Below are 44,145 nucleotides of genomic sequence, written 5' to 3'. Positions count from 1 at the left end.
TCACAGCTACAACGACTATCGGTCGCCAATTGCGGAGGAAAGGTTGGCGGCGTGAACCTTAATCGGTGTCCAAGATTACTTGACCAGATCAAGCCCCCTCCCACAGTGGATCTGCGCGGCACCAACAACTACGCAATCTCAATCATCTGAACAATCGCCCCCGGCGCCTCTGCTTATATGTTCATCAATTTCGCCGCGATAGCATTCCACCCCGCCGGCTCTTGGATCATGGCTAAATAATCATGACCGGCGAAGAACTGCCCCTGGAGCGTATGTTTCGCCATGATCTCTTTGATGATCAAGGTGGCAGGACCCAAGCCGGTATTGCCGGTCCGGGCGTTGAGTGCCTGGCTTCGCAGCTGGGTGGTGATCGCCGCGCCGAGCTGCATCTTTCTTTGTTCAAGCTGCTTGATCTGATCGGTTCGGGACAAGCCGGCGAGGCTGGCTTGGGGCATATCTGCGGCACTGGGGTTCTGTTCAAGAAAGGCCGCCCAGTGCAACTCCATGGCCGCCACCTTGCACAGGGCAGCGTATCGGTCGCTGACCATGAGCCGGGCCAGTTCGAGTTGGAAGCTGACCATAATGAGCGGGATTTTCCCGACCAGGCCGATGCCCGTAAATGATAGCAAGGTCGAGGTGGTCGACACGGCCATCTCTGTGCCTCGAAAGGCGAGCTTCTTGAGCTTGACCTCAATGGCCAGTTGCAGCCATTTGATCGCGTCGCTGACTTGCTCGTCGCCGGCAGCGAAGGGTTGATAAGCCGCCAGCAATTTGGACAGCTGGCGCAGATGTATCGCGGTCGAGGCCGTGGCCGATGCATGCCTGACCGCATAGAACGGCATGGGAACAGGCGATATGGACGGACTCAGCGCCGGCACTGTCACCCCGGTTGCGCCAACCCCCAGGCCCTTCAATTTACGGTGTGCAAGCATCCTTTGGGTTTTCGGCGAGGGGCCGCAGTTTCCGTTTTTGACAAAGTAAGGGTTGAGTTTCAACCCGCTTTGTTCGCAGACCTTCATGTAACTCCTGGCCAGGCTGATCACTGACATGGCCGAGTGCAAGCCGGCCAGCCCGGAGAGCAGGGCAAAGAATACGTCCTCCTTGGATTGTTCTGTTCGAGCGGTGTCATGTACTTGCGCGGCTATCGAGTCAGGCACTTTTTCGTCTCCGTTGCGGGGAGAGGGATCGGGAGTAATACCCTAGGTACGTGCTTTACTACTGGCTGTAGGATTGTTCGGGTAGGCAACCCCCAGACGCCTATCAATCTTTCACAACACCCTCACCACGCATCAAGCCTTGTGCAGCTGCCAGGCGCTGAACATGAACGTGTTGATGGGCGCGTCGAACGGGGTGCGTGGTGGCCCGCACTCCGGTAATGTGGCCGCCGTCCGCATACTGGCTGATCGCGGTGAGATCGCCATGGGGCTGCGCGCGGTACAGGCCCGCAGCTGCGACGGGCTTCCTGTGATGCAACACGTCTGGCGACAGGCGAAGAAGGTGTTTTGATGGTGGGCAGGTTGATCTATCTCATCGGGCCATCGGGTTCGGGCAAGGACAGCCTGTTGGACGCCGCACGCCCGCGTTTGGCCGAGCGCGGTTGCCGCATTGTGCGCCGCGTCATCACGCGCTCGGCGGAAGCGGTGGGCGAAGCGGCCCAGGGCGTGAGCCCGGAGCAATTCGCGGTGATGCAGGCCGACGGTGCGTTTGCCCTCAGTTGGCAGGCCAACGGCTTGTCGTATGGCATTCCCAAGGTCATCGACGAATGGTTGGCGGCAGGGGAGGACGTACTGGTCAACGGCTCCCGCGCGCACCTGGCGCAGACCCGCGCGCGCTACCCGGACGTGTTGGTGCTGTTGCTGACGGTGGATCAAGCCGTCTTGCGCCAGCGGTTAATCGCGCGAGGCCGTGAGTCTTTGGCGGATATTGAGGAGCGGCTGGCGCGCAATGCACGGTTCACCGCCGAACTGATCGCCGGCAATGGATCGGGGCTTTTCGTGCTGGATAACTCCGGCCCACTGGAACACACGGTCGAACGCCTGCTGTGTTGCTTGGGCCAGGGGCGCTCGGCGTTCGCCTGACCTTGCTCGGCACCGGTGATGCGCGGCCTGTGCCCCGTCACCGTGTGGGATAACCGCGTGATTTAACGGTTCAACAGCTGCTCCACAAACGCCCGCGCCTTGGCACTGGCCAGGCGCCTGGTGGGGAATGTCGCGCGGCAATTCCCAATCGGTGAGTACCGTCTTGACCCCGCCGCTGGCCAGCTCCTACGCAAACATCCGGGTGGCCCCAAGGGTAATGCCCGGGGAGGGTCATCCATCGGCGGTTTTCAACGTGGCGCAAAACAACCGCCAGTCAGGCTGACTCATTCTGTGCTTGAGTAAAGATAACTCTAGGGTTACTTTTATTCAGGCCAAGCCAAGGAGGCAGGGGGGCAAGGCAGGCTATTGATCAAGGAGCTGCAAGAGGCGGGTTGGGTGCTGGATCGGGTCACCGGCAGTCATCATATTTTTACCCACCGCTATAACCCTTACACGATACCGGTGCCGCATCCGAATAAGGATCTGCCCTTGGGCACCATCAGAAGCATCAGGAAACGCGCTGGGCTGTTTCAGTTTTAAGGAGAGCATTCATGCAATACCCAATCTGTATCGAATGGGGCGATGACTTTACCGCCACCGGTATCCAGATCCCCGATATTCCAGGCGCCGTCACTGCCGGGGACAGTTTCGAAGAGGCTTACAACGCCGCCGTGGAAGTCGCGCACATCCTGCTGCAGGAGATCGCCGCAGAGGGTGGGGTGATTCCGATGCCAACGTCGGTGGCCAATCATCACGCCCACGAAGACTATGCGGGGATGGGTTGGGGCATGCTGGAGCTGGACATCTCCCCCTATCTGGGCAAGACCGAGAAGGTCAATGTGACCTTGCCCGGCTATGTCATCCAGCGCATCGACCGGTATGTGCGCGAGCACAAGGTCAAAAGCCGCTCGTCATTTCTGGCGGATGCGGCTTTGGAGAAGTTGGTGCGTTCTTAAGCGGTGGCGACAGCCGTTTGCCGCGACGCACTGAGGAACCGCAACAACGCCACCAGCGGGAACGCACTGCCCACCAGCATCACGCCCAGCCAGCCGCCGTGTTCGTACACGCTGCTGGCAATCGCCGAGCCGAACGCGCCGCCGATGAAGATGCTGGTCATGTACAGCGCGTTCAACCGGCTGCGGCTGTTGGCGTCGAGGGCGTAGATGGCGCGTTGGCCGAGGACCATGTTCATCTGCACGCAGAAGTCCAGGACCACGCCAGTCACCGCCAGGCCGATGACGCTGTACAGCGGGTGCACGAAGGCTGGCAGGAAGCTCAATACCGCAAAGACCATGGCCAGCAGCGACGCGCGGTGGGTGTGGCCGGCATCGGCCAGGCGGCCGGCGATGGGGGCGGCAATGGCGCCGATGGCACCGACCAGGGCGAAGATTGCGATCTGGGTCTGGCTCAGGCCGTGGTTGCGCACCAGTTCCAGCGGCGCGGCGGTCCAGAACAGGCTGAACGTGGCGAACATGCAACCTTGGTAAAACGCGCGTTGGCGCAGCAGCGGTTGTTCACGCAGCAGGGTGCCCAGGGAGCGCAACAGCTGGCCGTAGCTGGCGCTGTGGTCGGGTTGGCGCTTAGGGATGGTCAGCATCAGCACCACGCTGATCAGCGCCATCAATGCGGCGGCGGCCATGAACATCGCGCGCCAGCCAAAATGGTCCGCCACCAGGCTGGACACTGGCCGCGCCAGCAGGATACCCAGCAACAGGCCACCCATGATGCTGCCGACGACCCGGCCCCGGGACTCGGCAGGCGCCAGGTGCGCGGCCAGCGGGATCAGGATCTGTACCGACACCGAACTGAAGCCGATCAGCAACGACACCAGCAGGAACAGGTTCGGTTGTTCGGTAAAGGCCGCGCCCAGCAGGCTGGCAATCGCCACCACGGTCGTGATGATCATCAGCTTGCGGTTTTCCAGCAGGTCACCCAAAGGCACCAGGAAGAACAGGCCGAGGGCATAGCCGATCTGCGTCAGCGACACGATCAGGCTAGCCATGGCCGGTGTGAGGCCGATGTCCGGTGCGATCAGTTCGATGATCGGCTGGGCGTAGTAGATGTTGGCGACGATGGCGCCGCAGCAAAACGCAAACAGCATCACCATCCCGCGGGTCATGGTGCTTGTAGCGTGTGGGGTAGCATTCATGGTGTTCTCATAAAAGCGAAGGAAGATGGCGAGCGAGAGTAAACACTAGACTCAACGGCGAGTAGGCCGCTTGCGGTGATATCACTTATGCCGGCTGATGATACATTCAGACACAACTGCCGAAACGGGAAATCCGATCACATGAAAATCACGTTGAACAAGATGCTCCTGGCTTCAAGTCTCGCTGCCGCGATGGCCATAGGGTTGGCGAATGCCGCCGATGGCCCGCGTGTGGGGGTACGCGGCGCAATCACCGCGATGGACGGTGATGCGATGCAGGTCAAGGTCAACAGCGGTGAAGACGTCACCGTGCACCTGACCAAGGACACCCAGGTGCGCGCCGTTACCCTGGCCAAGATCGATGAAATCAAACCTGGCAGCTACATCGGCTCGGCCGCCATGCCCAACGCCGACGGCACCTTGACGGCGTTGGAAGTGCATGTGTTCCCACCGGCCATGGCCGGCACGGGCGACGGGCATCGGGCGTTTGACCTGAAGGAAGGCAGCAGCATGACCAACGGCACCGTCGGCGACCTGGTGGTCAGCAAAGGGCGGACGTTGACCGTGAAATACAAAGGCGGCGAACAGAAGATCGTGGTGCCGGAGGATGTGCCGATCGTCAACCTGGAACCGGGAGACCGCAGCTTGCTCAAGCCGGGGGTGAAGGTGGTGTTGTTTGCGGCGCAGGGGGCGGATGGGAAAATCACTGCCCAAGCCATCTCAGCCGGCAAGGACGGCGTGACACCGCCGATGTAACTGCAACATACAGATCTAAATGTGGGAAGGGGCTTGCCCCCTCCCACATGTTGACCGAGTTCATTCAGTCAGGTCGGGTTACTGGCCGCTGTAGATCTGGTCGAAAACGCCACCATCATTGAAGTGGGTTTTCTGCACGGTGCGCCAGTCACCAAAGGTCTTCTCCACCGACAGGAAGTCGACTTTCGGGAAGCGGTCGGTGTACTTGGCCAGCACCTTCGGATCACGTGGGCGCAGGTAGTTGTTGGCGGCGATTTCCTGGCCTTCAGGCGACCACAGGTACTTCAGGTAGTCCTCAGCCGCGACGCGGGTGCCTTTCTTCTCGACCACTTTGTCCACCACCGACACCGGCGGCTCGGCTTCGGCGGAGACGCTTGGGTAGATCACTTCAAACTGATCACGGCCGAATTCACGCGCGATCATTTCCGCTTCGTTCTCGAAGGTCACCAGCACGTCGCCGATCTGGTTGGTCATGAACGTGGTGGTGGCGGCACGACCACCGGTGTCCAGCACTGGCGCCTGTTTGAACAGCTTGCCGACAAACGCCTTGGCCTTGTCTTCATCGCCGCCGTTCTTGAGCACATAACCCCAGGCCGACAGGTAGGTGTAGCGGCCGTTACCCGAGGTTTTCGGGTTGGGCACGATCACTTGCACGCCATCCTTGAGCAGATCCGGCCAGTCTTTCAGGGCTTTAGGGTTGCCCTTGCGCACGATGAATACGGTGGCCGAGGTGAACGGCGCGCTGTTGTTCGGCAGGCGGGTGACCCAGTTGTCCGGCACCAGTTTGCCGTTGTCGACCAGGGCGTTGATGTCGGTGGCCATGTTCATGGTGATCACGTCAGCCGGCAGGCCGTCGATCACCGAGCGCGCTTGTTTGCTGGAACCGCCGAAGGACATCTGCAGGGTCAGTTTGTCGTTCGGGTGCTCGGCCTCCCAGTGCTTCTGGAAGGCGGCGTTGTAGTCCTTGTAGAAGTCGCGCATCACGTCGTAGGAGACGTTGAGCAGAGTGACCGGGGCGGCCTGGACGGCGCCCGCCAGGGCAAGGCCGGCGGCCAGGAGAGAGGCGCTTACGAGTTTTTTCACTGCTCATTCCTTGTTGTTCGGGAGAAGAGGGGAGGCACATTGCCAGCGACTATAGTCGGGGGCACTTAGTCGCTTAAAGATTAAAAAGAACTTTGCTTATTCCACTTTCTTAAAAAGAGCGCTGCCACAGCGCGAACAGAACGCCGCGTTGGGCTCGTGGCTGTTTTTCCTGCACACCGGGCAGTCGTGTTGCAGTTGTTCACCGCGCATGGCGCTGGCCAGTTCGGCAGTAAAAATCCCCGTGGGCACGGCAATGATCGAGTAACCGGTGATCATCACCAGCGACGAAATCACCTGGCCCAACGGCGTCTTGGGCACGATATCGCCAAAGCCCACGGTGGTCAGCGTCACGATCGCCCAATAGATGCCCTTGGGGATACTGGTGAAGCCGTGCTCCGGCCCTTCGATCACATACATCAAGGTGCCGAACACCGTCACCAGGGTGCACACGCTCACCAGGAACACCACGATCTTCTGCTTGCTGCCGCGCAGCGCCGCCATCAGGTAGTTGGCCTGCTTGAGGTACGGGCTGAGCTTGAGCACGCGGAAAATCCGCAGCATGCGGATGATGCGGATGATCAGCAGGTACTGCGCGTCGCTGTAATACAGCGCAAGGATGCCGGGCACGATGGCGAGCAAATCCACCAACCCGTAAAAGCTGAAGGCGTAGCGCAGCGGTTTGGGCGAGCAGTACAGGCGCAACCCGTACTCGATCAGGAAGATCAGCGTGAAGCCCCATTCAATGTAGGCCAGCACATCGGCGTAGTTCTGGTGGATCTGGTCGATGCTGTCGAGCATCACGATCACCAGGCTGGCGAGGATGATCAACAGCAGGATGCCGTCAAAGCGTCGCCCGGCGACGGTGTCGCTCTGAAAAACCATGACGTAGAGCCGCTGACGCCAATCGTTGTTGCTGTCCATAAAGCCCGCCTGAATCGAATATCGAGCAAGCCTAGGGGGATTCGAAGGGGCTGTCCATGCGCGGTTTCCTGAGTATTCGGGCGCCGGCGCGTACCAGCCAGCAGGCGAGGATAAACGGCGCGGTCAGTGCAGGCAGATGCAGGGCGGCAAAGCCTGGAGTGAGGAAGATCGCCAGGAGGATGCCCAGCAGCGGCAGCCACGGTTGGCGCCGTGCCTGGCTCAGCGCCAGGGCCGCGAGAGCCGGGTTGTAGCTGTGCAGGCCGAGGAGGGCGGCGGTGGTTTCGTCGAGCAGCAAGGCAATCAGTACGCCACTGCCGGCGCCGATCACGGCCCAGACTGCGGCGCGGCGGTTCGCCAACCACAGGCCGAGGGCAATCAGCGCGCCCGCCAGCGGCTGGTTCAGCAGCATGATTTGCGCCAGGCCGCTGAATGGCGCGCCGAGCACCGCCAGGGTGTCAGGCTCGCCCAGGGCCGAGGCACTGTGCGGGACAGTGCTCAGCAGCAGCCAGCCCAGGCCGACAAAGGGCGCGGTGTAGGCAGGCAAGTCATCAGGTTGGCTGGCGTGTTTCAACCACTGCCGCGTAAGCATTGCACTCAAGCCACCGCACGCCAGGATCAGCGGCGGCAACAACGCCGACCAGGCGAAATGCTGGCTGATCAACAGGCCCAGCAATACGCCGTTGTAGCTATAGAGACCCGCCTGGCGCTCGGCCTTGGGATAGCCGCGCCGCTGGGCCGTGAGCAACCCGGCGACACCCCCCAGCAGCGCCCCGCCAAGCAAGGCAGGGGCGCTGACCAGGATCGCCAACAGGCACAGCAGACCGCACAGCGGATGGCGTTGCAGGAAGATCTGGCTGAAGCCGTTGAGCAGGGCTTCGGCCCAGTCGGGGCAGGTTGGGTTGTGCATGTTTAGTGAGTCAGTGGGGCCGAGTTGTCTCCATCGGGGTGTAGCCCCCTCCCACACTTGATTGGGTTCACATAGTTGGATGTGTGAATGCAGTCCAATGTGGGAGGGGGCTTGCCCCCGATGGGGCCTCTACAGGCGCTAGATCAGCGTCTCTATACGCAAGGAGTTGGTCGACCCCAACTGCCCGAACGGCACCCCGGCGGTAATCACCAACGTATCCCCGCGCTGCGCCATGCCTTGGGCCTGGGCAATCTCCAGCGCGGTGGAACACACCTCATCCACCTGCCTCAGTCGATCATTGACGACCGAATGCACGCCCCACGCCACGCTTAAGCGGCGTGCCGTGGACAGGTTTGGCGTGAGGTTGAGGATCGGCGCCACCGGCCGCTCCCGCGCCGCGCGCAGGCTGGAGCTGCCCGACTCGCTGTAGTTCACCAGCACCGCCACCGGCAGGATGCTGCTGATGCGCCGGATCGCGCAGCTGATGGCGTCCGACACCGTGGCATCGGCCTTGGGCCGGCTGACGTCGAGTTGGGTCTGGTAGTCCGGGCCGTTTTCCACCTGGCGGATGATCTTGCTCATCATCTGCACGGCTTCCAGTGGATACTCGCCCGACGCGGTCTCCGCCGACAGCATCACCGCATCCGCGCCTTCGGCCACGGCATTGGCGACATCCGTCACTTCCGCGCGGGTCGGCGCCGGCGAGAAGCGCATGGACTCCAGCATCTGCGTCGCCACCACCACCGGTTTGCCCAACTGGCGGCAGGTGCTGATGATGTCTTTCTGGATTTGCGGCACGCTCTCGGCCGGCACTTCCACGCCCAGGTCGCCTCTGGCAACCATGATCGCGTCGCTCAGCTCGGCGATTTCCCGCAGGCGTTGTACCGCCGAAGGCTTCTCGATCTTGGCCATCAGGAACGCCTTGTCGCCGATCAGCTCGCGGGCCTCGCGGATGTCTTCCGGGCGCTGCACAAACGACAGCGCCACCCAGTCCACGCCCAGCTCCAGGCCGAAGCTCAGGTCGCGGCGGTCCTTGGCGGTGAGCGGGCTGAGTTCCAGCAGGGCTTGTGGGACGTTGACGCCTTTGCGGTCGGACAACTCGCCGCCATTCAGTACGGTGGTGTCGATGGCATCGGCATGCCGGGTGATCACGCGCAGGCGCAGTTTGCCGTCGTCGAGCAGCAGGTCCATGCCCGGTTCAAGGGCGGCGATGATTTCCGGGTGAGGCAGGTTGACCCGGCGCTGGTCGCCCGGCGTCGGGTCCAGGTCCAGGCGCAGGGCCTGACCACGCACCAGTTGCACCTTGCCCTCGGCAAACGTTCCGACGCGCAGCTTCGGCCCTTGCAGGTCCATGAGAATGCCCAGCGGGTAATTGAGCTGGCGCTCCACTTGGCGAATCCAGTGGTAGCGCTGGGCGTGATCGGCATGCGCGCCGTGGCTGAAGTTGAGGCGGAAGATATTCACCCCGGCTTGCACCAGCTCGCGGATGTCATCGATACCGTCGGTGGCCGGGCCCAGGGTGGCGAGGATCTTGACCTTCTTGTCAGGCGTCATGGTTGGCAGTCTCAAGGATCAGGATGGCGCGCAAGTCATTGACGTTGGTGCGGGTCGGCCCGGTAACGATCAAGCCGTCGAGCGCGGCGAAGTAGCCGTAGCCGTTGTTGTTATCCAACTCGTCGCTGGCCGACAGGCCCAGGGCTTCGGCACGCGTATAGCTGCTCGGCGTCATGATCGCGCCGGCGTTGTCTTCCGAACCGTCGATGCCGTCGGTGTCGCCGGCCAGGGCGTACACGCCGGGCAGGCCTTTGAGGCTGTCGGTCAGGCTCAACAGGAATTCGGCGTTGCGCCCGCCACGGCCGTTGCCGCGCACGGTGACGGTGGTTTCACCCCCCGAGAGGATCACGCACGGCGCCGCCAGCGGCTGGCCGTGCTGCACGATTTGCCGTGCGATGCCGGCGTGCACTTTGGCCACGTCCCGTGCTTCGCCTTCCAGGTCGCCGAGGATCAGCGGGCTGAAACCGGCCTGGCGGACTTTCACCGCGACCGCTTCCAGGGATTGCTGCGGGCGTGCGATCAACTGGAAGTGGCTGCGGGCGAGTACCGGGTCGCCGGGCTTGACGGTTTCCGAGGCCGGGTTCTGCAACCAGCTGCGCACGGACGCCGGGGCATCGATGCCGTAGCGCTTGAGGATTGCCAGAGCCTGTTGCGAAGTGCTCGGGTCGCCGACCGTGGGGCCGGAGGCGATGACCGTGGCCTGGTCGCCCGGCACATCGGAAATCGCGTAGGTGTAGACCGTCGCCGGCCAGGCCGCCTTGGCCAGCCGACCGCCTTTGATCGCCGAGAGGTGCTTGCGTACGCAATTCATCTCGCCAATGGTGGCGCCGGATTTGAGCAGGGCTTTGTTGATGGCCTGCTTGTCGGCCAGGCTGATGCCTTCGGCAGGCAGTGCCAGGAGTGCCGAGCCGCCGCCGGAGAGCAGGAAGATCACGCGGTCGTCTTCGCCCAGGTTGCTGATCAATTCCAGCACGCGCTTGGCCACTGCAAGGCCGGCGGCATCGGGCACCGGGTGGGCGGCTTCGACCACTTCGATTTTCTGGCAAGGGGCGCCGTGGCCGTAGCGGGTGACCACCAGGCCCGAGACTTCGCCCTGCCAGCTTTTCTCGACGACCAGCGCCATGGCGGCTGCCGCCTTGCCCGCGCCGATCACGATCACACGGCCGCTGCGGTCGGCGGGCAGGTAGGGTTCAAGGACGTGCCGGGGGTGGGCGGCGTCGATGGCTGTGGCAAACAGCTCGCGAAGCAGGTGTTGCGGATCGACCGACATAAGCGGGCTCCCGGGTATTTTTGTTATTAGAGGTGCAGCCATTTCAAAGGGGGGTTATTTATCTCGAATCGAGAAGTTCGCCATATGCTCCAACCCCTTGATCAACGCCGAGTGGTCCCAATTCCCGCCGCCAATCGCCGCGCACGTGCTGAATACCTGCTGGGTGCCGGCGGTGTTCGGCAGGTTGATCCCTAGCTCCTTGGCACCGGCCAGGGCCAGGTTGAGGTCCTTCTGGTGCAGGTTGATGCGAAAGCCCGGATCGAAGGTGCCCTTGATCATGCGTTCGCCATGCACTTCGAGGATCTTCGACGAGGCAAAGCCGCCCATCAGCGCTTCACGCACCTTGGCCGGGTCGGCGCCGTTCTTGGCGGCGAACAGCAGCGCTTCGGCCACTGCCTGGATATTCAGCGCGACGATGATCTGGTTAGCCACTTTGGCGGTCTGGCCGTCGCCATTGCCGCCCACCAGGGTGATGTTCTTGCCCATGCTCTGGAACAGCGGCAGCGCACGTTCGAAGGTCTGCGGCTCGCCACCGACCATGATGCTCAAGGTCCCGGCCTTGGCGCCGACTTCGCCGCCGGACACCGGTGCATCCAGGTACTGCGCGCCGGTCTCATTGATCCTGGCGGCAAACGCTTTGGTGGCGGTGGGGGAGATCGAGCTCATGTCGATCACTACCTTGTTGGGCGACAGGCCCGCCGCTACACCGTCGGCGCGAAACAGCACGTCGTCGACCTGCGGCGTGTCGGGAACCATGACGATAATGAACTCGGCTTCCTGGGCGACGTGCTGCGGGTTGGCCAAGGCGACTGCGCCGGCGCTGATCAGCTCGGCCGGTGCCTTGCCGTGGTGCTCGGAAAGAAACAGTTGATGACCGGCTTTCTGCAGGTTCGCGGCCATGGGTTGGCCCATGATGCCGGTGCCGATAAATCCGATTTTAGCCATGATGAAATCCTCTTCTTATATGGGAGTGGGCAAGCCCCCTCCCACAGGGTTTTGTGTGGTGTCGGTCAGATAGCATTGTGGGTTTTAAGCCAGCCCAAACCCGCTTCAGTGGTGGTCAACGGCTTGTACTCACAGCCGACCCAACCCTGGTAACCGATGCGGTCCAGATGTTCGAACAGGAAGCGGTAGTTGATCTCCCCCGTTCCCGGCTCATTGCGCCCAGGGTTGTCCGCCAGCTGGATGTGGTTGATCTCCCCCAGGTGCGCGGCCATGGTCCGGGCCAGATCGCCTTCCATGATTTGCATGTGGTAGATGTCGTACTGCAGGAACAGGTTGTCACTGCCCACCTGTTCGCGAATCGACAGGGCCTGGGCGGTGTTGTTGAGGTAGAAGCCCGGAATGTCGCGGGTGTTGATCATTTCCATGACCAGCTTGATGCCTACTGCTTGCAGCTTGTCGGCGGCGTACTTGAGGTTGGCGACAAAGGTCTTTTCCACGGTTTCATCATCCACACCCTGCGGCCGAATCCCCGCCAGGCAGTTGATCTGGGTATTGCCCAGCACCTGGGCGTAGGCGATGGCCAGCGTGACCCCAGCACGGAATTCCTCGACCCGGTCCGGGTGGCACGCCAGGCCGCGTTCGCCCTTGGCCCAGTCACCAGCCGGCAGGTTGAACAGCACCTGGGTCAGGCCGTGGGCGTCGAGCTGGGCCTTGATGTCAGCCGAGCTGAATTCGTAGGGGAACAGGTACTCGACACCCTGGAAACCGGCATCGGCAGCGGCTTTGAAGCGAGCGAGAAAGTCCTGCTCGGTAAACAGCATGGACAGGTTGGCGGCAAAGCGCGGCATAGGGTTCTCCTTAATCGAGCAGGGAAATGGCAGTCGGTGCATCGTTGCCGACCAGGGCCAAGTCTTCGAATTCGTTGACGGCGTTGATTTCGGTGCCCATGGAAATATTGGTCACGCGCTCCAGAATGATCTCGACGATCACCGGCACCTTGAACTCGTCGATCATTTGTTCGGCCTTGCGCAACGCCGGCGCGATCTGTCCCGGTTCGAACACGCGCAGGGCCTTGCAACCCAGGCCTTCTGCAACTGCGACGTGGTCGACGCCATAACCGTTCAGCTCCGGCGCGTTGAGGTTGTCGAAAGACAACTGCACGCAGTAGTCCATTTCAAACCCGCGCTGGGCCTGGCGGATCAGTCCCAGGTAGGAGTTGTTCACCACTACATGGATGTACGGCAGCTTGAACTGCGCGCCCACGGCCAGCTCTTCGATCATGAACTGGAAGTCATAGTCGCCGGACAGCGCCACCACCTTGCGGCTCGGGTCGGCCTTGACCACGCCCAGCGCCGCAGGAATGGTCCAGCCCAACGGACCGGCCTGGCCGCAGTTGATCCAGTGGCGTGGCTTGTACACATGCAGGAATTGCGCGCCGGCAATCTGCGACAGGCCGATGGTGCTGACGTAGCAGGTGTCTTTGCCGAACACCTGGTTCATCTCTTCGTAGACCCGTTGCGGCTTGACCGGCACGTTGTCGAAGTGGGTCTTGCGGTGCAGGGTCGCCTTGCGCTGCTGGCAGTCATGCAGCCAGGCGCTGCGGTCCTTGAGCTTGCCGGCGGCTTTCCACTCGCGGGCCACTTCAATGAACATCGTCAGCGCGGAGCCGGCGTCGGACACGATGCCCAGGTCCGGGGTGAATACGCGGCCAATCTGCGTCGGTTCGATGTCGACGTGAATGAATTTACGGCCTTCGGTGTACACCTCCACTGAACCGGTGTGGCGGTTGGCCCAACGGTTACCGATCCCCAGCACCACGTCGGACTTGAGCAGCGTCGCGTTACCGTAGCGGTGGGAGGTTTGCAGGCCGACCATGCCCACCATCTGTGGGTGATCGTCGGGAATGGTGCCCCAGCCCATCAGCGTCGGGATCACCGGGATGCCGGTCAGTTCGGCGAACTCCACCAGCAGCTCGCTGGCGTCGGCGTTGATCACACCGCCACCGCTCACCAGCAACGGGCGTTCAGCCTGATCCAGCAGGGCCAGGGCCTTTTCGACCTGGATGCGCGTGGCCAATGGCTTGGCCAGTGGCAGCGGCTGGTAGGCGTCGATGTCGAATTCGATCTCGGCCATCTGCACGTCGAACGGCAAGTCGATCAGCACCGGGCCAGGGCGGCCGGAGCGCATTTCATAGAAGGCTTTCTGGAACGCGTACGGCACTTGGCCCGGTTCGAGGACGGTGGTCGCCCACTTGGTCACCGGCTTGACGATGCTGGTGATGTCCACGGCCTGGAAGTCTTCCTTGTGCATGCGGGCCCGTGGCGCCTGGCCGGTGATGCACAGGATCGGGATCGAGTCCGCCGAGGCGCTGTAGAGGCCGGTGACCATGTCGGTGCCCGCCGGGCCCGAGGTGCCGATGCACACGCCGATATTGCCGGCCTTGGTGCGGGTGTAACCCTCGGCCATGTGCGAGGCGCCTTCAACGTGGCGAGCAAGGACGTGATCGATGCCACCCACCTTCTGCAAGGCCGAGTACAGCGGGTTGATCGCAGCGCCTGGGATACCGAAGGCGGTGTCCACGCCTTCACGGCGCATGACCAGGACGGCGGCTTCGATTGCTCTCATTTTGCTCATGATTTTGGTGCCTCTTGCGTTTTGTAATTGTATACAAGTGGTGTCTGGCCAAAGTGTATTCACGGCGGACGGCGCAGGTCAATCCATTTTATTGATTGGCCTTTGCGTTGGTCGGAACGGCTTTTTTCGACGTATGGAGCCTTTGTGCGAAAATATTGTATACAAAATTAAATGTCATTGTGTTCTATTTGTTTGATCGGGCATCTGATCAAACAGACCTCCACCGCTTTCCCAATAACAAAAGAAGGACGGCACCATGAGCGCTTTAACCTTGAAGATTGCCACCCAACTGGCCAGCCAGGCCCTCAGCGCCGGCCGCACGATTTCAGCCGCGCCGCTGACCATCGCGGTCCTCGACAGCGGCGGCCACTTGATCACCCTGCAGCGCGAAGACGGCGCCAGCCTGCTGCGCCCGCAGATCGCCATCGGCAAGGCCTGGGGCGCGATTGCGCTGGGCAAGGGCTCGCGCCTGCTGGCACTGGACGCACAGCAACGGCCGGCGTTTATCGCGGCGTTGAACAGCCTGGGGCAGGGCAGCGTGGTGCCGGCACCGGGTGGGGTGTTGATTCGGGATCAGGCCGGGGTGGTACTGGGGGCAATCGGGATCAGCGGGGACACGTCGGATATCGATGAGCAGTGTGCGATCACGGCGATCGAGGGGATGGGGTTGATGGCGGATGCGGGGGTGTCAGCTTAAGTCGTGTGTGACTGGAAGGGCCTCATCGGGAGCAAGCCCCCTCCCACACTGTTGACCGTGTTCGCAGTTCAAAATGTGGGAGGGGGCTTGCTCCCGATCGGCACAGGCACCTCGGTGCATCAGTCCGGCGCACAGCCCTTGAGCACCAACCGAATAATCGTCTGCGCCGCCGCTTCATAATCGGCGTCATCCAGCTTGGCTTTGCCGGTCACCGCCGAAATCTGCCAGTCGAAATCCGCATACGTCTGCGTCGCCGCCCAGATGCTGAACATCAGGTGATTAGGGTCGATAGCTGCAATCAACCCGCGATCCACCCAGCTCTGGATGCAGTCGATATTGTGCTTGGCCTGGGCGTTGAGTTGTTCGACCTGATCGGCGCTCAGGTGCGGCGCGCCGTGCATGATTTCGCTGGCGAACACCTTGGAGGCGAAGGGCAGGTCGCGGGAGATGCGGATTTTCGAGCGGATGTAATTGCTCAGCACCACCGAAGGTTCACCCTCGGGGTTGAACGGCGTGGACGCCGCCAGGATCGGCTCGATTATGCTTTCGAGCACCTCGCGGTAGAGGTTGTCCTTGGACTTGAAGTAGTAATAGACGTTGGGCTTGGGCAGCCCGGCCTTGGCGGCGATGTCGCTGGTTTTGGTCGCGGCGAAGCCCTTGTCGGCAAACTCCTCGCTCGCCGCCCGCAGGATCTTTTCTTTGTTGCGCTCGCGAATGGTGCTCATAAACCAGGGTTTTCCTTGCCAGTGCAGGCGGTCGGGCATGTTAGCACCGGCTATCCGCGAGCCTCAACAATGTGTCCGCAACGCCTTGCGCCGCGCTATGCTCGCGTCATCTTTTCTCTTACGGAAGTGCGTTTCATGGCAGGAAGCAGTTTGCTGATGTTGATCGACGACATCGCCACCGTCCTCGACGATGTCGCCCTGATGACCAAGATGGCCGCCAAGAAAACCGCCGGCGTGCTCGGCGATGACCTGGCGCTCAACGCCCAGCAGGTTTCCGGCGTGCGTGCCGAGCGGGAAATCCCGGTGGTGTGGGCCGTTGCCAAGGGGTCCTTCATCAACAAGTTGATCCTGGTGCCCACTGCGCTGTTGATCAGCGCCTTTGCCCCTTGGGCCGTCACACCGTTGTTGATGCTCGGTGGCGCCTACCTGTGTTTCGAAGGCTTCGAGAAGCTCGCGCATAAATTCCTGCACAGCAAGGCTGAAGTCCAGGCCGACCATGCGCAGCTGGTTGAAGCTGTGGCGAACCCGGCTACTGATCTGGTGGCCTTTGAAAAGGACAAGATCAAAGGCGCTATTCGTACCGACTTCATCCTCTCTGCGGAAATCATCGCCATCACCCTCGGCACCGTGGCCGATGCGCCGTTGATGCAGCAAGTGATTGTCCTGTCGGGCATCGCCATCGTCATGACCATCGGCGTCTACGGGCTGGTGGCTGGCATCGTCAAGCTGGATGACCTGGGCCTGTGGCTTACCCAGAAGCCTGGCCAGATGGCTCGCAGTATCGGTGGCGGGATCCTGCGGGCGGCGCCGTACATGATGAAGAGCCTGTCGGTGATCGGCACGGCGGCGATGTTCATGGTCGGCGGTGGCATCCTGACTCACGGCGTGCCGGCGGTGCATCACTGGATTGAATCGGTGAGCCAGAGCGCGGGTGCGGTGGCGTGGTTGATGCCGACCTTGCTCAATGCGGTAGCGGGGATTATTGCGGGGGCGCTGGTCTTGGCGCTGGTCAGTGGGGTGGGCAAGGCCTGGAAAGCACTGAAGGCTTAAATCGCCGGCACAAAAAAAGGCCATTCACTTGAATGGCCTTTTTTGTCGGCGGCGTTTACTCGGCGATCTGCAACTTGCGTGATTCCGTATAGATGTAGCGCACCTTTTCATACTCGAACGGCGAGTTCATCTGACCGTAGCGGAAGCTGGTCTGGTAGCGCTTGTCGACCGCGCGCAGGGCCCAGATTTCCGGGTGGTTGGAGCTGACTTCGGAGACGTTCAGGAAGTTGATCTGCGACTCGGCGGTGTAGTCCACCAGCAAGCCGCCGGTGTCGCGCAGGTTCGACGGGCCGAAGATCGGCAGCACCAGGTAGGCACCGCCGGGTACGCCGTAGAAGCCCAGGGTCTGGCCGAAGTCTTCGCTCTGGCGCGGCAGGCCCATGGCGGTCGCCGGGTCCCACAGGCCGGCGATGCCGACGGTGGTGTTGAGCAGCAGGCGTCCGGTGGTTTCCAGGGAGCGGTGGCCTTTGAGTTGCAGCAGGCTGTTCAACAGGTTGGGCACATCGCCCAGGTTGTTGAAGAAGTTGCTCACGCCGGTGCGCAGGAAGCTTGGGGTCACGTATTTGTAGCCGTCGACCACGGGCAGGTACACCCATTGGTCGAAGCGGTAGTTGAAGTGGTACACGCGGCGGTTCCACGACTCCAGCGGGTCATACACATTCAGCGCGTTGACTGACGAGCGCTCGAATTCACGCTGGTCCAGGCCGGGGTTGAACTTGAGCTTGCTCAGCGGCTCCTTGAAACCGTCGGAGTCCATCACCACGGGCGCGTGGGCCTTGCTGTTATCGGCATTGGCAACGCCTGCGCACATCAGGGCGGCAAGCAGCAAAAGATATTTAGCCACGGAAAAACTCCAGCATGGCGTCGGCGTTGACGCGGTAATTGAGGTTGCCGCAGTGGCCGCCCAGCGGGTAGACGGTCAAGCGATCGCCGAAGGTTTTACGCAGGAAACCGAGGTCGCCGGGGCCGAGGATCACGTCGTCGGCGTTGTGCATGACGGCGATTTTCGGGCTGGCGTGCAGGTAGTCCTTGAGGGCGTACAGGCTGACCTGGTCAACCAGTTGCAACAGGCTGCCGCCGTCGGAGCGGGCGCGCCACATCGGGATCACTTGTTCGGTGAGGTAGCAATCGAAGTCGCATTGCAGCGCACGCTTGAGGAACGGCGTAAGGCTGGTGCCTTCGGTGATCGGGTACTTCGGCGGGATGATCAGGCCACGGCGGTTGATCAGGTCCGAAGTAAAGGCGATGTCGGCCGCCGAGAAGCGGAACGAGGTGCCGATCAGCATGGCCATCTGTTCGTTGGTCAGGTGCTGCTTGGATTGCTGGAAGTCGTAGAGCAGGGCGTCGTTAAGGTCGATGTAGCCCTTTTGCTGGAAGTAACGGGTCAGCTTGTTCAACACCAGTTCATAGAACGTGGTGGTGTTGTTGATGCCCTTGACCTCGGTCTGCACCAGCTTGTCGAGGTTGGTGATCGAGGTGTAGAGGTTGACCGGCGGGTTGAGCAGCAGCACTTTCTTGAAGTTGAAGCTGCGGCGGGTCTCGTCGAGCTTGCTGACAAACGCCGCATCCAGCGCGCCGAGGCTGTAGCCGGTGAGGTAGAAGTCGGTCACCGGCAGCGAAGCATTCTGGGCACGCACGGCCTGCATCACGCGGTACATGTCTTCGGCGTCTTCCTGGCTGATACCGGGGGTGGCGAAGCGCGAAGCCGAGGCGATGAAGTCGAAGCTGGTGGGCGAGGACAGTTGCACCACATGGTAGCCGGCCTGGTAATACAGTTTTTTCAGGTATTCGTTGATGCTGCTGTCAAAGCGCGCACCGGTGCCCGCGATCAGGAAGATCAGCGGCGCGGCACGATCCTGCTTGGCGATGCGGTAAGTGAGTTTCTTCACCGCCCAGAAATTGTCCGGCAGGCTGAACTCGCGCTCGGGGCGCATGTTCAGGGTGTAGTCGGACTGGTTGATCTCGTCATCGGCCGGCAGTTTGGGCCGAAGGTCAGGCGGCGTAGTGGCGATGGTCGCTTCGAACGGGTTGGTCAAAGGGTAGCCATAGCTGGCTTGGTCGATATCGACGGCCAGTGCTGACGCACTCAAAAAAAGGCTGCCCAGCAGAGCAGCACAGCGCAAGGAACGGAGCATGACTTAATCCCTAAGAGGAAACGTGCTTAATGAAGTTCGCAGGCTATGACCACCGCGTTGCCACCGAAGTGCCAGCTCTCGGCACGAAAAGTCGGAAAATAACGTCAGAATCGGGGTGATAGCAGCGAGAAGATACACTTTGCCATGCATTAGTGAACACTAATTGTGTGTATGCACCTTGCTAACGGTGGCCGGGGCATTAAGCTGAGCGCCGTTTTTGCCTATCGGAGTGCTCCATGTCCCGCCGCTTGCCGTTGATTCTGCTGCTTATTGCCCTGCCGTTATGGCTGGCTGCCAGCTATGCCGCACGTTACGGTTTTATGGAAGACGGGCGGTGGGTCGGCATCTGCGTCGACGAGGCCAGCCGCTGGGAGTGTCAGGTGCGTTCGAACTTGGGCTTGATGATTCACTTCAAGGTGCTGGGCTGGGCCGCGCTGGTGACCTCGGTACTCGCGTTTTTCGTGCCGGGTCGTGCGGGCTGGGGCTTGGCGGTGCTGGGGCTGGTGTTCGGCTTTCCGGCACTGGCGTTGTACAACACCACCTTTGCGGTGTTTGCGGTGGTGATTGCGGGGTTGCGGTTGGTCAGGCAGCCGCGGGGCGCCTGATAAGGCCAATCGGGGGCAAGCCCCCTCCCACCTTTGGAATGCGTTCTCATGTGGGAGGGGTTCTACACCCCGATAGCGGTCTTAAGCCTTGCGCATCCGCAAGCACCGCCACAAAGCCACCACCATCAACCCACTGACCAGCGCCCAACCCCACGCCTGCTGGTTCAACAGGCCTTCGCGGTACAGCTGCGGCGCAATGCCGGCCCCGATGATGAAGGTCAACAGCGCAATCTCCCGGCGCGGCCCGGTCACCGGGCGAACCAGGTAGACCAAGGCCGGCAGCAGCAATGCCGCACTCGGGAAGCTGCGGTAGCGTGGGTCGAACACCAGTGCCAGCATCATTACTGCACCCGCAAACCCGGCGATTGCCACCAGCCAGCCTGCGCGTTGTTCCAGCCAGTTGAACAGCCGTTCGCGCCAGCCTTCACGGGCACTCAGGGCCAGGGCCGCGTGAGCCAGCACCAGCAGGTTCAACACCAGCAGTAAGCCTGCCCACACCCATTCATCGTTGAAACGCGCGGTCACGCGGGTCAGTTCAGCCCAGGTGCCGATGGAACAGGCCGCCACTGCACCCAGCAGCGGCAGGGCCATAGCGGCGCGAGTGCTGCGAACGCGGCCACCGAGCACCAGCGTGCCCAGCAGGATAATCCCGCCCACCCCGAGCCACAGCGGCCAGTACGGCACGTTGGTCACCGGTCCGGCGAGGATGCCCTTGTCCTGGCGATCGGCATCGAACAGGCCCCAGTAACCGCCCACGGCACCTTCGCTGGCGCGCTTCCACGGCTGGTCAAACGCTTCGATCAGGTTGTAGTGCCAGCCATTGGCTTCGGCCATGGCCACGAAACCGCGCATGAACTTGGCTTCATTGACCCGGCTCGGCACTGCGGTTTCACGCTGGCGGCCTTCGCTGGGCCAGCCGGTCTCGCCGATCAATATATCCTTGGGTGCGAATTTGTTGCCAAAAGTCTGGCGCACATCACCCACATGCTTGAGGGCCTGGTCGATGCCGGAGGGGTCATCTTCCCAGTACGGCAGCAGGTGGATGGTCAGGAAGTCTACCGCCGGGGCGATTTCCGGGTGCTGCAGCCAGAACTCCCAGACGTCGGCATAGGTGACCGGTTGCTTGATCTGGCTTTTGACTTTATGGATCAGCGTCACCAATTGCGTGGCCGTGACTTCCTTGCGCAGCAGGGCTTCGTTGCCGACGATCACCGAGGTGACCACATCGGGGTTGGCGTTAGCCGAGGCGATCAGTTGGTCGACCTCTTTTTCGGTTGCGACCGGGTCGCTGCTGACCCAGGCGCCCGCCATCACCTTCAGGCCGTGTTTGCGTGCCATGTCCGGCAAGGCTTCCAGGCCGATCATGGTGTAGGTGCGCACACACTCAAAGCGGGTGGCCAGCAAGGCCAGGTCGGCGTCCATGCGCTCGGGGCGCAGCTTGAGCGGCTGATCGAAGGGGGATTGGTCCTTGTCGAACGGTGTGTACGACGCACATTGCAGCTTGTGACTGGCACTGGCCACATCGGGCAGCACCACCGGGCGGCCGAGGCCATACCAGTAGCCGACAAGGGCCAGCAGGCCAAGGATCAGGGCGAAGCAATAGGGCAGGGCAGGGAAGCGGGCAGTTGCGGGCATGGTCGGCTTATCTGGGGGAGCAAAGGCGCGCATCTTACCCGGATTTGCGCTATCCCAGTGTGGCTGCATAATTTTGACATGCAAAGTTCGGGCGGGATTGTGGGGTTAATTCCTACAAAAAGTCCTACTGGCGATGTGATGTCGTTTCTTGCTTGCACAAGGTCGCTGACAGAGCAGGTCGAAGGACCCGGCAGGTTGATGATCGACGTGTCAGCACTCCACTGATGTCGCAGCAGCCGGATCGATGCGCGTGAAGGGGGCGCGGCGCACCACCTAACAACAGGTTGACGTCGCTCGACATCCGTCGGGCGCAGCACTTTCGGGGAAGTACGATGAAGATGCGACGACTCTTGGGCGCAGCTGCCACTCTGGTAGTTGCGATGAGCTCCACACTGGCCAGCGCCGACAGCAAAACCCTGAGCATCGGCTATGTAGATGGCTGGTCCGACAGCGTTGCCACCACGCACGTGGCGGCAGAGGTTATCAAGGCAAAGCTCGGTTATGACGTGAAACTGCAAGCGGTCGCCACCGGGATCATGTGGCAGGGCGTGGCCACCGGCAAGCTCGATGCCATGCTCTCCGCCTGGCTGCCGGTAACCCATGGCGAGTATTGGACCAAGAACAAGGACAAGGTGGTCGACTACGGCCCCAACTTCAAGGATGCGAAAATCGGCTTGATCGTGCCGGAGTACGTCAAGGCCAAGTCCATCGAAGACCTCAAGACCGACACCACCTTCAAGAACAAAATCGTCGGCATCGACGCCGGTTCAGGCGTGATGCTCAAGACCGACGAAGCCATCAAGCAGTACGGCCTCGACTACAAGCTGCAAGCCAGTTCGGGTGCGGCGATGATCGCCGAGCTGACCCGTGCCGAAGACAAACAGGAATCCATTGCGGTCACCGGCTGGGTGCCACACTGGATGTTCGCCAAGTGGAAACTGCGTTTCCTGGACGATCCAAAAGGGATTTATGGTGCTGCTGAAACCGTCAACAGCATCGGCAGCAAGGGCCTGGAGAAGAAAGCGCCGGAAGTCGCGGCCTTCCTGAAGAAGTTCCAGTGGGCCTCCAAGGACGAAATCGGCGAAGTCATGCTGGCTATCCAAGAAGGTGCCAAGCCTGATGCAGCGGCCAAGGACTGGGTCGCCAAGCACCCTGAGCGTGTAGCCGAGTGGACCGGTAAATAACCCCCCCCCAATGCCTTGATACAACCCCTGTGGGAGGGGGCTTGCTCCCGATTGCGGTGTGTCAGTCGTCAATGATCTGACGGGTTCACCGCTATCGGGAGCAAGCCCCCTCCCACATTATTTTCGTCACCCGCAAATGTTTCTGCGCCCTCCCAATCCCTCGCTACACTCCGTCTAATACTAAGGTCGTCTGGAACCTGTTCCGCAGCCGCATACAGTGGATACGTTCCAATAATAAAAAAGCTGTGCTGCGAGGATAAAAACAATGAACGACAGCATTTACCTCTCGATTCAAAACAGCCCGCGTTTCAAGGAGCTGGTGAGAAAAAGGGAAAGGTTCGCCTGGATTCTCTCGGCGATCATGCTAGGGCTGTACTCCGGCTTCATCCTGTTGATCGCCTACGGGCCACAAATACTGGGGGCCAAACTCAGCCCCGGCTCATCCATCACCTGGGGCATCCCCATCGGTGTCGGGCTGATTGTCTCGGCCTTTGTCCTCACCGGCATCTATGTGCGACGCGCCAACGGCGAATTCGACGACCTGAACAATGCGATTCTCAAGGAGGCTGCGCAATGATCCGTCGTCTATTGGCTGTATTCGGCGCTTCGGTCTTTGCACCCGCTGTTTGGGCGGCGGATGCATTGACCGGTGAAGTGCACAAACAACCGCTGAATATCGCAGCGATCCTGATGTTCGTGGCGTTTGTCGGCGCGACGTTGTGCATCACCTATTGGGCGTCCAAGCGCAACAAGTCGGCGGCCGACTATTATGCGGCCGGCGGCAAGATCACCGGTTTCCAGAATGGCCTGGCGATTGCCGGCGACTATATGTCGGCCGCGTCCTTCCTGGGTATTTCCGCGCTGGTGTTCACTTCTGGCTACGACGGCCTGATCTACTCGATTGGCTTCCTGGTGGGCTGGCCGATCATTCTGTTCCTGATCGCCGAGCGCCTGCGTAACCTGGGCAAGTACACCTTTGCCGACGTGGCGTCCTATCGCCTTGGGCAAACCCAGATCCGCAGCCTGTCGGCCTGTGGTTCTCTGGTGGTGGTGGCGTTCTACCTGATCGCGCAAATGGTGGGTGCGGGCAAGCTGATCCAGCTGCTGTTCGGCCTCGACTACCATGTGGCGGTGATCCTGGTCGGGATCCTGATGTGCATGTACGTGCTGTTCGGCGGCATGCTGGCGACCACTTGGGTGCAGATCATCAAGGCGGTGCTGTTGCTGTCCGGTGCCTCGTTCATGGCGCTGATGGTGATGAAGCACGTCAACTTCGATTTCAACATGCTGTTCTCCGAGGCGATCAAGGTTCACCCTAAAGGTGAGGCGATCATGAGCCCCGGCGGCCTGGTGAAAGATCCGATTTCCGCATTCTCCCTGGGCCTGGCACTGATGTTTGGTACCGCCGGCCTGCCGCACATCCTGATGCGCTTCTTCACTGTAAGTGACGCCAAGGAAGCGCGTAAGAGCGTGCTGTATGCCACTGGCTTCATCGGCTACTTCTACATCCTGACCTTTATCATCGGCTTCGGCGCGATCCTGCTGGTCAGCACCAACCCGGCGTTCAAGGATGCTGCAGGCGCCTTGCTCGGCGGTAACAACATGGCGGCGGTGCACCTGGCCAACGCGGTGGGCGGCAGTATCTTCCTGGGCTTCATCTCGGCTGTGGCCTTCGCCACCATCCTGGCAGTGGTTGCCGGTTTGACCCTGGCCGGTGCTTCGGCGGTGTCCCATGACCTGTACGCCAGCGTGATCAAGAAAGGCAAGGCCAACGAGAAGGATGAGATTCGCGTATCGAAGATCACCACTATCGCCCTGGCCGTGCTGGCGATTGGTCTGGGTATCCTGTTCGAAAGCCAGAACATTGCGTTCATGGTCGGCCTGGCGTTCTCGATTGCTGCCAGCTGTAACTTCCCGGTGTTGCTGCTTTCCATGTACTGGAAAAACCTCACCACCCGTGGCGCGATGATTGGCGGCTGGCTGGGCCTGATCAGTGCCGTGGGCCTGATGATCCTGGGTCCGACCATCTGGGTCTCGATCCTGCATCACGAAAAAGCCATCTTCCCGTACGAGTACCCGGCGCTGTTCTCGATGATCATCGCGTTCGTCGGCATCTGGTTCTTCTCCATCACCGACAAGTCGGCGGCGGCAGAGAAAGAGCGTGCGCTGTACTTCCCGCAGTTTGTGCGTTCGCAGACTGGCCTGGGGGCGAGTGGGGCGGTTAATCACTAAGGTTGTTGTTGTGTAAGGAATGCCCCGGTCGAAAGGCCGGGGCATTTTTTTATGGCTGCGGATTTACTTCGGCGGTCACGGTTATAGAAGGCGGGGGAATGTTGTCGGTATACAGCGCGTGCAGGCCCATCACGCGTCCAAGAAACATCACTTGGCGAAACATCATGGCAAGGAACAGCGCGCCGCCGATGAACGAGTAATAGAGGTAGTAAGGCTGCACTGCGTAGAATTTTACGCCGTCGGAGAAAAAGCCGATGAACATGAGCACGATCAGGCCGCTCAGCAGGTTTTGGCACAGTGTCACTTCGGCCATGGCTTTGACCAGGATGCGGCCGGCGTTGTCATTTGCTTTGCCCACCTGATCGATATGCACGGAGACCTGCTTCCAGCGCTGGGTAAAGGTAGCGCCGTTGTCCAGGTTCAATACCTTGCAGAAGGGCACGCGCTCCAGGATGAAGATCGATATAGCGTCCCAGATGACACAGAAGCCGGTCAGCACAATGCCTGATACGTAGCTGAGCAAAATCAGAATGAACAGATCGGCCCCGGAAGCCAGCGCGTTCGGTTTGCTGGGCGTGATGATGAAATCCATCTTGTAGGCCAGTGCTACCCAGAACGCCATTCCTGGGCACACTCGCGCAATCAGGTCGTAGTAAGCGCTGGGGATGAAGTTGAGCAGCGACGACAGCTCGGCGCCCATTTTTTGTTCAGCGGGTTTATCCGTCATGGAGCGTACTCCCTCAAGCGAGTGGGTGATGAGCCACGGATTATTGAATCGTCAACGCAACATGCCCTTTGTTATTGCCGTAGCAATTCCACGCGTCGTTGGCATAGGCATACAGATACCCTGAGCGTTTGGGCGTATAGGTGCAGCCGTGGCCGATGAGGAAGGACTCCGGTTTCAGCAGGATGGCCTTGGCGTCGACACCATCGCTGTTGGCGATGGCGCCGATAAGGCTGAACCATGGGTAATTCTCGTGGCGGCGGGTGAAGTAAAAGTTTGCATCGCTGTTGTTGAACAGCTTGCCGTACCAGTTTTCCAGTTTGCCCAGTGCGGTGCCGGCCAGGTAGGCCAGTTCACCGGGTTGGAAGTGGTTGTCCACTGGGCCAGCAGGGTCGCAGACGATCGAAGCGTCCAGCCACTCGCCACTGGCGCTGAAGGTGTACGTCGTGCCCGCGTTGAGCCATAGGCCAGTTTCGTTCCACGGCAGGCGTGCTGAGATGTCCAGTACCAGCGGGGTCGGGGGCGTCAGCAGGCGCGCCTTGCGGTAAGGCGATTGCGTGATGGGTGGGGTTTTCTGCCGCGCCAGTGCGGAGCTGTGGAACAGTGCCGGTTGCGTGTTGAGGTTGGCCACGCTGCGCGGCTGAGTCGCCAGCACATTGAACACGCCGTCGCAGGAGTCGTGCATGGTGTCGTAGAGGTCTGGCTTGATCTGCTTGACAATATCCGCCGCGAAATCCAGGCCCGTCGCGCTCGCTTCATCCAGCATCCACAGCAGTGCGCCATCGGCCAGGCCGCAGTTTTGATAGCCGCCGCCGACGTCGGAGTGCACGCCGGGAAACCAGATCTGCTTGAGTTCGGTGTCCTTCGATGATGGCTGGTTCCACAGCGTCGGCTGGAACGAGGCGCGGCGTTCGTCCATCGCCAGTGCGTGACGCGCATGCTTGACCGAGGGGTGTAGCGTGGTGTCGTGGAAGGTGTAGCGTTCGCGATTGTCGAGCAGGTTGAGCAAAGCCATGTCGTCGGGGATGCCCAGCGCGCCAACGGTGTCCCAGACCCCAATGAACTGAATCGGGATGGGTTCGCCAGCCTTGTTGTGGAATTCCCAGCCCTGGGCGCTCCAGTCTCCACGCTCTTCGGTTTTACGTCGGTAGCCGTAGGTGAGCAGCGCCTGAATGCGTGTCCAGACCTCTGCTGGCGGTAGTCCGGCGATCCGCAACAGCCCGCAGCGGCCGATGAATCCGGCAAGGCTGCGCACCGTGTAGGCCCCGCGGCTGAAGCCGAACAGATAGATCGCATCGCCGGGCTGGTAGCAGTAACAGAGCTTCTGGTAGGCGCTCATGATGTTGTTATCAAGGCCGGCGCCGGTGCCGCCGCCGACGGCTTTATCCCACCAGCTGCCGTTGGTGCCGACACCTGGGTGATAGTATTTGGTTTGCGCGACGCCCTGGGCGTCGAAGTCGGCCAGGGCGTTATACAGTCGCACCACGTTGGTGGGGGCGGGGACGCCCTGATCGAGTTGGTCGGGGGTATTCCAGGTACCGTCGCAGCAAATCACCAGATTAGCCATGGCAAATCCTTTACCTGCAAGCAGGAGCCAGTTCAAGAAACCCGGCGACGGGTTTGGCTGCATGCAGAGGGCAGCGCGGGGCACATCGGCCGGAAAGTGAGCGCTGACTACGGATACCTAGCGGTACGCTGGATTCAAGATCAGTACCGGGGAGGCGTCAAGTTGCGCCGGCAAAATACCGGTGGGGGCGGCGTTCGAGTGGCTCGTTACCGATTGGGATGTGTCGTTGCAGGCATGGTCGCTGCGGCAAAACGAACAAGGCCTCCAGAGGAGGCCTTGTTCAGTGCAGCTAAGCGGCTGATTGCTTACTTGCGATCTTCCAGCTTGGTAATGTCACGCGACTCGTAGCCGGTGTACAGCTGGCGTGGACGGCCAATCTTGTACGGGCTGGAGAGCATTTCTTTCCAGTGGGAGATCCAGCCCACGGTCCGCGCCAGGGCGAAGATCACGGTGAACATGCTGGTTGGAATGCCGATCGCCTTGAGGATGATCCCCGAGTAGAAGTCGACGTTCGGGTACAGCGAGCGTTCGATGAAGTACGGGTCGGTCAGGGCGATCTCTTCCAGGCGCATGGCCAGTTCGAGTTGCGGATCGTTCTTGATGCCCAGTTCCTTCAACACTTCGTCGCAGGTCTGCTTCATGACGGTGGCGCGCGGGTCGCGGTTCTTGTAGACGCGGTGACCGAAGCCCATCAGCTTGAACGGATCGTTCTTGTCCTTGGCCTTGGCGATGAACTTGTCGATGTTGGACACATCGCCGATTTCATCGAGCATGGTCAATACGGCTTCGTTCGCACCGCCGTGGGCAGGGCCCCACAGTGCGGCGATACCGGCGGCGATACAGGCGAACGGGTTGGCACCCGAAGAACCTGCCAGGCGCACGGTAGAGGTGGAGGCGTTTTGCTCGTGGTCGGCGTGGAGGATGAAGATCCGGTCCATTGCCTTGGCCAGCACCGGGCTGATCGGTTTGATCTCGCACGGGGTGTTGAACATCATATGCAGGAAGTTTTCCGCGTACGTCAGGTCGTTGCGCGGGTACATCATGGGTTGGCCCATGGAGTACTTGTAAACCATTGCGGCCAGGGTCGGCATCTTGGCAACCAGGCGGATCGCGGAAATTTCGCGATGCTGCGGGTTATTGATGTCGAGGGAGTCGTGATAGAAGGCCGACAGGGCGCCGACCACGCCGCACATGACGGCCATCGGGTGGGCGTCGCGACGGAAGCCGTTGAAGAAGGTCTTCAACTGCTCGTGAACCATGGTGTGGTTCTTCACAGTGCTGACGAACTGGGCTTTTTGCTCGGCTGTTGGCAATTCGCCATTTAGCAGCAGGTAGCAGGTTTCCAGGTAGTCCGATTTTTCAGCCAGTTGCTCGATCGGGTAGCCCCGGTGCAGCAGGATGCCATTGTCGCCGTCGATATAGGTGATCTTCGACTCGCAAGAGGCGGTCGACATGAAGCCTGGGTCGAAAGTGAAACGGCCCGTGGCCGTCAGGCCCCGTACGTCGATAACATCGGGACCAACGGTGCCGGTTAAAATGGGCAGCTCGACGGGGGCTGCGCCCTCGATGATCAACTGCGCTTTTTTGTCAGCCATGTGGCCTCCTATTTATGCTTCAAATCATCAGACAGACCCCCCACGCAGGGCCCGCACCACTATAGTGAGATAAATTCAGATGTCAATTTGCCTAAAGTCTTGCCCCAGAAGGCTTTAACCGTACTTTTTCCTCGAAATTGCCTGCCATTTACGCCTTTTATCCCGCCAGCGCAATCCGCTATTAGGGTGAGGAGCGCGCGTTGTCATTAGTAACCTAACTGTCTATACTCGGCCACCGACCGCCAAGGGCTTTTGGGCTTGCTTTCATTGGGGGTCGCACTCCCTGGGTGGTGCTTACCTGACCAGTGCACTCCCCAACAACTTTGCCCTGATTGTTAGGGGCTCTTCAGTGTGAAAAAAAGCCGTGAATAGCCAACGACCTGTAAACCTAGACCTAAGGACCATCAAACTCCCCATCACCGGCGTTACGTCGTTCCTGCACCGTGTTTCCGGCATCATCCTGTTCCTGGGCTTGGGCATCATGCTTTATGCATTGAGCAAATCCCTGGGTTCCGAGGAAGGATACGCCGAGGTGAAGGCATGCTTGACCAGCCCGCTGGCCAAGTTCGTAGCATGGGGCCTCCTGTCCGCTCTGCTGTATCACCTGGTAGCCGGTGTGCGCCACTTGATCATGGATATGGGCATCGGTGAGACGCTGGAAGGCGGCCGCCTGGGCTCGAAAATCATCATCGCCATTTCCGTGGTGCTGATCGTTCTGGCAGGAGTTTGGATATGGTAACCAGCGTTACGAACCTTTCGCGTTCGGGCCTCTATGACTGGATGGCACAGCGTGTGTCTGCGGTCGTTCTCGCGGCTTATTTCATCTTCCTGATCGGATACCTCGTCGCAAACCCGGGCATTGGCTACGAGCAATGGCACGGGCTGTTTTCCCACAATGCGATGCGAATCTTCAGCCTGCTGGCCCTTGTAGCCCTGGGCGCTCACGCCTGGGTCGGCATGTGGACCATCGCGACTGACTACCTGACGCCGATGGCGCTGGGCAAGTCCGCGACCGCAGTCCGTTTCCTCTTCCAGGCAGTATGCGGCGTCGCGATGTTCGCTTACTTCGTCTGGGGTGTGCAGATTCTTTGGGGTATCTGATTCATGGCTAACATTCCAACTATTTCCTTCGACGCCATCATTATTGGTGGCGGCGGTGCCGGCATGCGCGCAGCGCTGCAGCTGGCCCAGGGTGGTCACAAGACTGCCGTGATCACCAAGGTATTCCCGACGCGCTCCCACACCGTATCGGCCCAGGGTGGCATCACCTGTGCCATCGCGTCCGCCGACCCGAACGATGACTGGCGCTGGCACATGTACGATACCGTCAAGGGTTCCGACTACATCGGTGACCAGGACGCTATCGAATACATGTGTCAGGAAGGCCCGGCCGCAGTGTTCGAGCTGGACCACATGGGTCTGCCGTTCTCCCGTACCGAGCAAGGTCGTATCTACCAGCGTCCATTCGGCGGCCAGTCGAAGGACTACGGTAAAGGTGGCCAGGCTGCCCGTACCTGCGCCGCGTCCGACCGTACCGGTCACGCGCTGCTGCACACCCTTTATCAGGGCAACCTGAAGGCCGGCACTACGTTCCTGAACGAGTACTACGCTGTCGACCTGGTGAAAAACGCACAAGGCGAGTTCGTCGGTGTGATCGCCATCTGCATCGAAACCGGTGAAACCACCTACATCCGCGCCAAGGCTACTGTTCTGGCGACTGGCGGTGCAGGTCGTATCTACGCGTCCACCACCAATGCCCTGATCAACACCGGTGACGGCGTTGGCATGGCCCTGCGTGCCGGCGTGCCGGTGCAGGACATCGAAATGTGGCAGTTCCACCCGACCGGCATCGCCGGCGCCGGTGTACTGGTGACCGAAGGTTGCCGTGGTGAAGGTGGTTACCTGATCAACAAGCACGGCGAGCGTTTCATGGAGCGTTATGCTCCGAACGCGAAAGACCTGGCGGGTCGTGACGTTGTTGCCCGTTCGATGGTTAAGGAAATCATCGCCGGCAACGGCTGTGGCCCGAATGGCGACCACGTACTGCTGAAGCTCGATCACCTGGGCGAAGAAGTGCTGCACAGCCGCCTGCCGGGTATCTGTGAGCTGTCCAAGACCTTTGCCCACGTTGATCCAGTGGTTGCTCCGGTTCCGGTTGTTCCAACCTGCCACTACATGATGGGCGGCGTGCCGACCAACATTCATGGCCAGGCGATCACCCAAAACGCCGACGGCGTGGACGAGATCATCCACGGTCTGTTCGCAGTGGGCGAAGTGGCGTGCGTATCGGTTCACGGTGCCAACCGTCTGGGCGGTAACTCGCTGCTCGACCTGGTGGTATTCGGCCGCGCTGCCGGCCTGCACCTGGAAAAAGCCCTGACCGACGGCATCGAATACGATGACGCCACCGACGCCAACATCGAAGCTGCCCTGGCGCGTCTGAACGCTCTGAACGAGCGCACTGATGGCGAAGACGTGGCAACCCTGCGTCGCGAGCTGCAAAACTGCATGCAGAACTACTTCGGTGTATTCCGTACCGGCGAATACATGCAGAAGGGTATTGCCCAGCTGGCCGATCTGCGCACGCGCATCGCCAACGTCAAGATCAACGATAAGAGCCAGGCGTTCAACACCGCTCGTATCGAAGCCCTTGAGCTGCAAAACCTGCTGGAAGTGGCTGAAGCGACTGCGATCGCTGCCGAGGTTCGTAAAGAATCCCGTGGTGCCCACGCTCGTGAAGACTTTGAAGACCGCGATGACGAAAACTGGTTGTGCCACACCCTGTACTTCCCGGGTGACAAGCGCGTAACCAAGCGTGCCGTGAACTTCTCGCCGAAGACGGTTCCGACGTTTGAACCGAAGATTCGGACTTACTAAGGGTGGCTGCCATGTTGAAAGTCAGTGTTTATCGCTACAACCCTGATCAGGACGCTGCGCCGTTCATGCAGGAGTTCCAGGTCGATACCGGTGGTAAAGACCTGATGGTGCTGGATGTATTGGCACTGATCAAAGAGCAGGACGAGGGTTTCTCCTATCGTCGCTCTTGCCGTGAAGGTGTTTGCGGTTCCGACGGCATGAACATCAACGGCAAAAACGGCCTGGCGTGCATCACGCCGCTGTCCGCCGTTGTTAAAGGCAACAAGCTGATCGTTCGTCCTCTGCCAGGTTTGCCGGTTATCCGTGACCTGGTCGTCGATATGAGCATCTTCTACAAGCAATACGAGAAAGTTAAGCCATTCCTGCAGAACGACACGCCGGCTCCGGCCATCGAGCGTCTGCAGTCCCCAGAAGAGCGTGAAAAGCTCGACGGTCTGTACGAGTGCATCCTGTGCGCTTGCTGCTCGACCTCGTGCCCGTCCTTCTGGTGGAACCCGGACAAGTTCCTGGGTCCAGCTGCCCTGCTGCAAGCGTACCGCTTCCTGGCAGACAGCCGTGACACCAAGACGTCCGAGCGTCTGGCTTCGCTGGATGACCCGTTCAGCGTATTCCGCTGCCGCGGGATCATGAACTGCGTCAACGTATGTCCCAAAGGCCTGAACCCGACTAAGGCCATTGGTCACATCCGTAACATGCTGCTGCAAAGCGGCGTGTAAGCGACGTTGTAGCAAAGCAGGACCGTTGTGCCCGTAAATGCTGCGGCGCAGGCTTCAACCGGCGCCGTAGTTTTAACTTGAGCAGCGACTTACAAAGCCGCGGCTCTTATTTTGAAGAAATGAGACAAGCAGGGGCATTCGGGTTGGTACCCGAACTATCAGCGTGATCCTAAGTGGCTTGTTTTGGTCGCTGCACTTGGCCTTTTGCAAGCAAACTCGGTGTTTTCGCCGGTGGTGTCCCCAAATCGAGGGTGACCAAGCATGCAAGAAAGCGTGATGCAGCGCATGTGGAACAGCGGCTATCTTTCAGGTGGTAACGCTGCCTATGTGGAAGAGCTTTATGAGCTCTACCTGCACGACCCTAACGCTGTGCCAGAAGAATGGCGCACCAAATTTCAGACGTTGTCTTCAGACGGCAACGCTGCCACCGATGTATCGCATGCAACAATTCGCGATCAGTTCGTGCTGCTGGCAAAGAACCAGCGCCGCGCCCAGCCGGTTTCCGCCGGAAGCGTGAGCAGTGAGCACGAGAAGAAGCAAGTTGAAGTACTGCGACTGATCCAGGCCTACCGGATGCGTGGCCACCAGGCGGCCCAGCTTGACCCGCTGGGGCTCTGGCAGCGTCCTGCACCTGCAGACCTGTCGATCAATCATTACGGCTTGACCAATGCCGATCTTGATACGACCTTCCGTGCCGGCGACCTGTTCATCGGCAAAGAGGAAGCGAGCCTACGCGAAATTCACGAAGCGTTGCAGCAGACATATTGCCGCACCATTGGCGCTGAGTTCACGCACATTACCGATTCCGAGCAACGCCACTGGTTCCAGCATCGCCTGGAAGGCGTGCGTGGCCGTCCGGTGCTGTCTGCCGATGTACGCAGCCACCTGCTTGAGCGCGTGACCGCAGCCGAGGGCCTGGAAAAATACCTGGGTACCAAATACCCGGGCACCAAGCGTTTCGGCCTGGAAGGCGGCGAAAGCCTGATCCCGATGCTCGACGAGCTGATCCAGCGTTCCGGTTCCTACGGCACCAAGGAAATCGTGATCGGCATGGCCCACCGTGGTCGCCTGAACGTGTTGGTCAACACCTTCGGCAAGAACCCGCGTGAGCTGTTCGACGAGTTCGAAGGCAAGAAGAAGGTCGAGCTGGGTTCCGGTGACGTTAAATACCACCAGGGCTTCTCGTCCAACGTGATGACCACCGGCGGTGAAGTTCACCTGGCCATGGCCTTCAACCCATCCCACCTGGAAATCGTTTCTCCAGTGGTCGAGGGTTCGGTCCGTGCTCGCCAGGATCGTCGTAACGACACTACCGGTGAAAAGGTCCTGCCGATTTCCATCCACGGTGACGCGGCATTCGCCGGTCAAGGCGTGGTCCTGGAAACCTTCCAGATGTCGCAGACCCGCGGCTTCAAGACCGGCGGTACCGTTCACATCGTCATCAACAACCAGGTTGGCTTCACCATCAGCAACCCGCTGGATGCGCGTTCCACCGAGTACGCCACCGACGTTGCCAAGATGATCCAGGCGCCGATCCTCCATGTGAATGGCGATGATCCGGAAGCCGTACTGTTCGTGACCCAACTGGCTGTCGACTACCGCATGCAGTTCAAGCGTGACGTGGTGATCGACCTGGTTTGCTACCGCCGTCGCGGTCACAACGAAGCTGACGAGCCAAGCGGCACCCAGCCGTTGATGTACCAGCAGATCACCAAGCAGCGCACCACCCGTGAGCTGTATGCCGAAAGCCTGACCAAGGCCGGTATTGTTGACGATGCGCGTGTTCAGGCGAAGATCGATGAATACCGCAACGCGTTGGACAATGGTCTGCATGTAGTAAAAAGCCTGGTCAAAGAGCCGAACAAAGAGCTGTTCGTGGACTGGCGTCCGTACCTGGGTCACACCTGGACCGCGCGCCACGATACCTCGTTCGATCTGAAGACCCTGCAGGAACTGTCCGCCAAGCTGCTGGAAATCCCGGATGGCTTCGTGGTGCAGCGCCAGGTTGCGAAGATCTACGAAGACCGTCAGAAGATGCAAGCCGGCGGCCTGCCGATCAACTGGGGTTACGCCGAAACCATGGCGTACGCGACCCTGGCGTTCGAAGGTCACCCGATCCGCATGACCGGCCAGGACATTGGCCGTGGTACGTTCTCGCACCGTCACGCGGTATTGCACAACCAGAAAGACGCGGGCACCTACATCCCGTTGCAGAACCTGTACGAAGGCCAGCCGCGTTTCGACCTGTACGATTCGTTCCTGTCCGAAGAAGCCGTACTGGCGTTCGAATACGGTTACTCGACCACCACGCCGCAGGCGCTGGTGATCTGGGAAGCCCAGTTCGGCGACTTCGCCAACGGTGCCCAGGTGGTGATCGACCAATTCATCACCAGCGGCGAGCACAAGTGGGGCCGTCTGTGCGGTCTGACCATGTTGCTGCCACACGGTTATGAAGGTCAGGGCCCGGAGCACTCCTCGGCCCGTCTGGAGCGTTACCTGCAACTGTGCGCCGAGCACAACATCCAGGTGTGCGTACCGACTACCCCGGCGCAGATCTACCATTTGCTGCGTCGCCAGGTGATCCGCCCGCTGCGCAAGCCGCTGGTAGTGCTGACCCCGAAATCGCTGCTGCGTCACAAATTGGCCATCTCGACACTGGAAGATCTGGCGGACGGTTCGTTCCAGACCGTGATTCCAGAAATCGATACGCTGGACGCCAGCAAGGTCACTCGCCTGATCCTGTGCAGCGGCAAGGTCTACTACGACTTGCTGGAAAAACGTCGTACCGAAGGCCGCGAAGACATCGCCATCGTGCGTATCGAGCAGCTTTACCCGTTCCCGGAAGATGACCTCATGGAGATCATCGCGCCTTACACCAACCTCACCAATGTGGTGTGGTGTCAGGAAGAACCGATGAACCAGGGCGCGTGGTACAGCAGCCAGCATCATCTGCGTCGCAGCATCGGTAACCACAACAAGGCCCTGGGCCTGGAGTACGCCGGTCGTGATGCTTCTGCTGCGCCTGCGTGTGGTTATGCGTCTATGCACGCCGAGCAGCAGGAAAAACTGCTGCAAGATGCTTTCACTGTTTAACGCCTTCGCGCTGACTGAAACCGAATTTTAAGGACCCACAGATAATGGCTATCGAAATCAAAGCCCCGTCATTCCCGGAATCGGTTGCCGATGGCACCGTTGCCACCTGGCACAAGAAACCAGGTGAGGCCGTCAAGCGTGACGACCTGATCGTCGACATCGAGACCGACAAAGTCGTGCTGGAAGTGTTGGCCGAAGCTGACGGCGTGCTGGGCGCAATCGTTGCCGAAGAGGGCGCTACCGTTCTGTCGAACCAGGTACTGGGCTCGATCGAAGAGGGCAGCGCTGCCGCTGCTCCTGCCGCTGCTGCCGCCCCGGCCGCTGCTTCGGCTCCAGCTGCAGCTCCGGCTGCGGGTGGCGAAGACCCAATCGCTGCACCGGCTGCGCGTCAGCTGGCTGAAGAAAACGGCATCAACCTGGCTTCCATCAAAGGCACCGGCAAAGACGGCCGTGTGACCAAGGAAGATGTGGTTGCCGCTGTTGAAGCGAAGAAAAACGCTCCGGCTGCCGCGCCTGCCAAGGCTGCTGCCCCGGCTGCCGCTGCGCCTGTGTTCGCTGCTGGCGACCGCACCGAGAAGCGTGTACCGATGACCCGCGTTCGCGCCACCGTGGCCAAGCGTCTGGTTGAAGCACAGTCGAACATGGCGATGCTGACCACTTTCAACGAAGTCGACATGACCGAAGTCATGGCCCTGCGTTCGAAGTACAAGGATCTGTTCGAGAAGTCCCACAACGGCGTGCGCCTGGGCTTCATGTCGTTCTTCGTGAAAGCGGCCACCGAAGCGCTGAAACGCTTCCCGGCAGTCAACGCTTCCATCGACGGCAGCGACATCGTTTACCACGGTTATGCTGACGTCGGCGTTGCCGTGTCCAGCGACCGTGGCCTGGTGGTTCCGGTCCTGCGTAACGCCGAGCTGATGAGCCTGGCCGAAATCGAAGGCGGCATCGCCGGCTTCGGCAAGAAAGCCCGTGACGGCAAGCTGACCATCGACGAGATGACCGGTGGTACCTTCACCATCACCAACGGTGGTACCTTCGGTTCGATGATGTCGACGCCGATCGTTAACCCGCCACAAGCCGCGATCCTGGGCATGCACAACATCATCCAGCGTCCGATGGCCATCAACGGCCAAGTCGTGATCCGCCCAATGATGTACCTGGCGCTGTCTTACGATCACCGCCTGATCGATGGTAAAGAAGCCGTGACTTTCCTGGTGACCATCAAGAACCTGCTGGAAGACCCGGCTCGTCTGCTGCTGGATATCTGATAGAAGCAGCTGCAGGCCTCAAGTGACAGATTGCCGGATAAGGCAGTTGGGCTTGGGGCTTGCGGCTTGAAAGCTTGCTGCTAAATAGAGGAACTATTTTCATGTCGCAGAAATTTGACGTTGTAGTGATTGGTGCGGGTCCTGGCGGCTACGTTGCCGCCATCAAGGCCGCACAACTGGGCCTCTCGACTGCTTGCATCGAAAAATACACCGACAAGGAAGGCAAACTGGCATTGGGCGGTACTTGCCTGAACGTTGGTTGCATTCCTTCCAAGGCGCTGCTGGACAGCTCCTGGAAATTCCACGAAGCCCAAGACGGCTTCGCGATCCACGGCATCAACCATGCTGGCGTGACCATGGACGTGCCAGCAATGGTCGGCCGTAAAGCCAACATCGTTAAAGGCCTGACTTCGGGCGTTGCGACCTTGTTCAAGGCCAACGGTGTGACTTCCCTGCAAGGTCACGGCAAACTGCTGGCCGGCAAGAAAGTTGAAATCACCAAGCCGGACGGTTCGGTAGAAATCATCGAAGCCGAGAACGTGATCCTGGCCCCAGGTTCGCGTCCAATCGACATTCCACCGGCTCCGGTTGACCAGAACGTGATCGTTGATTCGACCGGCGCCCTGGAATTCCAAGCTGTTCCTAAGCGCCTGGGCGTCATCGGCGCTGGCGTGATCGGCCTGGAACTGGGTTCGGTCTGGTCCCGCCTGGGTTCCGAAGTGACTGTGCTGGAAGCCCTGGACACGTTCCTGCTGGCTGCCGACACCGCTGTGTCCAAGGAAGCGCTGAAAACCCTGACCAAACAAGGTCTGGACATCAAGCTGGGTGCTCGCGTGACCGGTTCCAAGGTCAACGGCGAAGAAGTCGTGGTGACCTACACCGATAAAGAAGGCGAGCAGACCATCACCTTCGACAAGCTGATCGTAGCCGTTGGTCGCCGTCCAGTGACCACCGACCTGCTGGCTTCCGACAGCGGCGTGAACATCGACGAGCGTGGTTTCATCCACGTTGACGATCACTGCGCTACCACCGTTCCTGGCGTCTACGCCATCGGCGACGTGGTTCGCGGCATGATGCTCGCGCACAAGGCTTCCGAAGAAGGCATCATGGTTGTCGAGCGCATCAAGGGTCACAAGACCCAGATGAACTACGACCTGATCCCATCGGTTATCTACACCCACCCGGAAATTGCATGGGTCGGCAAGAACGAACAGCAGTTGAAAGCTGAAGGCGTTGAAGTTAACGTCGGCACCTTCCCGTTTGCCGCTTCTGGCCGTGCCATGGCAGCCAACGACACCGGTGGTTTTGTCAAAGTCATCGCTGATGCCAAGACTGACCGCGTATTGGGCGTCCACGTGATTGGCCCGAGCGCTGCAGAACTGGTTCAGCAAGGCGCGATCGGTATGGAATTCGGCACCAGTGCCGAGGACCTGGGCATGATGGTCTTCTCCCATCCGACCCTGTCCGAAGCGTTGCACGAAGCAGCGTTGGCAGTGAATGGCGGCGCCATCCACATCGCCAACCGCAAGAAGCGCTAAGCGAGATAATAAGAAACCACGGCGGAGTTGCCCGTCGTGAGCCTTGCGCGCAAGACTCACCGCGGAATATCCGCTGGACGCAGTCTTGCGCAGCTTTACGGGCCTTGAGCCCCGCAAGTTGCGCAAGCAGCAGTCACAGGTGGCGCGGCACTCATAATGAGCGCAGCGCCGAATGCGCAGTACCTAACGAAGACGGTAAAAAGCATGAATCTTCACGAGTATCAGGGTAAGCAGCTGTTCGCTGAATACGGCCTGCCAGTTTCCAAGGGCTACGCAGTAGACACCCCGGAAGCAGCAGCAGAAGCTTGCGACAAAATCGGTGGCACCGAGTGGGTTGTCAAAGCCCAGGTCCACGCTGGTGGTCGCGGTAAAGCGGGCGGCGTTAAGCTGGTTCGCAGCAAAGAAGACGCCAAGGCCTTCGCACAGCAGTGGCTGGGCAAGCGTCTGGTGACTTACCAGACTGATGCCAATGGCCAGCCAGTCACCAAGATCCTGGTTGAATCGTGCACTGATATCGCTAAAGAGCTGTACCTGGGCGCTGTCGTTGACCGTTCGAGCCGTCGCATCGTGTTCATGGCTTCCACCGAAGGTGGCGTGGACATTGAGAAGATTGCCGAAGAAACCCCAGAAAAAATTCTGAAAGCCACCATCGATCCACTGGTTGGCGCTCAGCCATTCCAGGGGCGCGAGCTGGCTTTCCAGCTGGGCCTGGAAGGCAAGCAAGTTGCCCAGTTCGCCAAGATCTTCGTAGGTCTGGCCAAACTGTTCCAGGATCACGATCTGGCCCTGCTGGAAGTGAACCCGCTGGTGATCAAGGCTGACGGCGATCTGCACTGCCTCGACGCCAAGATCAACATCGACGCCAACGCCATGTACCGTCAGCCTAAGCTGAAAACTTTCCACGATCCGTCGCAGGACGATCCGCGCGAAGCGCACGCTGCCAAGTTCGAACTGAACTACGTAGCCCTGGAAGGTAACATCGGTTGCATGGTCAACGGTGCTGGCCTGGCCATGGGTACCATGGACATCGTCAACCTGCATGGCGGCAAACCAGCCAACTTCCTCGACGTAGGCGGTGGTGCTACCAAAGAACGCGTAACCGAAGCCTTCAAGATCATCCTGTCCGACTCCAACGTCGCTGCAGTACTGGTCAACATCTTCGGCGGCATCGTTCGTTGCGACATGATTGCCGAAGGCATCATCGGTGCAGTGAAAGAAGTCGGCGTTAAAATCCCGGTTGTTGTGCGCCTTGAAGGCAACAACGCTGAACTGGGCGCTAAAGTACTGGCAGAAAGCGGTTTGAACATCATCGCGGCTACCAGCCTGACCGACGCTGCTCAACAAGTTGTCAAAGCTGCGGAGGGCAAATAATGAGCGTCCTGATCAATAAAGACACCAAAGTTATCTGCCAGGGTATTACCGGTTCGCAAGGTAGTTTCCACACCCAGCAAGCCATCGAATACGGCACCAAGATGGTTGGTGGCGTAACTCCGGGCAAAGGCGGCACCGAGCACCTGGGCCTGCCAGTGTTCAACACCGTGAAAGACGCTGTAGCTGCCACTGGCGCCACCGCCAGCGTGATCTACGTTCCAGCTCCTTTCTGCAAGGACTCGATCCTGGAAGCAGCATTCGGCGGCATCAAGCTGATCGTGTGCATCACCGAAGGCATTCCTACCCTGGACATGCTGGACGCTAAAGTTAAGTGCGACGAGCTGGGCGTAGTCCTGATCGGCCCTAACTGCCCAGGCGTGATCACTCCAGGCGAATGCAAGATCGGCATCATGCCAGGTCACATTCACTTGCCAGGTAAAGTCGGTATCGTTTCCCGTTCCGGCACCCTGACCTACGAAGCTGTGAAGCAGACCACTGACGCCGGTTTCGGTCAGTCGACTTGCGTCGGCATCGGCGGTGACCCGATCCCAGGCTCCAACTTCATCGACATCCTGAAGCTGTTCCAGGAAGACCCGAAGACCGAAGCGATCGTGATGATCGGTGAGATCGGCGGTTCGGCTGAAGAAGAAGCGGCTGCCTACATCAAGGCACACGTGACCAAGCCGGTTGTTTCCTACATCGCTGGTGTGACTGCCCCTGCGGGCAAGCGCATGGGCCATGCTGGCGCAATCATCTCTGGCGGCAAAGGCACTGCAGACGAGAAGTTTGCTGCCCTGGAAGACGCAGGCGTTAAAACCGTGCGTTCGCTGGCAGACATCGGCAAGGCTTTGTCCGAGCTGACCGGTTGGGCTGTCAAGTAAGCCTCACGCTTAGCTGACGCTTTACCAGCAAAGGCCACCTTCGGGTGGCCTTTGTGCGTTTTGGATGTACTCGATCCAATGTGGGAGGGGGCTTGCTCCCGATAGCGGTGGTTCAGTCACTGATGAGGTGACTGAGCTACCGCTATCGGGAGCAAGCCCCCTCCACATTTTTGTCTGTATTGCCAAATTTGGTATGAAAACGCGACATGTAAATGTCGCTTATCGGACAGTTCGCCCCGCAACAGTGCGTTTGTCAGGCTAATTCTGTACCCTAGCCGCCTCTTTATGCGTCCGCCTCCCAAAAGGAAGCTGCGCGCTAGACCGGCCGGTGCCCATAAGGGCCGGCAGCATTTCCCTCATCCATAGGGAATCCCTCTCTAAATTCCGATTCAGTAGTGTGGTATTTCCTCAAATGAAAGTGTTGAAAAGCCAGGACATCCTGGCGTTGGGCTTCATGACCTTTGCCCTGTTCGTGGGCGCCGGCAACATCATCTTCCCGCCTATCGTTGGTTTGCAGTCCGGGCCTCACGTCTGGATGGCGGCGCTGGGCTTCCTGATCACCGCCGTTGGTTTGCCGGTGGTCACTGTGATCGCCCTGGCCAAGGTCGGTGGCGGTATGGACGCGTTGAGCAGCCCGATCGGCAAGATCGCCGGTGGCCTGCTCGCGGCGGCGGCGTATCTGGCGGTAGGGCCGCTGTTCGCCACCCCGCGTACCGCGACCGTGTCGTTTGAAGTGGGCCTGGCGCCGCTGACCGGCGAAAGCCCGCTGGCGCTGTTCCTCTACAGCTCGGTGTATTTCCTGGTGGTGTTCTTTGTCTCCCTGTACCCAGGCCGACTGCTGGACACCGTGGGTCGTTTCCTGGCGCCGCTGAAGATCATCGCGTTGGCCATTCTCGGTATTGCCGCGTTTGCCCTGCCGGCAGGTGAGGTGGGTGTTGCCACTCCGGAATACGTCGCCGCGCCGTTCTCCCAGGGCTTTGTCAATGGTTACCTGACCATGGATACCCTGGGTGCGCTGGTGTTTGGCATTGTGATCGTCAACGCGATCCGTTCCCGTGGTGTCGAGTCGCCCAAGCTGATCACCCGCTACGCGATCATTGCCGGGTTGATTGCCGGCGTGGGCCTGGCGCTGGTGTATATCAGCCTGTTCCGTCTCGGGGCGGGCAGCCATGAAGTGGCGGCTGGCGCTGCCAATGGTGCCGCCGTATTGCACGCCTATGTGCAGCACACCTTTGGCTCCCTGGGCAGTGGTTTCCTGGCCGTGTTGATTTCGCTCGCGTGCCTGGTCACCGCTGTCGGCCTCACCTGCGCTTGCGCCGAGTACTTCAGCAAAATCCTGCCACTGTCCTACAAGACCCTGGTCGTGATCCTGGCGCTGTTCTCGCTGTTCGTGTCGAACCTGGGCCTGACCAAGCTGATTGCGTTCTCGATCCCGGTACTCACCGCGATCTACCCGCCATGCATCGTGCTGGTGGCCTTGAGCTTCTGCAAAGACTTCTGGCAGGAGCAGGGCCGTATCGTCGGGCCGGTCATGCTGGTGTCGTTCATCTTTGGCTGTATCGACGCGCTCAAGGGTGCCGGCCTCGCGGGCTGGATGCCTTCGCAGCTGGCGAACCTGCCGCTGAGCGAGCAAGGCCTGGCGTGGTTGGTGCCGTCAGTGATGACGCTGGGTGTGGCGGTCGTCATTGATCGCATGCTGGGTAAGCGCAGCGAAGCCATCGCATAACAAGCGGGTTTCATGCAGTACGGAAATGCCTCGTATCAATCGATACGGGGCATTTTTTTTGAGCCGCGGGCAGTGTCTTTTTCTTTGCGCTAACGTCGAACAGACGCAAAAAGTTTTTCAATCTCGTTTCTGCAAGGACCCGCATGTCGTTCGTCGAAGCCAATCAGATCCACCTGCTTGCCGCCCTCTGGTTCATCCTGTGTTGGGGCGGCTACACCCGTTATGCCACTTGGAAAGCCCGAGATACCGCGTGCCTGGCCAGCGTGCTGCATTTGTATCGCGAAGACTGGATGCGCCGCATGTTGCTGCGCGACAATCGCATCGCCGACGCCAGTGTGATCGGCAACCTGGAGCGTAACGCCTCATTTTTCGCCTCCAGCACCTTGATCATTCTCGCCGGTATTCTCACGGTGCTGGGGGCCTCCGAGCGTGCGGTGTCGTTGTTGGCGGACATACCCATGGTGCAGCAAGCCTCTCAGGGGATGTCGGAGATCAAGTTGCTCTGCCTGGCGCTGGTCTTCGTCTATGCGTTCTTCACCTTCAGTTGGTGCATGCGCCAGTACAACTTTGCAGCAGTGCTGGTAGGCTCGGCGCCGATGATCGGAGAACGGCATGTGTCGGAGCAGGAACGCAAGGCGTTCGCCCTGCGTGCGGCGCGGGTAATCTCAATGGCTGCCAACCAGTTCAACTTTGGCCTGCGCGCTTATTACTTCGGCATGACCATGCTGGCGTGGTTTGTCAGTCCCTGGTTGTTCATGTTGATGAGCGCCGGGGTGGTGTTGGTGCTGTACCGTCGGGAGTTTCATTCCGACGTACTGCAAGTGATGGTGTATACGCAGACGGATACGCCGCTGCCGGAGGCTGTCAAAGAGGCGGCTTAGTGCGCTCCAGCCTATTAACGCGGCGAATAAAAACAGCAGATAAAGTAAAGCCCGCTATCTAAGCGGGCTTTCTTTTTGCAGCAAAGCTATTTCATGCCGCGGTATCAAGAACCGGTGGCAGGGGTAGCAGGTGCTGCTTCTTTTGCGGCGGCTGCGTTCGATTCAGCCTGAGCTTTGGCAGCATCGGCGTTTTCTTTCGCAGCGTCGTTCACTTTATCCTGAGCTTTCGCCATGTCTTTTTGAGCTTGCTCGGAATGTGCTGCAGCGTCTTGGGCTTTGTCTTCGGATTTTTTATCGCAAGCAGCGAGACCGAGGGCAGCGGCCAACATCATGGAAATAGCTAAAGTCTTACGCATGGGGTGTTTCTCCTTAGTGAAGATATCTTCTGGCCTTTCGAGCATGGCAGTTCAGCATTAGTTCCTTTTATTCCACAGATATATAAACCGCCGTCTCAAAGGAACTTTCACCCCTAGCGCCCATTTCGCACATCAACACTAATAAGAGTCTTGAACGAATGACCGGAAATCCCTTGTTAGAGCGCGCGACGCGTTTTGTCTCAGCCTTGCGCCATTGTCAGGTGCTGGGTATCACGGCTCATCGCGCCAGCGAAGACGGCATTACGTTGCTCATGCCTTACGCCTCACAGCTGGTGGGTGATCCCCAGACCGGCGTGATCCACGGTGGCGCGCTGACCTCCTTGATGGACACGGCCTGCGGCATGGCCACCCTGTGTGTCCTGCCGGAGTTCGAGGTGTGCCCGACCCTGGACCTGCGTGTCGACTATATGCATCCCGCCGAGCCGCATAAACCGGTGTATGGCTTCGCCCAGTGCTACCGGGTGACGGCTGACGTGATCTTTGCGCGCGGTTTTGCCTACCAGGACGATCCGCAACAACCCATCGCCCATGTGGTCGGCACCTTCATGCGCATGGGCAAGCGCCTCAGGGGCACACAAGGGCTGGACAGCACGATCAAGGGAGAGCAGGCATGACGCATCGATTCAAGACCCGACTGGAGCAGGCTCATCAGCGGGGTAGCTACGACGAACTGTTGGACCTGATCCCCTACGCCAAACTGATCGGCATCGAATGCACCCGGTTGGGCGATGAGTTGCTGTTTCGCCTGCCGGCGCACAAGGACAATATTGGTAACCCTATATTGCCGGCGCTTCACGGCGGAGTGATTGCCGGCTTTATGGAACTGGCGGCGGCGCTGCACCTGCTGGTGTTTACCGGCGCGCCAGGTCTCCCGAAAATCATCGATTTCTCCCTCGATTACCTGCGTGCCGGCCAGTTTCGCGACACTTACGCCAAATGCCAGGTGTGGCGACAGGGCCGACGGGTGGCGA

41 protein-coding genes and 1 pseudogene (1 of these 42 running past the window's edge) are annotated in these 44,145 nt (G+C 60.0%); 24 read left to right on the top strand and 18 right to left on the bottom strand.

The features are described 5' to 3' along the window. Positions 1–173: 173 nt before the first annotated feature. Entirely contained in the window at positions 174–1,157 is a 984-nt protein-coding gene (locus tag J1G35_RS19105) for a hypothetical protein (RefSeq protein ID WP_172681455.1), read from the bottom strand. A 124-nt stretch (positions 1,158–1,281) separates the two neighbouring features. Between J1G35_RS19105 and J1G35_RS19100 the strand changes: the two are divergent. The 4 genes and pseudogenes from J1G35_RS19100 to J1G35_RS19085 form a co-directional block, all read left to right on the top strand. Continuing rightward, a pseudogene (locus J1G35_RS19100) lies at positions 1,282–1,506 on the top strand (alpha-D-ribose 1-methylphosphonate 5-triphosphate diphosphatase); the annotation flags it as partial. Beyond that, complete coding sequence (phnN, locus tag J1G35_RS19095; protein WP_223015728.1) at positions 1,506–2,078, top strand: phosphonate metabolism protein/1,5-bisphosphokinase (PRPP-forming) PhnN; 573 nt, start codon at positions 1,506–1,508, stop codon at positions 2,076–2,078. The pseudogene J1G35_RS19100 and the gene phnN, both read left to right, overlap by 1 nt. Positions 2,079–2,444: 366 nt before the next feature. Beyond that, the gene (locus J1G35_RS19090) at positions 2,445–2,618 is read left to right on the top strand and encodes a type II toxin-antitoxin system HicA family toxin (RefSeq protein ID WP_223015727.1); all 174 of its coding nucleotides are present in this window, start codon (positions 2,445–2,447) and stop codon (positions 2,616–2,618) included. Between the two features lie 11 nt (positions 2,619–2,629). After that, positions 2,630–3,034 (top strand): type II toxin-antitoxin system HicB family antitoxin, encoded by a 405-nt coding sequence (locus tag J1G35_RS19085; protein ID WP_053130578.1) that lies wholly within the window; start codon positions 2,630–2,632, stop codon positions 3,032–3,034. Here J1G35_RS19085 and J1G35_RS19080 read toward each other — a convergent pair. Then, entirely contained in the window at positions 3,031–4,227 is a 1,197-nt protein-coding gene (locus tag J1G35_RS19080) for an MFS transporter (RefSeq protein ID WP_223015726.1), read from the bottom strand. The genes J1G35_RS19085 and J1G35_RS19080 overlap by 4 nt on opposite strands. A 141-nt stretch (positions 4,228–4,368) precedes the next feature. Between J1G35_RS19080 and J1G35_RS19075 the strand changes: the two genes are divergently transcribed. After that, on the top strand, positions 4,369–4,983 hold the full coding sequence (locus J1G35_RS19075) for a DUF5666 domain-containing protein (RefSeq protein ID WP_053130572.1): 615 nt from the start codon (positions 4,369–4,371) through the stop codon (positions 4,981–4,983). A 78-nt stretch (positions 4,984–5,061) separates the two neighbouring features. On the opposite strand, the gene J1G35_RS19070 is transcribed toward J1G35_RS19075, so the two are convergent. The 8 genes from J1G35_RS19070 to gcl all read right to left on the bottom strand — a co-directional run bounded on the left by J1G35_RS19070 (position 5,062) and on the right by gcl (position 14,297). Further along, positions 5,062–6,066: a sulfate ABC transporter substrate-binding protein gene (locus tag J1G35_RS19070; protein WP_053130569.1), complete on the bottom strand. Its 1,005-nt coding sequence runs from the start codon at positions 6,064–6,066 to the stop codon at positions 5,062–5,064. 96 nt (positions 6,067–6,162) lie between these two features. Then, positions 6,163–6,987, bottom strand: coding sequence for an ion transporter (locus tag J1G35_RS19065; protein ID WP_053130565.1), 825 nt, complete (start codon positions 6,985–6,987; stop codon positions 6,163–6,165). Positions 6,988–7,018: 31 nt separating this feature from the next. Beyond that, complete coding sequence (locus J1G35_RS19060; RefSeq protein WP_223015725.1) at positions 7,019–7,894, bottom strand: urea transporter; 876 nt, start codon at positions 7,892–7,894, stop codon at positions 7,019–7,021. 138 nt (positions 7,895–8,032) lie between these two features. Next, the gene (pyk, locus tag J1G35_RS19055; RefSeq protein ID WP_223015724.1) at positions 8,033–9,448 is read right to left on the bottom strand and encodes a pyruvate kinase; all 1,416 of its coding nucleotides are present in this window, start codon (positions 9,446–9,448) and stop codon (positions 8,033–8,035) included. Next, positions 9,438–10,718: a glycerate kinase gene (locus J1G35_RS19050; protein ID WP_223015723.1), complete on the bottom strand. Its 1,281-nt coding sequence runs from the start codon at positions 10,716–10,718 to the stop codon at positions 9,438–9,440. The genes pyk and J1G35_RS19050 overlap by 11 nt, the downstream gene beginning before the upstream one ends. Before the next feature lie 54 nt (positions 10,719–10,772). Further along, positions 10,773–11,663, bottom strand: a complete 891-nt coding sequence (locus J1G35_RS19045) for a 2-hydroxy-3-oxopropionate reductase (RefSeq protein ID WP_223015722.1) — start codon at positions 11,661–11,663, stop codon at positions 10,773–10,775. 65 nt (positions 11,664–11,728) lie between these two features. Beyond that, the gene (gene hyi, locus J1G35_RS19040; protein ID WP_053130553.1) at positions 11,729–12,511 is read right to left on the bottom strand and encodes a hydroxypyruvate isomerase; all 783 of its coding nucleotides are present in this window, start codon (positions 12,509–12,511) and stop codon (positions 11,729–11,731) included. A gap of 10 nt (positions 12,512–12,521) precedes the next feature. Beyond that, on the bottom strand, positions 12,522–14,297 hold the full coding sequence (gcl, locus tag J1G35_RS19035) for a glyoxylate carboligase (RefSeq protein WP_223015721.1): 1,776 nt from the start codon (positions 14,295–14,297) through the stop codon (positions 12,522–12,524). A gap of 256 nt (positions 14,298–14,553) precedes the next feature. Here gcl and J1G35_RS19030 point away from each other — a divergent pair, with 256 nt between their 5' ends. Then, on the top strand, positions 14,554–14,994 hold the full coding sequence (locus J1G35_RS19030) for a heme-binding protein (protein ID WP_053130547.1): 441 nt from the start codon (positions 14,554–14,556) through the stop codon (positions 14,992–14,994). 119 nt (positions 14,995–15,113) lie between these two features. Here J1G35_RS19030 and J1G35_RS19025 read toward each other — a convergent pair whose 3' ends face one another. Beyond that, positions 15,114–15,719 carry a TetR/AcrR family transcriptional regulator gene (locus J1G35_RS19025; protein WP_223015729.1) on the bottom strand — a complete coding sequence of 202 codons (606 nt, stop codon included), beginning with the start codon at positions 15,717–15,719 and terminating at the stop codon, positions 15,114–15,116. 135 nt (positions 15,720–15,854) lie between these two features. Here J1G35_RS19025 and J1G35_RS19020 point away from each other — a divergent pair, with 135 nt between their 5' ends. Next, entirely contained in the window at positions 15,855–16,769 is a 915-nt protein-coding gene (locus J1G35_RS19020) for a DUF808 domain-containing protein (RefSeq protein ID WP_223015720.1), read from the top strand. A gap of 55 nt (positions 16,770–16,824) precedes the next feature. On the opposite strand, the gene J1G35_RS19015 is transcribed toward J1G35_RS19020, so the two are convergent. Further along, entirely contained in the window at positions 16,825–17,613 is a 789-nt protein-coding gene (locus tag J1G35_RS19015; protein ID WP_053130537.1) for a VacJ family lipoprotein, read from the bottom strand. Further along, positions 17,606–18,904: a serine/threonine protein kinase gene (locus tag J1G35_RS19010; RefSeq protein WP_053130534.1), complete on the bottom strand. Its 1,299-nt coding sequence runs from the start codon at positions 18,902–18,904 to the stop codon at positions 17,606–17,608. The genes J1G35_RS19015 and J1G35_RS19010 overlap by 8 nt, the downstream gene beginning before the upstream one ends. A gap of 236 nt (positions 18,905–19,140) precedes the next feature. On the opposite strand from J1G35_RS19010, the gene J1G35_RS19005 reads away from it, so the two are divergent. Continuing rightward, positions 19,141–19,509, top strand: a complete 369-nt coding sequence (locus tag J1G35_RS19005; protein WP_053130531.1) for a hypothetical protein — start codon at positions 19,141–19,143, stop codon at positions 19,507–19,509. A gap of 81 nt (positions 19,510–19,590) precedes the next feature. Here the strand turns inward: J1G35_RS19005 and J1G35_RS19000 are convergent, their stop codons facing one another. Then, on the bottom strand, positions 19,591–21,144 hold the full coding sequence (locus J1G35_RS19000) for a glycosyl hydrolase family 17 protein (protein WP_223015719.1): 1,554 nt from the start codon (positions 21,142–21,144) through the stop codon (positions 19,591–19,593). 332 nt (positions 21,145–21,476) lie between these two features. On the opposite strand from J1G35_RS19000, the gene J1G35_RS18995 reads away from it, so the two are divergent. The 3 genes from J1G35_RS18995 to J1G35_RS18985 all read left to right on the top strand — a co-directional run bounded on the left by J1G35_RS18995 (position 21,477) and on the right by J1G35_RS18985 (position 24,560). Continuing rightward, positions 21,477–22,328 carry a glycine betaine ABC transporter substrate-binding protein gene (locus J1G35_RS18995; protein ID WP_053130525.1) on the top strand — a complete coding sequence of 284 codons (852 nt, stop codon included), beginning with the start codon at positions 21,477–21,479 and terminating at the stop codon, positions 22,326–22,328. A 265-nt stretch (positions 22,329–22,593) separates the two neighbouring features. Further along, entirely contained in the window at positions 22,594–22,905 is a 312-nt protein-coding gene (locus J1G35_RS18990; RefSeq protein WP_024074297.1) for a DUF485 domain-containing protein, read from the top strand. Beyond that, on the top strand, positions 22,902–24,560 hold the full coding sequence (locus J1G35_RS18985; RefSeq protein ID WP_053130522.1) for a cation acetate symporter: 1,659 nt from the start codon (positions 22,902–22,904) through the stop codon (positions 24,558–24,560). The genes J1G35_RS18990 and J1G35_RS18985 overlap by 4 nt, the downstream gene beginning before the upstream one ends. Positions 24,561–24,609: 49 nt before the next feature. Here J1G35_RS18985 and J1G35_RS18980 read toward each other — a convergent pair whose 3' ends face one another. From J1G35_RS18980 to gltA, 3 genes are all read right to left on the bottom strand, one after another. Next, the gene (locus tag J1G35_RS18980; RefSeq protein WP_223015718.1) at positions 24,610–25,287 is read right to left on the bottom strand and encodes a hypothetical protein; all 678 of its coding nucleotides are present in this window, start codon (positions 25,285–25,287) and stop codon (positions 24,610–24,612) included. Between the two features lie 40 nt (positions 25,288–25,327). Then, positions 25,328–26,851, bottom strand: a complete 1,524-nt coding sequence (locus J1G35_RS18975; RefSeq protein ID WP_223015717.1) for a DUF2235 domain-containing protein — start codon at positions 26,849–26,851, stop codon at positions 25,328–25,330. Positions 26,852–27,156: 305 nt separating this feature from the next. Continuing rightward, entirely contained in the window at positions 27,157–28,446 is a 1,290-nt protein-coding gene (gltA, locus tag J1G35_RS18970; protein WP_003172803.1) for a citrate synthase, read from the bottom strand. A 364-nt stretch (positions 28,447–28,810) separates the two neighbouring features. On the opposite strand from gltA, the gene sdhC reads away from it, so the two are divergent. From sdhC to J1G35_RS18915, 11 genes are all read left to right on the top strand, one after another. Then, positions 28,811–29,185, top strand: a complete 375-nt coding sequence (gene sdhC, locus J1G35_RS18965; RefSeq protein ID WP_003172804.1) for a succinate dehydrogenase, cytochrome b556 subunit — start codon at positions 28,811–28,813, stop codon at positions 29,183–29,185. Then, positions 29,179–29,547, top strand: a complete 369-nt coding sequence (sdhD, locus tag J1G35_RS18960) for a succinate dehydrogenase, hydrophobic membrane anchor protein (RefSeq protein WP_003172805.1) — start codon at positions 29,179–29,181, stop codon at positions 29,545–29,547. Before sdhC ends, sdhD begins: the two co-directional genes overlap by 7 nt. A 3-nt stretch (positions 29,548–29,550) precedes the next feature. Then, positions 29,551–31,323 (top strand): succinate dehydrogenase flavoprotein subunit, encoded by a 1,773-nt coding sequence (gene sdhA / locus J1G35_RS18955; protein ID WP_223015716.1) that lies wholly within the window; start codon positions 29,551–29,553, stop codon positions 31,321–31,323. An 11-nt stretch (positions 31,324–31,334) separates the two neighbouring features. After that, a complete protein-coding gene (locus J1G35_RS18950) occupies positions 31,335–32,039 on the top strand; it encodes a succinate dehydrogenase iron-sulfur subunit (RefSeq protein ID WP_003172807.1) in 705 nt (234 codons plus the stop codon). 261 nt (positions 32,040–32,300) lie between these two features. After that, positions 32,301–35,132: a 2-oxoglutarate dehydrogenase E1 component gene (locus J1G35_RS18945; RefSeq protein ID WP_223015715.1), complete on the top strand. Its 2,832-nt coding sequence runs from the start codon at positions 32,301–32,303 to the stop codon at positions 35,130–35,132. Between the two features lie 44 nt (positions 35,133–35,176). Next, on the top strand, positions 35,177–36,400 hold the full coding sequence (odhB, locus tag J1G35_RS18940) for a 2-oxoglutarate dehydrogenase complex dihydrolipoyllysine-residue succinyltransferase (RefSeq protein ID WP_223015714.1): 1,224 nt from the start codon (positions 35,177–35,179) through the stop codon (positions 36,398–36,400). 101 nt (positions 36,401–36,501) lie between these two features. After that, positions 36,502–37,938 (top strand): dihydrolipoyl dehydrogenase, encoded by a 1,437-nt coding sequence (lpdA, locus tag J1G35_RS18935; protein ID WP_053130497.1) that lies wholly within the window; start codon positions 36,502–36,504, stop codon positions 37,936–37,938. 204 nt (positions 37,939–38,142) lie between these two features. After that, complete coding sequence (gene sucC / locus J1G35_RS18930) at positions 38,143–39,309, top strand: ADP-forming succinate--CoA ligase subunit beta (protein WP_003210567.1); 1,167 nt, start codon at positions 38,143–38,145, stop codon at positions 39,307–39,309. Then, complete coding sequence (sucD, locus tag J1G35_RS18925; protein ID WP_003210566.1) at positions 39,309–40,190, top strand: succinate--CoA ligase subunit alpha; 882 nt, start codon at positions 39,309–39,311, stop codon at positions 40,188–40,190. The genes sucC and sucD overlap by 1 nt, the downstream gene beginning before the upstream one ends. Positions 40,191–40,602: 412 nt before the next feature. Then, on the top strand, positions 40,603–41,916 hold the full coding sequence (gene brnQ / locus J1G35_RS18920; RefSeq protein WP_053128592.1) for a branched-chain amino acid transport system II carrier protein: 1,314 nt from the start codon (positions 40,603–40,605) through the stop codon (positions 41,914–41,916). A gap of 143 nt (positions 41,917–42,059) precedes the next feature. Then, entirely contained in the window at positions 42,060–42,797 is a 738-nt protein-coding gene (locus J1G35_RS18915; RefSeq protein ID WP_053128594.1) for a DUF599 family protein, read from the top strand. Between the two features lie 104 nt (positions 42,798–42,901). Here J1G35_RS18915 and J1G35_RS18910 read toward each other — a convergent pair whose 3' ends face one another. After that, positions 42,902–43,153 carry a hypothetical protein gene (locus tag J1G35_RS18910; protein WP_012723095.1) on the bottom strand — a complete coding sequence of 84 codons (252 nt, stop codon included), beginning with the start codon at positions 43,151–43,153 and terminating at the stop codon, positions 42,902–42,904. 158 nt (positions 43,154–43,311) lie between these two features. On the opposite strand from J1G35_RS18910, the gene J1G35_RS18905 reads away from it, so the two are divergent. Continuing rightward, entirely contained in the window at positions 43,312–43,788 is a 477-nt protein-coding gene (locus J1G35_RS18905) for a PaaI family thioesterase (protein WP_223015713.1), read from the top strand. Further along, positions 43,785–44,145, top strand: the 5' portion of a protein-coding gene (locus J1G35_RS18900; RefSeq protein WP_053128598.1) for a PaaI family thioesterase. Its footprint extends 92 nt past the window's final position; only the first 361 of its 453 coding nucleotides appear in the window; it begins with the start codon at positions 43,785–43,787; its stop codon lies beyond the right edge, outside the window. The genes J1G35_RS18905 and J1G35_RS18900 overlap by 4 nt, the downstream gene beginning before the upstream one ends.

The sequence above is a fragment of the Pseudomonas sp. SH10-3B genome, from assembly GCF_019891415.1.
In the GTDB taxonomy this organism is placed as follows: Bacteria; Pseudomonadota; Gammaproteobacteria; order Pseudomonadales; family Pseudomonadaceae; genus Aquipseudomonas.
The sequence above is the reverse complement of the archived record's forward strand: the minus strand, read 5'-3'. Positions and strand labels throughout refer to the sequence as shown.

Coding starts and splice junctions, on each gene's coding strand:
- phnN (WP_223015728.1), top strand. CDS start 1,506: ATGGTGGGCAGGTTGATCTATCTCATCGGGCCATCGGGTTCGGGCAAG.
- J1G35_RS19085 (WP_053130578.1), top strand. CDS start 2,630: ATGCAATACCCAATCTGTATCGAATGGGGCGATGACTTTACCGCCACC.
- J1G35_RS19080 (WP_223015726.1), bottom strand. CDS start 4,227: ATGAATGCTACCCCACACGCTACAAGCACCATGACCCGCGGGATGGTG.
- J1G35_RS19075 (WP_053130572.1), top strand. CDS start 4,369: ATGAAAATCACGTTGAACAAGATGCTCCTGGCTTCAAGTCTCGCTGCC.
- J1G35_RS19065 (WP_053130565.1), bottom strand. CDS start 6,987: ATGGACAGCAACAACGATTGGCGTCAGCGGCTCTACGTCATGGTTTTT.
- J1G35_RS19060 (WP_223015725.1), bottom strand. CDS start 7,894: ATGCACAACCCAACCTGCCCCGACTGGGCCGAAGCCCTGCTCAACGGC.
- pyk (WP_223015724.1), bottom strand. CDS start 9,448: ATGACGCCTGACAAGAAGGTCAAGATCCTCGCCACCCTGGGCCCGGCC.
- J1G35_RS19050 (WP_223015723.1), bottom strand. CDS start 10,718: ATGTCGGTCGATCCGCAACACCTGCTTCGCGAGCTGTTTGCCACAGCC.
- J1G35_RS19045 (WP_223015722.1), bottom strand. CDS start 11,663: ATGGCTAAAATCGGATTTATCGGCACCGGCATCATGGGCCAACCCATG.
- hyi (WP_053130553.1), bottom strand. CDS start 12,511: ATGCCGCGCTTTGCCGCCAACCTGTCCATGCTGTTTACCGAGCAGGAC.
- gcl (WP_223015721.1), bottom strand. CDS start 14,297: ATGAGCAAAATGAGAGCAATCGAAGCCGCCGTCCTGGTCATGCGCCGT.
- J1G35_RS19030 (WP_053130547.1), top strand. CDS start 14,554: ATGAGCGCTTTAACCTTGAAGATTGCCACCCAACTGGCCAGCCAGGCC.
- J1G35_RS19025 (WP_223015729.1), bottom strand. CDS start 15,719: ATGAGCACCATTCGCGAGCGCAACAAAGAAAAGATCCTGCGGGCGGCG.
- J1G35_RS19020 (WP_223015720.1), top strand. CDS start 15,855: ATGGCAGGAAGCAGTTTGCTGATGTTGATCGACGACATCGCCACCGTC.
- J1G35_RS19010 (WP_053130534.1), bottom strand. CDS start 18,904: ATGCTCCGTTCCTTGCGCTGTGCTGCTCTGCTGGGCAGCCTTTTTTTG.
- J1G35_RS19005 (WP_053130531.1), top strand. CDS start 19,141: ATGTCCCGCCGCTTGCCGTTGATTCTGCTGCTTATTGCCCTGCCGTTA.
- J1G35_RS19000 (WP_223015719.1), bottom strand. CDS start 21,144: ATGCCCGCAACTGCCCGCTTCCCTGCCCTGCCCTATTGCTTCGCCCTG.
- J1G35_RS18995 (WP_053130525.1), top strand. CDS start 21,477: ATGAAGATGCGACGACTCTTGGGCGCAGCTGCCACTCTGGTAGTTGCG.
- J1G35_RS18990 (WP_024074297.1), top strand. CDS start 22,594: ATGAACGACAGCATTTACCTCTCGATTCAAAACAGCCCGCGTTTCAAG.
- J1G35_RS18985 (WP_053130522.1), top strand. CDS start 22,902: ATGATCCGTCGTCTATTGGCTGTATTCGGCGCTTCGGTCTTTGCACCC.
- J1G35_RS18980 (WP_223015718.1), bottom strand. CDS start 25,287: ATGACGGATAAACCCGCTGAACAAAAAATGGGCGCCGAGCTGTCGTCG.
- J1G35_RS18975 (WP_223015717.1), bottom strand. CDS start 26,851: ATGGCTAATCTGGTGATTTGCTGCGACGGTACCTGGAATACCCCCGAC.
- gltA (WP_003172803.1), bottom strand. CDS start 28,446: ATGGCTGACAAAAAAGCGCAGTTGATCATCGAGGGCGCAGCCCCCGTC.
- sdhD (WP_003172805.1), top strand. CDS start 29,179: ATGGTAACCAGCGTTACGAACCTTTCGCGTTCGGGCCTCTATGACTGG.
- sdhA (WP_223015716.1), top strand. CDS start 29,551: ATGGCTAACATTCCAACTATTTCCTTCGACGCCATCATTATTGGTGGC.
- J1G35_RS18950 (WP_003172807.1), top strand. CDS start 31,335: ATGTTGAAAGTCAGTGTTTATCGCTACAACCCTGATCAGGACGCTGCG.
- J1G35_RS18945 (WP_223015715.1), top strand. CDS start 32,301: ATGCAAGAAAGCGTGATGCAGCGCATGTGGAACAGCGGCTATCTTTCA.
- odhB (WP_223015714.1), top strand. CDS start 35,177: ATGGCTATCGAAATCAAAGCCCCGTCATTCCCGGAATCGGTTGCCGAT.
- lpdA (WP_053130497.1), top strand. CDS start 36,502: ATGTCGCAGAAATTTGACGTTGTAGTGATTGGTGCGGGTCCTGGCGGC.
- sucC (WP_003210567.1), top strand. CDS start 38,143: ATGAATCTTCACGAGTATCAGGGTAAGCAGCTGTTCGCTGAATACGGC.
- sucD (WP_003210566.1), top strand. CDS start 39,309: ATGAGCGTCCTGATCAATAAAGACACCAAAGTTATCTGCCAGGGTATT.
- brnQ (WP_053128592.1), top strand. CDS start 40,603: ATGAAAGTGTTGAAAAGCCAGGACATCCTGGCGTTGGGCTTCATGACC.
- J1G35_RS18915 (WP_053128594.1), top strand. CDS start 42,060: ATGTCGTTCGTCGAAGCCAATCAGATCCACCTGCTTGCCGCCCTCTGG.
- J1G35_RS18910 (WP_012723095.1), bottom strand. CDS start 43,153: ATGCGTAAGACTTTAGCTATTTCCATGATGTTGGCCGCTGCCCTCGGT.
- J1G35_RS18905 (WP_223015713.1), top strand. CDS start 43,312: ATGACCGGAAATCCCTTGTTAGAGCGCGCGACGCGTTTTGTCTCAGCC.